Below are 57,671 nucleotides of genomic sequence, written 5' to 3' on the forward strand. Positions count from 1 at the left end.
CTCTTCCCGTATCGTCGTCGTGCATGACTTCGCTGAGCTGCCCTTTGCATCGCAAAGTCTGGATCTGGTCGTGCTGCCGCATGTACTCGAATTCGCGGAAGAACCGCACCAGGTCTTGCGCGAAGTCGAGCGGGTATTGATCCCGGAAGGGCAGGTCGTGATTTGCGGTTTCAATCCGGCAAGCCTGTGGGGCTTGCGCCAGGTCACCGGCCGCCTGACCGGCAAGCATTTTCTGCCGCAGAACGGTGAATTCATCAGCCTGCCGCGCCTGAAAGACTGGCTGAAGCTGCTCAATATGGAAGTCAATCGCGGACATTTCGGCTGCTATGCACCGCCTTGCATGACCGAAAAATGGCTGACCCGGTTTGATTTCATGGAAGAGGCGGGCGAAAGATGGTGGCCTTATCTTGGCGCCGTCTATATCGTGCAGGCCATCAAACGCGTGCGAGGCATGCGTCTTATCGGACCGGCATGGACCAAAAAGCCGGCGCATGCGCGCCAAGGCGTGCCGGTCGCCAATCGAATTCAAAAACACAAGTAGAACATGGAAAAAGTAGAGATTTACACCGACGGCGCCTGCAAGGGAAACCCGGGGCTCGGCGGATGGGGAGCCTTGCTGATCGCGGGAAGCCACAAGAAGGAAATGTTCGGCGGCGAGCAGAATACGACCAACAACCGCATGGAGCTCAAGGCGGTCATCGAAGCGCTGTCTGCGCTCAATCGTCCCTGCGACGTGATTGTGCATACCGACAGCCAGTATGTGCAGAAAGGCATCAGCGAATGGATACATGGCTGGAAGGCACGCGGCTGGAAAACCGCTGCCAAGGCGCCCGTCAAGAACGTTGATTTGTGGCAGGCGCTTGACGCCGCGCGCGCAACGCATACGATTGAATGGAGGTGGGTGAAAGGGCATGCGGGGCATGAAGGCAACGAGCGCGCGGACGTGCTGGCAAATATGGGCGTTGCTTCCGTGTCGTAACTGTTTCAATATGCTACAGTCGTTCGTTGGCAATATTTGTCATACGTCAAAGCAGGAAGTGTGACAAATGTGCCTGAAGTTGCCTGTTGCCTTACCAGAGGCTGCCACAAGTGCAAATGAGCAAGCGGCTCGGCATCATGGATCCGACTGCGGACAGGGCGAATGGCGATAGCGCAGATTGGCGCTATCGTGTTACTGCAAAGACAAGAGTAAATGAATACCCGCAGACTACTTTATCCCGTTATCGCCGCCGTCGGGATCACGGCACTTGGCGCATATGCCTATCTTGAACAGCGCAAGCCGCATTCGGCGACAGAACAAAGCGGGACATCGTCTGCGGACAGGAACAATAATGGGGGGGCCGCAAGCGTGGCGCCAGGCGCTCCGGCGGCAGTCGATGTCGCCAAGGTTGTCACGGTTCCCCTGGTCGATGACCTGAATGCCGTTGGCAGCATCCGCTCCAACGAGTCGGTTGTCATTCGACCGGAAGTGGCGGGGCGGATTACCCGCCTCAATTTCGACGACGGACAGCAGGTCAGGAAAGGCCAGGTACTGGTCGCCTTCGATTCGACCGTCAACCAGGCCGAGGTGTTGCAAGCCAAGGCTGAACTCGGCATTGCCAAAGCCAACTTCGAGCGCAATGCCGACCTTGCCAAGCAAAACTTCATTTCCGACCGCGCCCGCGACGAATCGCAGGCCAATGTCCAGGTACTGCAGGCAAAGCTTGCACTCGCGGAAGCCAAGCTTTCCAAACTGGAAATCAAGGCGCCGTTTTCCGGCATCGTCGGCATACGCACCGTCAGCGTCGGCGATTACGTCAAGGATGGCGCCGACCTCGTCAATCTGGAAGACATTTCCAGCGTCAAGGTGGATTTCCGCGTGCCCGAGCGTTATGCAGATCTCGTGCAAAAAGGGCAGGCTATCGAGGTCACCGTCGATGCCTTGCCCGGCAAACCCTTCAAGGCGCGCGTCGACGCCATCGATCCGCAGGTGGACAGCACCGGCCGTTCTGCACTGTTGCGCGGCCGTATCGAAAATCCTGAAGGCAGGCTCAAGCCCGGCATGTTTGCGCGTGTGCGCCTCATTCTGGCCGAACGCGACAATGCGCTGATGATTCCGGAAGAAGCGATCGTACCGCAGGCCGGCAAGGTAACTGTCTGGAAGCTGGTTGACGGCAAGGCAGTGCGTACCGAGGTCAAGACCGGACTGCGGCGTGCGGCCAAGGTCGAAATCCTTGAAGGCCTGTCGGCCGGCGATACTGTGATAACGGCTGGACAGATTCGCCTGTCAAAAGACGGCACTGCGGTGAAAATTGCGCAAGCCAACGGTCAAACCAATGGCGTTGCCGTCGAGCCGGCCAGTCAGGCGGCACGCCCGGCTGACGATCTGGTGCCGGCCAAGCGCTGAGCGGAGCAAACATGGTCTTATCCGACATTTGTATTCGCCGCCCGGTCTTTGCGACCGTGATGTCGCTCATCATCGTGCTGATCGGCCTTGTATGCTACAAGCGGCTGGCGGTACGCGAATATCCGAAAATCGATGAACCTGTAGTCACGGTCCAAACCCAATATCCCGGTGCCAGTTCCGAGATCGTTGAGTCGCAGGTGACCAAGCCGATGGAAGATTCGATCGCCGGTATCGACGGCATCGATGTGCTGACCTCGATTTCACGCGCCGAGCAAAGCCAGATCACGGTGCGGTTCCGACTGGAGAAGGACCCCGACTCCGGCGCCAATGATGTGCGCGACCGGGTATCGCGAGTCCGCTCCAAACTGCCTCAATCCATAGAAGAACCGGTGATCGCCAAGGTGGAAGCGGATGCCAGTCCCATCATGTGGCTGTCGTTCTCAAGCGAGAACATGTCGGCGCTCGATCTTACCGACATCGCAAACCGCATCGTCAAGCCCAGGTTGCAATTGCTGCCCGGCGCGGCCGACGTGCGCATCAGCGGCGAACGCAAATATGCGATGCGGATCTGGCTCAATCGCGACAAGCTGGCTTCTTATCGCCTGACGCCTGCCGATGTCGAAGATGCATTGCGCAAGCAAAACATTGAAGTACCCGCCGGCCGCATCGAGTCGCGGCAACGCGAATTTTCCGTGGTATCGCAAACCGATCTCGCGACCCCGGCCGAGTTCGAAAATATTATCGTGCGCTCCGTCAACGGCTATGCAGTGCGCATGCGCGACGTTGCCCGCGTCGAAGTCGGGCCGGCGCTCGAGCGTTCCTCGGTACGCTTCAACAAGAAGAATGCCGTATCGCTCGGCGTCATTCGCCAGGCCACCGCCAACCCGCTTGAACTGGCGGGCTACGTCAAGGCCGAATTGCCGAAGTTGAATGAAGAACTGGCGCCGCAGGGTGTAAGGGTCGATATCTCGGTCGACAATACCTTGTTCATCGATCGTTCCATCAATTCCGTCTACAAGACTATTGGCGAAGCCGTGGTTCTGGTGGCGATTGTCATCTTCGTTTTCCTGCGTTCCTTCCGTGCCGCGATCATTCCGCTGGTAACAATCCCGGTCTCGCTGATCGGCGCGTTTGCGGTCATGTCGATGGCCGGCTTCAGTATCAATACGCTGACCCTGCTTGCGCTGGTGCTGGCGATCGGTCTAGTGGTGGACGATGCGATCGTGGTGCTGGAAAACATTTACCGGCACATTGAAAATGGGATGAAACCCTTCGATGCGGCAATCAGGGGCGCAAAGGAAATCGGCTTTGCCGTCGTTGCCATGACGCTGACGCTTGCCGCCGTGTATGCGCCGGTAGCGTTTACTCCCGGTCGGACCGGTCGGCTGTTTGTCGAGTTTGCATTGACGCTGGCCGGCGCCGTCATCGTGTCAGGCCTGATCGCGCTGACACTGTCGCCTATGATGTGTTCGGTGCTGCTGCGGCACCAGGAGCGCCACGGCGTGCTGTACCGGGTGATCGAAAACGGCTTGAACGCCATCACCAATGGATATCGGCGGGGGTTGACGGCCAGTCTGTCCAGCCGCTGGCTGGTGGTGCTGGCTTATCTGGTCGTGATCGGCGGTCTCGCATGGCTCGGCACCACGCTGAAGAAGGAACTGGCGCCGGTCGAAGATCGTGGCACGATCTTTACTTCGCTGACCGGTCCCGATGGCGCGTCGCTCCAATACACTGAAAAATACGCCAATCGCCTGGAAAAAATCGCCGACGAAACCAAGGAAATCGATCGCATTTTCATCATCGCGGGCAATCCGACGGTGGAGCGAGGCATCGCGATTTTCCGTACCGTCGACTGGTCGCAACGCGATCGTTCGACGCTGGACATGATCAAGGAAATGCAGCCGAAAATGGCGGGCGTGCCCGGCGTGCTGGCGTCGCCGAATGCGCCGCCATCGCTCGGCCAGTCGATTCGCGAGCGCCCGGTTAATCTGGTGGTGATGACCAATGCCTCCTACGAGGATTTGCAGGGCGTCGTGCAGCGCATTGTCACGGAAGCCAGCAAGAATCCGGGCCTGGTCAATATCGATACCGACCTGCGCCTGAACAAGCCGCAAGTCAATGTGGAAGTCGACCGCGACAAGGCTGCGGATGCCGGAGTGCAGATCGAGACTGTCGGCCGGACGCTGGAAACCATGCTGGGTGGACGCAATGTCACGCGCTTCAAGAAGGGCGGCGACCAGTACGATGTCATCGTGCAAATTCAGAATGGCGAACGCGATGCGCCGGATGACATCAACAATATCTTTGTGCGCGGTACCGGCAAGAACGGTGCACCCGACCAGATGATTCCGCTGTCGAGCCTGTTGAAGGTCCGCGAAACCGTCGCGCCGCGCGAACTCAACCACTTCGGCCAGCGCCGCGCGGTCGTCATTTCAGCCAACCTTGCCAACGGCTACACCCAGGGCGAGGCGATCGACTTCATGGAAGAAACCGCCAAGGCCATCATCAAGCCCGGCTATGCGACCGACTTGTCCGGTTCGTCGCGCGAGTTCCGTGCCGCCAGCGGCAGCCTCGCGCTGACCTTCGTACTGGCGCTGGCGTTCATCTATCTGGTGCTCGCCGCGCAATTCGAAAGCTTCATCGACCCCTTCGTCATCATGCTGACCGTGCCGCTCTCGATGGCGGGCGCATTGGCTGCGCTGAAGTGGACCGGTGGCACCTTGAACGTGTACAGCCAGATCGGCCTGATCACGCTGGTCGGGTTGATTACCAAGCACGGCATCCTGATTGTGGAATTCACCAATCAGTTGCGTGAAGAAGGCAAGCCCATGCACGAAGCCATCGTTGAAGCCGCCGTACTACGCCTGCGCCCGATTCTGATGACAACCGGCGCCATGGTGCTCGGCGCCATGCCGCTCGCTCTGGCGACCGGCGCCGGTGCGGAATCGCGCATCCAGATCGGCTGGGTGATCGTTGGCGGCATGAGCTTCGGCACCATCCTTACCCTGTTTGTCGTACCGACCTTTTATACTTTCCTTGCACGCAAGAAGGAACATCAGCCAATTCCGGTTGACCCCGTTGCTGCTCCCGTTGTTACAACTCACTAAACATGCGACAAATCGTACTTGATACTGAAACCACTGGCCTGAACCCGCGTTCGGGCGACCGCATCATCGAAGTCGGATGTGTGGAAATCGTCAATCGCCGCCTGACCGGCAATAATTTTCATGCCTACATCAATCCCGAGCGCGATTCGGAAGAGGGCGCGCTCGCGGTGCACGGATTGACCACCGAGTTTTTGAGCGACAAACCGAAGTTCGCCGAAATCGCCAATGAATTGCGCGATTATGTGCGCGACGCGGAAATCATTATTCACAATGCGCCTTTCGATCTTGCCTTTCTCGATGCCGAGTTCGACCGCATGGGGTTCCCGCGCTTTGCCACGCATGTGGCGAAGGTGACCGATACGCTGGTGCAGGCGAAGGAAATGCATCCGGGCAAGCGCAATTCGCTCGATGCCCTGTGCGACCGCTACGGCATTTCGAATGCGCATCGTGCTCTGCACGGCGCGTTGCTGGACGCGGAGTTACTGGCGGAAGTCTATCTTGCGATGACGCGTGGTCAGAACAGTCTGACGATCGATCTTGCGGTTGAAGCGGCTGCCTCCGACGGCAGTCAGCTGATCGAAGCTGTGTCGGTGGCGGAAATGCTCATCGTGCGCGCCAGCGATGACGAACTGATCGAGCATGAAGCCTTGCTCGATCGACTGGATAAGGAAGCCAAGGGCAAATGCGTCTGGCGGACAGAGCCGGTGACGGCAGTCAACTGAATCGATGCGAGGTTCGCGGTTTTTTACTTTTCAACGAACTGCTCACTCAGGACATAAGGATCTCGCATTGCGCTATTGAATCGAGTCGCGGATTATTGACTTGCCATGAAACGGCAAATTGATTCGGCAAGGCATTTATGCCATAATGCCGACCTCCCGGACAGTTAGCTCAGGGGTAGAGCACCGCCTTCACACGGCGGGGGTCACTGGTTCAATCCCAGTACTGTCCACCAGAATAAAGTAAGAAAATCAAGCGCTTACAAAAAGAAGGCCGACTCCCCGAAGTCGGCTTTTTCGTTTGTGGACTTGCTGTGGACTTATCTCGCGCGAAACAAATCTTCCTCGGGAAGGTGCCTTAAACCGCCATCACCCGGTACGGGTTCAGTAGCTGCGCGAATCGACGATTCGTGCAAATAGAATTCGCCATTCTCTGACGATACGCCTCGGACATCGTATAGATCGCTCACCAGCAGAAGTGCGGCCGACTTGACCAGGGCAGGCGCCTCGCCATCGGCGTACGTCACTCCCGTATAGTTTTCGACGTGGGCTTTGGCGGTCGCAATCATTGCGGTGATTTCGTCGTTGGCATAATCGCCACCATATCCGAATATGGGCTTTTGCTTCTTCCCGAGTAATCATTCTTTATCCTTCGTTGTCAGTGCCGGTTACGCACTGCGATGCCCATCGAAAGGGTGTTAAGCCAGTTTAGCGTCGCAAGGTTTGCCGTTTGGATGCCGCTGGTCGCCAAGACGCCAGTAGGCTCATTGGCGCCGCCGCCTTTAATCAGGTGGTGTCGATCGCCTTTGCCAGCATGAAGCGCAAATCGTCGGTCACCAGGCGTTCAGCATCCGGGGACGATTTTCGCCCGCAGCAATTTTCCCGAGCAGCTTCTTGGCCTCTTCGCGAGCGTCACTGACTGTTGTAGTGGGAAAGTTCTTATCTTATTAAGTGAATAACGGGCTTGCTTGTTGTCCTTGCCCGTGTAGCCGATAGCGGCCGTCCCTTATCTTTAAGCACTACCGGACGGTGACTTTCTATGCCAACGCCTGTTCGGAAGCTTCTGCTCGCCGGATATCCCGACGAAGTGCGACGGGTGGTGAGAGATGGGCGGTATCATACAAAGCGCGGCAAGCACTCCGTGGATTAAGCGCTTCCAGAAGCCTACTGTTCGCAAAGGTCCCGTTGCAGCGAGTCCAGTAACGCTTTAATTTCAAAGATTAGAAAATCGGAAAAATGTTGCATATCAACTCCAATTGATCGTTGGAAACTTGTTCGACACCTGACGCGATGCCAGATCGGCCTGCATTGTTAACATTGTTAATATTGCGTCTTCATCCATGTTCCTATTGGCGGGACTTTGTCGTCCCGTAGCCGGAAACGGTTGGCGGGTTTTTCTTATTCGACGTGACACACTCGAGCCGTTCAACTTAAATGGTGAGAAGCGCTTCCTGCATGGCGAGCCGTTCAACTTAAATCACCCGTCGATCACACGCATTGCGCCCCACCCGACAGGCAAAAAAATACGGCGCTCAATAGAGCTTGCGAATCAACTCCTCCGCCTGCGCCCATTCGCCAAATCCGGCGGCCGGATTAATATGTCCCACCGCCCCAACATTCACAAGCTCGCTTCCCCAATCTGCAGCCAACTGGCTTACACGCTCAAAGCTGCCAAGCGGATCGTTGGTGCTGGCGGCGACGATGCTGCGGAAAGGCAGAGGCGTGCGCGGCAGCGGTAGCCAGCCGTTTTCGCGGATCGCATCCGGCGTCGGATAGCCGGCCGGCATGGGCGATTCGAGGTCAGCCGGTGCGGCCAGCACGGCACCGTGGATCGGGCGCTTGTATTTTTGTGCCCAGTGAACGGTGATCATCACGCCGGCGCTGTGCGCGACCAGGATGACCGGACCTTCGATTTTGGACAATTCGTGTTCGAGCGCTTCGACGCGCGCGTCGCGGCTCAGCTTGTCGTGTTCCAGCGGCGGGACCGAGAGCGCATTGGACAGTTTCTTTTCCAGGATCGTTTGCCAATGTTCTTCGACGTGGTCGCGCAGGCCGGGAACGAAGAGGATGGTAGGTGAAGATGTCATGGTCATAAAAGACTAATTATCAAAAATGGTTCAATCAGGCCTTTTGCGCTTGAATGCGCTGCAGGTCTTTCGCGTAATGACGCCGGCCGATTCCGAAAGCGACCGCGGCGCCGAGAGCAAACAGAGGAACGATTTCCAATGCGCCCAGCAGGCCGACGCGGTCGGCAATCACGCCGGTCACGAAGGGGCCGGGCGCAAGTCCCAGCATGTTGTTGGCCAGGGTCAGCGTGGCAAACGCGGATGCATGCACCGACGGGTGAATCAGGTTTGCGACCATTGCGCCTGCCGGACCGGTCGTTCCGGCGACCAGCAGCATGCCGGCGCCGATCATGACCAGCTGTGCCGTGCCCGCAGGCAACTGAAACGCGATCAGCAGACACAGAGATGAAATGCAACAGTAGGTAATTGCGATCGTCCATTTTCGGATCGCGGCGGTGCGGCTGAGGCGATCGGTGAGCATGCCGCAGAGCACCATGCCGAGCGCGCCGATCAGAATGAAAGCGGCAGCGCCGACGCCGGCCTTGTCGGTGGGCATACCGTAGTAGCGGTTCAGGAAGCTGGGCATCCAGGCAATCATCGCTGCCATGATGAACAGCTGCAGACCGCTGCCGACGTAGGCCATGATCACCGATGTCGACGAGAACAGCTCGGCGGCGAGCGCGCGCAGCTTGAGCGGCGAGGCCGCATCGCCATTTTGCGTTTGCTCATCGCTACCGTAAGGCCGCAGCTTGTGCTCGGCGACAATCAGTCGATACAGCACCACCAGCACGAAGCCAAAGAGCGCCATCGTGCCGAACGACCAGCGCCAGCCGAAATGCGTGGCGACGACACCGCCCAGTGCCATGCCGAGAACTGCGCCGACGGCGCCGCCCGCCATGAAGGCCGCACTCAGGGTCGAGCGCAGATGTGCCGGGAAAATGCTTATGATCAGCGCAATGCCGACGCTGCCATAGGCCGCCTCGCCAACGCCGACGAAAAAGCGCGCCGCGAACATCTGGTTGTAATTTTCCGCGATCGCGCATGCGAGCGTCGCGAGGCTCCAGAGTGCCGCCATCAACACGATGCTCTTGACGCGTCCCCAGCGATCCGCGAGGACGGAAAGAGGGAAGGTCAGCAGGCCGACCAGCAGCGCGACGATGCCGCTGAGCGATCCGAGTTGCGTGTCCGAAAGCTGCCACTCTGCCTTCAGTATCGGGAAAACTGCATTCAGAACCTGCCGCGACATATAGTCCGACAGCAGCAAGCCGAAAGTCAGGGCGAAGACGATCCAGGCATAGGTGCGCGGTACTGAATGGGCGGAGGCCGCGACTTCTTGTCCTTCGCTTGCGATATAGATTGCCAAATTTGTCTCCTCCTGAGAGGTTGCCGCAGCGTCACTGGCGAATGTGCCGCTGCAAAGAAATCGCCGCCCGGGATGAGCGCATCCATGCGCTCATCCCGGGCGGGAAGATGAAACTGCGTGCGACTAGGATACGCCGCGCCACCGATTACCTTATCGGTGCGCAGCAGTACGCACCCTACGTCGGGCGCCCCTACGCCGGGTACCTGCACTTCATCATCCGCGCAGCGGAACGTGCTTCTGGCCCGGCTTGCGGTTTGGCGCCATGCCGTTGGCAGTCAGCGTGTCGTCGGCATTCTTGTACCAGGTGCCGATCTTGTAGATCTCGCGCGCTTCCTTGCCGTTGGCGATCTCGCGCCCCAGTTCCTTGGCCACACGCACGGTTTGCTTGACCTGCGCCACGGAGCCGAAGCGCTTGCCGTGCTGGTCGATGATGGTGTCTTCGTTGCCGCAGCGCGGATGCAGACCCATCGCCAAGGCCATGGTGTTGAACGGCAGCACGTTCTTCAACAGCGACTCGGCGGTCAGGGTGCCGCCGTTCGGCGCGCGGTGGATGAAGTTGAAGAAGTTGAACGGATTGGGGCCATCAAAGCCGCCGCCGATGCCGATCCAGGTCAGGTTCAGCGGGCCGGTGTAGACGCCCTTGCGTACCAGGCGCTCCAGGGTTTCGAGGGCGTGGATACCGGTCAGCTGGAAGTGCGGCTGGACACCGGCTGCTTGCAGACGGCGCAGGTGCTCTTCCACCCATGCCGGGCCGGCCGGCACGGTCATCTCGCGGTAGGCGGCGCCGGTGGCCGGATTGCCCAGCGAAGTACCTTCCAGGTATTCCGGGTAGAGCAGCTCCATGATGTTCATCTGGGTGGTGTTGATCGCCACGGTGACCTGGTCCGGCTTCGGCTCGAGCTCGGCCAGCATGTGACGGGTGTCGTCGGACAGCCACTTGGCCGCCTGGCCATCGTCTTCCGGGGCGAAGGAAATCGAACCGCCGACCTGGATGATCATGTCCGGCACGACCTTGCGCACGCCGGCGATCAGTTCATTGAACTTGGACAGGCGCTTGGAGCCCTTGCCGTCGAGTTCGCGCACGTGCAGGTGCAGCACGGTGGCGCCGGCTTCGTAGCATTCCGCGGCCTTGTCGATCTGTTCTTGCATGGTCACCGGGATGTCTTCCGGGAAGTCTGCGGGCATCCACTCGGGGCCGTACGGGGCTACGGTGATGACCACCTTCTCCATGTTTTCCGGGTGCAGGGAATCGTCTAGAAATTGCATTGTGTTCTCCTCTAAAGGTTGTTGTTGAAATCGGCTTGCCATGCAGACGCAGGCCGGGAAACCAGTTTGTTACGCAGAAATCGTTTACTTCGGCGACGAAGAGCCGTCAGGTTCCCTCCCTTTCAAGGGGTGGGTTAGGGTGGGGATGGGTTGAAACCGACACAAGAAACCCATCCCCATCCCAACCGTCCCACGCATTGCCTTGCAAGGCAATGCGATTCGGCAGGCGCAAAGCATGCTTTGCGAAACCCATGCCTCATCCCCTTGAAGGGGAAGGAGCGTGGCCTATGTCACGTCGTCGTGATTTCCGACTTCTGATTAAAAGGTCTTGTCGCCAATGATTCCTGCACGGTCCATCTTGCGATGGCAGGGTGGATAGTCCATGACGGCGTAGTGCTGCGTGGATCGGTTGTCCCAGATTGCCATGCTGTTTTTCTTCCAGCGCCAGCGCACCTGGTACTCGGGGATGTAGACCTGGCTGATCAGGTAGTTCAACAGCTGCGATGCGCCGGGAACCGCATCCTGGCCGAAGCGCACGTTTTCCTTGGTGTGGAAGTTGGTGAAGTGGGTGGCGAAGGCGTTCACGAACAAGACCTTTTCGCCGGTTTCCGGATGGATGCGCACCACCGGGTGCTCGGCGTCCGGATACTGGGCCTTGAGCGCCAGGCGCTTTTCGATCGGCATGGCGGCACCGAAGCTGGCTTCGATGCTGTGACGTGCGCGCAGTCCAGCGATCTTGGCTTTGATGTCCTCTGGCAGATTTTCATAGGCCATGACCATGTTCGCCCACATGGTGTCGCCGCCGACGTCCGGGCATTCCACGCAACGCAGCACGCAACCCATCGGCGGGGCTTCGCGCCAGGTGGCATCGGTGTGCCAAGCATTCTCATAGCGGTCGATCGGCGAGTCGGGGCGCTTGTAAATCTGCACCAGGCCCGGATTCTCGGGATCGCTGCCGGCCACCGGATGATCTTCCAGATCGCCGAATCGTTTCGCGAAAGCGACGTGCTGCGCCTTGGTGATGTCCTGGTCGCGCAGGAACAGCACGCGGTGCTTGAGCAGCGCAGCCTTGATTTCGTTGAACAGACCGTCGTCATGAACGGCGTCGGCCAGGTTGACGCCGACCAGTTCGGCGCCGATGCTGCAGGTAAGTTGTTCTACTCGCATTTGAATGCTCCTCAAATTACGAAGATGGACGAGCCGGTCGTCTTGCGGGCTTCCAGGTCGCGGTGCGCCTGCACGGCATCTTCCAGTGCGTAGCGCTGGTTGATCTCGATCTTGATGCGACCTGCTGCGACGTGGCCGAAGATTTCGCCGGCGAGATCGGCCTTCTCTGCCGGGTCGGCAATGTAGTCCGCCAGCGCGGGACGGGTCAGGTAAAGCGAACCCTTCATCGCCAGCAGTTGCGGATCGAACGGAGGGATGGTGCCGGAAGCGGTGCCGACGCAGACCATTGTGCCGCGTCGCTTGAGCGAGTCCAGCGACGCCATGAAGGTGTTCTTGCCGACGCTGTCGAACACGACATTGACGCCGACGCCGTTGGTCAGCTCACGGGCGCGCTTGGCGACGTCTTCATGGCTGTAGTTGATGATTTCGTCGCAACCGTGGGCGCGCGCGACGGCTGCCTTTTCCTCGGTAGAGACGGTGCCGATCACGCGCAGGCCGAGAATCTTGGCCCATTGCGAAACAATCAGGCCGACGCCGCCGGCGGCAGCATGCAGCAGGATGGTGTCGCCAGCCTTGAAATTGACAATACGGCGCATCAGGTAGGCCGACGTCAGGCCGCGCATGGTCATGGCGGCGGCGGTTTCGCAGCTAATCTCGGCGGACAGTTTGATCAGCGGCGCTGCCGGAATCAGGCGCACGGTGCTGTAGGCGCCCAAGGTGTTCAGGAAGCCGGTGTAGGTCACGCGATCGCCGACGGCGACATTGGTCACGCCCGGGCAGATGGCTTCGACGACGCCCGATGCTTCGACGCCCATACCGTTGGGCAGCGGAATCGGATAGGTGCCGTTGCGGAAATAGGTGTCGGCGAAGTTAAGGCCGACAGCCGCGTGACGCAGGCGGACCTGGCCTTCACCGGGTTCGCCGACATTGACGTCCTCGACACGCAGAACCTCGGGGGCGCCGGCTTCATAGAAGCGAACTGCTTTTTCCAAAATACTCTCCTTGAATTTCGATAATGTGTTTATAGGGTCAAGCGCGTCAGTGCTTTGCTCAGTGCTTTGCTCATTGCTTTGATGACGCAGCAAGATCCACGATTCGCGCATATAGCCGTAGGAATTCGACATCCGTATCGGCGTCGAAGTGCGGGTCTTTGTTCTCCGCAAACGCGCTGTCGATCTCGCGCCAATCCTCCTCCGTCAGATAGCGCTGCGCCGCCGGGAGGATGACGCCTTCCTCGCGCCCCATGTGTTCCCAGGTGAATTTCGCGTAAGCCGATACCGCCGCTTCCACGTCACCGACGGCGGCGCTACCGGCGGCATACTGGTCAACCAGGCTTGCCAGATCGGCAATCAGCCGTTCGTCCCGCTCATGCTGGCGTTCGAGCTCGTCCAGTTCGGCATTCAGGGCGGACGTGCGCTCACGCAGTTTGTCGAACAGATATTTCTGTTCCTTCGGATGGTGCAGCGTCAACGGAAAGGCCTTGATGTAGTGCAGCATGGCTTTCATCCATGCCGCGTCCGCAGCCGACCCTTGCGTCTGCGCGGATGCCAGCATGAAGAGCCAGGCGTGCAGGACGGCGGCCAGCGAGCGATGCTCATCCTGCAAGATGCCAATCGCCTGCGCTGCCGCAGGCGAACCGGCCGAGGTTGTCACCAGAACCGGGATTTCCGTTCCGGCCAGGACTTGCAAGGTTTGCGCCCCTGGCATCACGTCGATGGCGCTACGGCGTCCGTGGGACGCCATGAAGATCAGGTCGCACGCTTTGTCCCGGGCAGTCGAGACAATGGCGCTATAGGGCGCATCGCTGACAGCGGTTACGGCGGAGCAAGGTATCCCTTGAGCACGCGCCGCGGATTCGGCCTTGGTCAGCAGTTCCCTTGCGCGGCTCTCGGCCTTGCCTTGCAGCGATGACGCATCACCGGCTTGCGCATGAAAAAACGTAATGCGCGCACCGAGTGATCGAGCGAACTCGACCGCCTGGCCTGTGGTGACCGTCGACAGGTCAGTATTGTCAATGGGAACGAGCAAGTGACGATACACGCAGACTCCTACAATGACGATTGCGAGCGACTGTTGTCATCTCTCTACTTCCACCATAATCTCGCCAATCGGGCAGGGCGGTGGCAGCCTGCAAGCGGGCGTATTCGATTGCAGGCAGTGCGTCATCCGGCTCTCTTGGTGTTGAAATTGGTGTTGAGGGGATGCTAGTGCATGGCACTGGGTAACCCCCCCCTCTAGACAGGGGGGGCTGGCTGCCTTGGGGGGTTACGTTTGGACAAGTTTTGCGGGATTTCGCGTCGGCCCGCCCCCTCTTGACGGGTGGGAGGCGGCCCTGCTGCGTCAACTACCATAACAGCCCGCAAACGAGAGTAGATTCCGTGAACACTTCCAATCACAGCCCGACATCCGAAGGCGCCGCGCCTTCGCTGGTGATCGAATATTTCTTCGATTTCGTCTGCCCCTGGTGCCTTATCGGCAAACGCCACTTGCGCATCGCCATGATCCTGCTGGCGGATCTGCGGCCGGATGTGCAGGTGCGCGTGTTGTGGCGCTCACATCAATTGCTGCCCGACATACCGCCGGGAGGAGTGTCCTATCAACCCTTTTATATTGCGCGCCTTGGCAGTGCCGAAGCGGTGGTGCGGCGGCGCGCAGAGGTCCAGCAGGCTGGCAATCCCGCCGGCATCCAGTTCGCCTTCGAGCGCATCGAGGTGATGCCGAACACGGTGGCAGCACACAATCTGAGCACCTGGGCGGCCGAGAATGGCACCGAAGCGCAGCAGTCGGCGCTGATCGAAAGCTTGTTTGCCGCGTATTTCATGATTGGCGAGGACATCGGCGATCCCTCCGTACTGCAACGGCGTGCCCTGGCATGCGGGCTGGAGGCCGAGGGCTTGCAGAAGCACCTGGCGGATTCAGACGAACAAAATGGAATCATGCGCTCGCCGCAGGCCGATTACGTCAGCGGCGTGCCGTTCTTTGTATTTAACGGAAAACATGCGATCTCCGGCGCATATCCGCCCGAGACGCTCGTGCAAGTCATGCTGCAATCAATCCAGGGCTGAGAATGTCACGTCAGATACCAGTCGGAGCTGTTGATGAACTCGCACCAGGTCAGCGCAAGCTGGCCTTCGTCGATGGCCGCAGCATCGTCCTGTTCAACATCGGCGGCACGATCCGCGCCATAGACAACTCCTGCCCGCATAACGGTGCTTCGCTTGCGAGCGGCAAGCTCGACGGCAACATGCTGAGTTGCCCGGCCCATGGGTTGCGCTTCGACCTGACGAGCGGCTGCACGCCGGGGGCACATCCGCTGTGCCTCACCAGCTTCCCGGTCCGGGAAGTGGAGGGCAGGCTGCTTGTGGAACTTGAGGATGCGTCAGCGAATCCCCGGTGAGGAAAAGAGCGAACGCCGCGTTCACCGGCCCGCGTGCGGGTCAGTGTGCAACAAATAGTTAGGAAAAATCCGTTTGCACGGCACTCAGTAGTCGGTAAATAAGACGACATACACCAGTCTTTCTCCCAGGAGCTGGACTAACTTTGTCGCCTTAGTTGGCGACGTCTGAGTAAACGTCTCCTTCGGAACTAGCATCCACACGCTTTGCGCCGAATATCAACGAAAGCTGTGGAACGAAGTCTTCTACTATTTCGCGGTATAAATCCAATTTTCTAAATTCCGCGAGTTTCTCATCCGATCTGTATTCAGGGCAAATGATACGCATCCAAGCTTCCGTAAGCGCAGCGAAGGTGAGCTTCGCCTTGCGGTTGATATAGCAAAAGTTCGTCAAAAAATTCTGAAGCCTCAATCGTCCCTCTTCGCTGTCTAGCGAAAAGACCGAGCTACGCGAAAGGTTATGAACGATAAAGTTTCGCCGTTCGATGTAATCCTTCATGAAGTCGTCAAACGATGCGGCGAGACCAATCTTTTCCCTAATTAAGGTGAGAAACTGACCAAGCATCTTTTTGGCGTAAATTTTCTGAAGGTGCTCAAGGGATTCCGCGATTGACAGTCCGCAAATGACAGACATTGCCAAGTGCAATGTCGCCTCCGTTTCTTGGGCTTCATACACCGCGTACCCAAGAATCAGAATTACATCTTTTTCGCTTGGAGCCATTTCGACGACTAGCGAATAGATTAACCGGCGACGACGCGAAGCGTTGGTGCCCGCATTGAACCGCTAGTTAGAAATTCGCCGCAATGGTGTGAATTTTCAAACATCATCTTTGCCTCGATTTATCATTAGCGATTTCGGTTTGGAAAGTTCGCAGAATTCTTCAGCTGAATACTCCGCGCCAGTTAAGGCTCGTCCGACACGCTATCAAACCGCCCACCGAAGCTCCTCGAACAGCTACGCCGATGTGTCCGGGACAAGCACTACAGCGTCAGTACCGAGCGAACCTATGTCTATGGGGCAAGATGGTACATCCGCTTTCATGGCCTGCGCCATCCCACCGGTATGGCAGCGGATGAGATTCGCACCTTTTTGGCCTACCTGAACAACTAGCGCCAGATCGCAGTTTGAGGCTCAGTGCAAGGATTCTGCCGCGCTGCTCGGCGGCGAATGCGGCGTTGCCGATGCTCGCCAAGCCTCTGGTGCTATGGGGCAAGAAGGGCGAACGCATGACTTCCGTTCAACAGGTGGGCAGGTGGTTCGTATCGACCGTAAGTTGTATCTGCGTGTGGCGAACAGCGAAGAGGTGCGCCGGATCTACAAGATCGGTGAGTATTACAACAGCGTTGATGAAACCTTGAGTGCGCTTGGTTATTAACCGAACCGCAAGCCTGGACAGCGGGGATTCAAGATCGCGGCGTCGCGGGGGCGCACTGCTGCTCACAGGGAAGGAGGCCGGATGCCCCCCGAGATAGGGGGGGAAAGACACCAGATTGCATTTATGCTCTTACCGTCCGAAAATGGGACACGAGGAACAGGTGTGACACCGGGGCAAGGAACGGCCGAAGGCAGCGAGCCTGCCCCTTTTCGGCGATATTCGGTAGAACGTTCCTCTCGGGGGATCAACCTGATGACTTCCACAGCAAGCAACAACGCATTCCAATACGCCGAGCTTGTTCTCAGCACGACGCCTCCGCGCGCGTCGCGGCATCAGCTCGCCCGACCGCGGCTGAGCCTGGAGGACAACAGGTTTCGCGAGCACTCGATTATCGTCGTGCAAGCCCCGCCGGGTTTTGGCAAGACCTCGCTGCTCGGCCAGTGGCGGCGCGAATATCTGGAGCACGGCGCTGCGGTGGCGTGGGTAATCGCCGACGGCAGCGATGATCCGCAACGATTCTTGCATTGCCTCGTGCTTGCCGTTCGAGCCGGTTGCGGCCGGCCGGCGTTTGGCCGGCATCTGCTGGAAGGCTCAGGTACCAAGCTCGGTGAGCTGGAAGGGATGACGGCATGGCTGATCGAGGTGAGCCAAAGTTCGCTCAACCTGGTCCTGGTCGTAGACGAGGCCGAGCGCTTGTCGCCTGCCAATCTTTCCACATTAACCTATCTCCTGCATAACGCCCCACCCAACCTGCGCATTATTGTCGGTGCCCGCAGCGGAATCGACACGACCGTCGTGGATCTTCTGAACTATGGGCAGTGCCTGTTGCTCGGGCCCGAAGATCTGCGTTTCCATATCGATGAGACCATTGCCCTCGTGCGCAATCGTTTCGGCTCCAGGATCGATGCCGACACGGCTGCGCGCTTGCATGAAGTCGCGGATGGCTGGCCTCTCGGACTGCAGATCGTGCTGGCGGCAATGGAACGCACTAACGACGCACGTTTGGCCATTGCATCGGTGACATCGGGTATCGGAGGGAAGGGCGACAACTTCGTCGGAGGATTACTTTCGAACCTGGCGAGTGAGGATGCGGATTTTCTTGTGCGGATTTCCGTGGTCGATGTCATTCACCCGGATTTGTGCCGGGCGCTGACGGGGCTTGAGGGCGCGCCGCAAATGCTGGCGCGCCTGGTTCGCGATACGCCGGTATTCGTTGCCGGCGATGATAGCGAGTGGGTGCGCCTGCACAATCTGGCCCGTGACGCGCTGCGCTCGCGTCTTGCGACATTGCCGGAAGCACAGCGGATCGAACTCCATGTGCGCGCCTTCCGCTGGCTGGCCGATCATGGCATGACCCAGGAAGCCGCTCGTCACGCACATTCCGCAGGACAACGCGAGATTGCATACGATCTGGCCGAGCAATGCCTGTTCGAAGCCATGACCACCCAGGGACACCAGGACACGGTACTTGGCTGGCTTGAACTGTTGCCGGAGACCGAGCTGAACAAGCGCCCCCGTTTGCGCCTGGCGGCAGCGTGGGCGCTTGCCCTGAGCGAACGTCCCGCGGAAGCGGAAAACCTCGTGCAGGGCTTGCTGGCGAACCCCGACGCTGATGCCGCCTTGCGCTATGAATGCGCACTGATCGTCAGCGGTGCGGCTTACTACGCGGATGACCCGGACCGATGCCTGGCGCTGTTCGAGCCCTGGATGGCATCGCCGCCGCTGCGTGACTCGCGCCTGCTTCAGATGCATGCCAATCGCCTGGGTATCTTGGCGGTCCTGACTGGCGATCCCACGAAAGCGCGCCGGCATATCCAAATGGCGGCGAGCGCGAAGAGTGGGGAAACCTATCGCTACGGCGCGCGCTGGAGCTCCTTCATTACCGGCTTCAGCTATCTGTGGGAAGGGCAGGTCCTGCTGGCCGAAGAGGTTCTGCGGCCGGCACTGGAGAGTGCCGATGCCACCCTCGGTCGCCGCCACCCTCTGTCCTGCATGATCGCCTCCCTGCTGGCCGCTGCCCTGTACGAGAGGGACCGCCTGGACGAAGCGTCCGGACTGCTGGCCAACCGTCTCGACGTCCTGGAACGTGCGGGCACACCGGAGACCATCATGCTGGGTTACCGGACGGCGTCGCGTATCGCCTCAGCCAAGGGTATCGAGAATCGTGCCCTTGACCTGCTCGAAGTGTTGAATGCCGTCGGCGTCGCCCGCGGTTTACCGCGGCTGTGCGTGACCAGCCTTGCAGAACAGATCAGGCTGCATGCCGGGCGCTTTCGTTCCGAAACATGCCGGGCACTGGTCCAGCGTGTCGACGAAATCGTCGCCGACAATCTGGCGTCGCATGGCCCTTTGTGGCAGCGCGGGACGCAGTGCTTGCAATGGTTGGCTCACGCCAACACTGCCATCGCGGCGCAGGACTGGCAACGCGCATTTGATGCTCTAACGCAAACCGGTCAGCTTGCTGAAACGCTGAAACTGGGCCGCTGGCGCATTGAAATCATGGCGTTGCGGGCATTCGTCATGGATCGCAAAGGCGAGAAAGCGCGTCCGCTGCTCTTGGAGGCGATGAACCTCGCGCAGACCTTCGGCTTGTCGAGGGTATTTTTCGATGCCCACCCTGCGCTCGGCGACTTGGTGCAGCGTGTTGCCGAAGACGAAGGGGCGGGAACCAGGATGCCGCGCATCGTCCGCCCACCGCTGGAACGCCCACTGTCGACACCGCGTGCAGTGCCAAGCATGGTGCTGACGCCGAAGGAGCGCGAGGTTCTTGAGTATCTGGCACGCAACCTCTCGAATAAGGAAATCGCTCAAGCCATGCAGGTGGGCGAGGAAACCGTCAAATGGCATCTGAAAAACCTGTTCCACAAACTCGATGCCGGCACCCGCAAGCATGCGGTGCGGCGTGCACAGCTTCTCGGATTGCTGGAGGGGCTGGAGTAGCGCTGTAAGTTATCGTCCCCGCCCCTAAAGCGTTGTAGCATCGAAGAAAGACAGGATTTTCTTTCTGACGCAGTAGTACTAGGTTTTCGCTTCAGAAACGACCGGTCTAGGACGCGGCCCCGCCAGTACCAATCCCATTGCCGCCAGCACCACCATACCCCCGACCAACGTCGAAGCACCTACCCCTTCATGCAGGAAGAGGACGCCCCACAGCATGCTGAAAAGAGGGAGCAGGAAGGTTGCCGACATCGCGCGTGTCGCTCCGATTTTCAATATCAGCGAGATGAACATCGCTTGCGCCAGGCCGGTAGACCCCAGCGCCACTGCAACCGTGCAAGCCCATGCAGGAGCCGAGGGCATTGCCGCAGGCAGCGAGAACGGCAGCGCCGGCAGCATGGCCGCGCTACCCAATGTCAACGAACCCGCAGCCATCACGATCGGATGAATGCCGCCGCCATTACCGGTTTTCTTCACGATGATGCTGGCCAACGCAACTGCAATGGCGCCAAGCAGGCAGGCCGCGACCGCCATCAGTATCGAGGCGTTCAGCGGCAGGCCGCCTGCGCCGACCAGGATTGCGACGCCGACGATGCCGAGCAACAAGCCGATCAGCAAGCGCATGGTGAGCCGTTCCGACAGGACGACCACGGAAAGCAGGGCGCCGAACAGCGGCACTGTGGAATTGAGCACCGCTGAATGCGCCGCGGGGATGTGCAGCGCGGCAAAGGAGAAGGCAACGAACGGGACCACGTTCGCGAAAAATCCGACTATCGCGAAATACTTGAAATTGCGCCGCCATTGCATGGGCAGGCCAGTGAGGATGGTGAACGCGACAAGCGCGACGCTGGCAAGCGAAGCGCGCAGGATAGAGGTCAACCACAGTCCCATCTCAGGAACCGCAACGCGCAAGAAAACAAATGCACTACCCCAGATCGCGGAAACAAAGACAAGCTTGGCAAGATCGGCTGAGGACATGAATATGGAGGGGAGAGTGACGGAAATAGGATGAAGGCTGATGCTACTGTGTCAGCATCCGTCCCCTCCCCCCTGCGAGGGGGAGGGGACGGTGAAGGGACGTTTCAGACGTAGGAGGACTGTACGACCGCGCCTCCCGAAGCATTGACGATCGATCCGACCAGGTAGCACTCTTCCGAGGCAAGATAGACGGCTAGCGCTCCATATTCTCCCGGTTTGCCGAGGCGTCCGAGCGGGACGAGCTGCCATAAGGTATTTTGTTCCTCCGGTGTCAATTGGTCGATGTAACGTTCAAACGCCGGCGTCTGCACCCCACCCGGGCAGATGCAATTGACCAGCACATTGGCGCCGCAGACCTCGTAGCCGACGGCACGGGTGAAGGCAATGACCGCGCCCTTGGACGCCGAGTAGTGCGGGCTGTGCGCGCTGGCGGCAGAAATGCCGGCGACGCTGCTGATGTTGATGATCCGTCCATAGCTCTGCGCTTCCATGCGTACCAGCGCCGCACGCGTGCAATAGAAAACGCCGTCGACATTGACACTCCAGAACCGGCGCCACTCCGCATCGCTCATTTCCTTGGTGATGCCCAGTGACTGCCGCGGTACCGGCCGCGTCGCCAGGCCGTAATGGCGCTTGCGGCGCTCCTCGTCATGCGGTTTCTCCGGGACCAGACCGGCATTGTTGACGAGGATGTGCGTCGTACCGAGATGCGTATCGATGCGCGCGAACATCGCATTGACGCTTTCGCTATCGCTCACGTCGCAATGCAACGCCAGGCATTCGGCGCCGAGTTCCTGGATCTCGGCTTTGACTGGCGCCAGCGCCGCCTCGTTGATGTCGCACACCACGACGCGCGCGCCTTCGCGCGCAAAGCTCAGCGCGATGCCGCGACCGAGGCCACCGGCTGCGCCTGTCACTACGGCGACTTTGTCTTTCAGTTTCATGATGTCTCCTTGGGTAATCGATATGGAAGGGAATATTGGATAAGGGCGCGTGGGATCACGCGGCTTTTACCGAGTTGTCGATCTCGTTGGACTGGAGCGGCGCGGCAATGCGGCGCACGTCGAGATCGTAATAGCGACGCGCTTGCACAAAGCACAGTGCGGCGATCAGGCTGGCAAAAGGAATAATTTCCAGCGCCACCTGCAGGTTCATACGGTCGGCGATGAGACCGGTGACGAATGGTCCGGGCGCAAGGCCAAGGATATTGTTGGCAAGCGTGCCCGTGGCCAGGACGGTTGCATGGATGCGCGGGTCGCTGACACCGGTAACAACGGCGCCAGCCGGTCCGATGGGGCTGCCCGCCAATATCATCGCAATGGCGAGTAGAGTAAATTGCGCCGTTCCCGGCGGCAGGACAAAGGCCAGAACCAGCAACGCGCAGCCACCGAAGGAATACGAGGCCATGACCAGCAGGGTATTCTTTCGTTCTCGCCTTACCAGACGATCAACGATGACGCCGCCAAGCGTCATGCCCACACCCGCCAGCAAGACCAGTACGCCAGCCTTGATGCCGGCTTCTTTCGGCGTCATGTCGTAGTAGCGATTCAGATAGCTGGGCATCCATGCCATGACCGAGCCGATCGTAAACATCTGGAAGCCCGAGCCGAGGTAGGTGAAGAGTGCGGTGCGCGCAGCGAACAATTCCTTGAATACCGTTTTCAAGGGCATTCGTGAATCGCTGATGTTCGAAGACGCTGCCACCTTGGCAGGTTCCCGCACGAACATCGGGAAGACGATGGCAAGCGCCAGGCCGCCCGCGCCGATGATGATGAATGCCATGCGCCATCCGAGCTGTGCGGCGATGGCGCCTCCCAGGATAACGCCCAACACCGAGCCGAACAGCGCGGCTGCGAGAAACGCGCCCATCACGCTCGCATGCAGTCGCTTCGGGAAGACGCTCAGAAGGATGGCGCCTCCGGCGCTGCTATATCCTGCTTCTCCCAAGCCGACCAGCGCCCGCGCGAGGAAGAGCGGCATGAAGCTTCCCGCCAAGCCGCAGGCAATAGTCGCAAGCCCCCAGAGAAGCGCCATGGCGGTCACGCTGAGCACGCGACCCCAACGGTCAGCCAGCAGCGAAATGGGAAAGGTCAGTACGCCGACAGTCAGCGCCACGACGCTGACCAGCGAGCCGAGCTGCGTGTCCGACAGTGCCCACTCGGCCTTAAGGAAGGGAAACAGTGCGTTGATCACCTGCCGCGACAGGTAGTCTGAAAGCATCAAGCCAAAGACCAGCGCGAATACCATCCAGGCGTAGGTTCGCGATACTTGCGGATGATGGCCGACGGCCGCGTCGCCTCTAGAATGCATGCCCATGGTTTATGTCCTTTCGCTCTAAGTAGGCTGACAGATGTTCTTTGACACGCTTCGAGTGCGACTCCCCTCTCCCGCAGGCGGGAGAAGGGAGCAAGGCACGAATCGTGGGGGATCGTCAGAATGGTTCCTGCATCGGGCCATGCTCGGCCAGCTTTTCAGCTTCTTCGACCAGAAGTGGCACGCCCATTGCGACCGAGTGAATGCCGACTACCGAGACCATTTGCAACAAGGCCAGGATCTGCTCCTTGCTGGCACCCAGCTCCAGCGCCTTGCGGATATGGCGGCGCACGCCTGGCGCATACATATGGGTGCATGACGCGTCGACCGCGATGGCAATGAATTCCAGAGTGAGGGGATCGAACAGCCCCTTGCGCACCGCATGCGCATTCATCTGCATGAATTTTTCAAGCCAGGCCTCGTCGAGTTCCGCGACCGTGTTCCACACGGGGTTCCAGTTGCCCGCGCTGCGCATGTGGTCGCAGATCGGGGTGGAAGTATCTTTAGTACTGTCCATAATCTCCTCCAGTATCGGGACTGGTTATTTATTCAAACGGCATCAGCCGCGCAATAAAAGTATCGAAGATTTCCCTGCTTCTCTGATTTACAATTTGGGACACTAAATTTACCAATTGGGACAGTGATGCAGATGCTGATTCGTAGCGCCTCCTTGAACAATTATGTCGATGTGGGTCGCGCGCTTGGCATCGATCCCTTCGCGCAATTGAAAGCGGCGCGAATTGCGGCGACCTGCCTGAACAATCCCGATATCAAGATTTCCCTTGCTGCGGTTGGACGGCTGCTGGAGAACTCCGCGTATGCCGCAGGTGTTGAGGATTTCGGATTGCGGATGGCGGAAAACCGCTATTTGTCGAATCTTGGGCCGATCGCTCTGGCGGCGCGCGAGGAACCGACGATCCGCAAGGCACTGGAAGCCATGCAACGTTATCTACCCTTGCATAACGATGGCATGAGCATGCTGATTGAAGAAATGGACGGCGTGATTGTACTGCGCGCGGAGTATATGGCCGCGGGCTGGGCGCCGATGCGGCAGTCAATCGAATTGACAACAGGAGTGCTGTTTCGCTACCTGCGCGGCTTTCTAGGAAATGCCTGGACGCCCCGCATGGTGTGCTTCCGTCACGCCGCGCCCAAAGACATGACGACGCATCGGCGGCTGTTCGGCAGACGCCTGGCATTTTCCCGCGAGTTCGACGGGATCGTGTGCGAGGCTGCCGACCTTGAGGCACCGATGCCGAATTCAGACCCGGTCACGGCGCGCTACGTTCACCAGTATCTGCAAACACTCAATGCGCAGCAGAGCGCGACGATGCAGGACAAGGTGCGGCAGCTTATCTGGGTGCTGCTGCCCAGCGGACGCTGTTCGGCCGAACAGGTGGCTAGACATCTCGACGTCGATAGGCGCACCATCCACCGGCAGCTGACCCAGCAAGGCGAAACATTCTCGGCACTATTGGAACAGGTGCGCCGCGAACTCGTCGCTCGCTATATTGCCGATCGCAACAGGCCGTTGAACGAAGTCGCAGGGCTGCTTGGGTTTTCTGCGCCCTCGGTGTTCTCGCGCTGGTTTGTCCAGCAATTCGGGTGCAGCGCAACAGCTTGGCGTACGAGTCGGCATACCATTTCGCAGGATGGCTTGCAGACATAAAACGTCGCTACACCCGACGTTCATACAACGAATACCGAACACGTTCTTAAATTTCTGATACGCAAGTTTTCCAACATTGAGATCGCCCAAGCTATGCAGGTGGGCGAGCAAGCTGTCAAATTGGAACGCTCTTCCTACGCTTTCCGCCGCATTCCCCCTCTCTTTCCTCCGCCCCCCCGTCGCTGGGGGGTATGCGTGCGATTCCTGTCTTGATAATCGGCCTGAGTGCATTCCGGGTGGGGTTGGGCGTACGCGGAAAAGCCACTTTGCGGACCAACTTAATTACAAGAGGAAAGGGCGGGACAAAATGAATAAAAGGAGACACTCGATTGGCGGGATGCGCTTGCATCCGATTACCATGGCGGTCAGCATGGCATTCGTTGCGGCCGGCAATGCCGCTGCCTTCGAGATTGATACAGGCAATCCGGACGTTTCCGTTCGTTGGGACAACACGGTTCGCTACAACGCCGCTACGCGCGTTGGAGAAAGAGACAGCAGAATCGCCAATAACCAACTGTTCGATGAGGGCGACTTCATTTTTGACAAGGGCGATCTGGTGGCCAACCGCTTCGATCTGCTGACGGAACTCGACGTTGTCTACAAAAAGAATTTTGGTTTCCGCGTCAGCGCTGCAGGCTGGGCCGACGGCGCCTATGGCTCTGCCAGCAAGGCCAATCCCGCGCTGCCTGCTATCACAAACAGCTACATCAATCAGCAATTCAGCAACTACACCAAGCGCTTTTACAAAGGCCCGTCCGGCGAGATCCTTGACGCCTTCGTATTTGCCGGTTTCGATGCTGGCGACGTCCCTGTGAAACTGAAATTGGGTAGCCACACGGTGTTCTGGGGTGAGTCGCTATTCCTGGGCGGTGCGTTGCACAGTGTCTCCTATGCACAGAACCCGCTGGATCTGCAAAAGGGTTTCGCGACACCAGGCGTGGAAGCAAAAGAGCTGTTCCGTCCCCTCAATCAGATCTCCGGTCAGGCACAAGTGACCGATGACTTGTCAGTGTCCGCCCAGTACTTCCTGGAATGGGATTCTTACCGCTACCCTGAGGGTGGCACCTACCTCGGCCCGGCCGACTTCGGATTCAATGGCCCGGACCGCGTCTTTGCCGGACCGCCACTGAACGTCGTCACCCGCGCCAATCCGCTCGAGCCGAAGAATAGAGGCGAATTCGGCCTCGCCGCCCGCTGGTCGCCTGAGGCGCTCGACGGCACGGTTGGTTTTTATTATCGCAAGTTTGCCGACAAGCTCCCGCAGCCGCTCATCACCCAGCTTGCCCCCACGCCGCAATACAGGCTCGTCTATGCCGACGATGTCGATCTGTTCGGCGTTAGCCTGGCCAAGAACATCGGTGGTGTAAGCGTTGGTTCCGAGCTTTCCTATCGCCGCAATACACCGCTGAGCGCACGTCTTCTGGGTCCGGCGCCCGGTATTCCAGCGCAGGGCGAAACCAATGGTCCGCGTGGCGATACCTTTCACGGCCTTATCAATGTCCTGGGAACAGTTGCCAAGACACCGCTGTTCGACTCCGCCAGCTGGTCAGGCGAGTTGACCTGGGCCCATTGGGACAAGGTGCGTAGCGGTGCGTCACTGTTCAACGCAGAAGGACAAGGCTTTTTCTGCACCGTCAACATTCCGGGCGTTGGTGCAAGGGCAGGCAACAAGGACGACGGTTGCGCGACGAAGAACTTCTTCGGTATGGCCCTGGCCTTTACGCCGACCTGGTACCAGGTCATGCCTGGCGTAGACCTGTCGATGCCGATCACTTATTCGCGCGGCTTGAAGGGCAACGCGCCAACCATCTTCGGCGGTAACGAAGGCAACGGCAACTACAGCGTCGGCCTTGGCGCCGATATCTTTGCGAAGTATCGCGTTGACCTGAAATACATCGGCTATTACGGTCGCCTCAACACCTACGGCACCCCCACGGTGGTCAGCCAAAACGGCTTTTCGAGCGTGCTGCAGGATCGCGACTTCGTCAGCCTGACATTTAAAACTACCTTCTAGGAGACATAGATGCAATTCAAGAAGACAATACTGCTTGCCGCGCTCGCTGCGCTTGGCTCAGGCGCCACCAGCATCGCGTTTGCCGGCGTTTCGGCCGACGAAGCGAAGAAGCTGGGTACAAGCCTGACGGCCGTTGGCGCCGACAAGGCGGCTAGTGCGGACGGCGCGATCCCGGCTTACACAGGCGGCATGACCACGCCGCCGGCAGGGTTCAAGAACGGCGACGCCATCCGTCCTGACCCGTTTGCCAGCGAAAAACCCGTGTTCTCCATCGACGCGAAGAATGCGGACAAGTACGCGGGCAAACTCACCGAAGGCGCGAAGGCCCTGTTGAAGAAGAATGGGGACTACCGCATCGACGTGTACCCCACGCATCGCACCGTTGCTTTCCCCAAGTTCGTTGAGGAAAATACGGCCAAGTGCGCAGTAAGCGCCAAGGCGACCAACGACGGCCGCTCCATGGAAGGCTGCCACGCAGGCTTCCCGTTCCCGATTCCGAAGAGCGGATTCGAGGCAATGTGGAATCACCTGTTGCGCTTCAACTTCCCGTCGACCATCAAGTACCGCAACTGGAACGTGGATTCTTCGGGCCGGCCGATCATCTCCACCGAAGGCACCATTGTCCAGGAATTCCCATACTGGGATAAGGACAAGGCGGAATCGGGCATCTACTATCGCCAGCGCATCAACTACTCTGGACCTGCACGCCGTGCCGGCGAGGCGATGATGATCGTCGATCCGCTCGACTATGCGCAAAAGGATCGTCGCGCATGGCTGTACCTGCCGGGTCAGCGCCGCGTGAAGGTGGCGCCGGACCTCGGTCATGACACGCCGAATCCCGGTACCGCCGGCGCGAGCACGTTCGACAACACCTTCCTGTTCAATGGCTCGATGGATCGTTTCGAGTTCAAGCTGGTCGGCAAGAAGGACATGATCGTTCCGTACAACACCTACAAAATGGCTTATGCCTCCAAGGCGGAAGACCTGTTCAAGGCGAAGTTCCTGAACCCGGATATCGTTCGCTGGGAACAGCATCGCGTCTGGGTCGTCGAGGCGACCCTGCGCGAAGGCAAGCGCCACATCTACAACAAGCGCACGTTCTACCTGGATGAAGACTCCTGGGCAGTCGTTGCGTCGGACGAGTATGACGCACGTGGCCAGCTTTATCGCGCCGGCTTTGCGTATATCACGCCGTCCTATGAGGTACCGGCTCCGAGCCCCGATCTGCATGGCATCTACGACCTGGTCGCAGGCGTCTATTCGCTGATCGGTTATACCGCGGAAACCGGTGGCATTCGCCCGGGCAAGGCATTGGCCGATCGCGAGTGGTCACCCGACTCCCTGGCTGGCAGCGGCATCCGCTAATTGCGAGTCATGCGTAATCTACTGATGGCGGCAAATCTGGCCGCACTCGCCCTGGCGCTTCCCCTGGCTGCTTCGGCAGCCTCTTTCCAGGACGTGCTCGACACGCCCGCGAAAGAGAGCGCCTTGGCCACGAAGTCCCTGCTCAACGGTGTCGTCAGCGCTGGCAAGCGTGTGGTCGCCGTTGGCCAGCGGGGCCATATCGTGTACTCGGATGACGAGGGCAAGTCGTGGCGCCAGGCCGGCGTGCCGGTCAGTTCGGACCTGCTTGCGGTGACGTTTTCGTCGCCGCAAAAAGGCTGGGTTGTCGGCCATGACGGCGTGGTGCTGCACACCGCCGATGGCGGCGCAACCTGGGTCAAGCAACTGGATGGACGCAGCGCCGGCAAGCTCATGGCCTCGTTCTACGCAAAGCAGGCTGCGACGGGCGAACTCGGTTCGCCCGAGCAGTCGGCGGCGCTGTTCGATGAAGCCGAGCGTCTTGCCAGGCAGGGCGCAGAGAACCCCTTCCTCGACGTCTGGTTCGCCGATGACAACACGGGCTTTATCGTTGGTGCCTTTAACCTGATCTTCCGTACCGGCGACGGCGGCAAGAACTGGGAGCCCTGGTTCCATCGCACCGAGAATCCGACTCGCATGCACCTATATGCGGTCCGCCAGGTCGGCGGCGCGCTGTACATCAGCGGCGAGCAGGGACTCGTGCTCAAGCTCGACGAGGCGGGTAACCGCTTCGCGGCCATGGATACCGGCTACAAAGGGACCTACTTCGGCGTGAACGGCAGCAAGGACGCCGTCGTCGTTTTCGGCCTGCGCGGCAATGCCTATCGCAGCATCGATGGCGGCAAGCAGTGGGCGAAGATCGAAACCGGCTTGCAGGACGGGATTACCGGCGCCACAAGCTGTGGCGACAACCGCCTGATCCTGGTCAGCCAATCGGGTCGCATGCTGGCGAGCGACGACGCTGGCGAGCACTTTCGTCCGGTCAAGCTGGATCAGCCGGGGCCCGCTTCGGCTGTCGCCTGTACGTCAGGCGATGTTGTGGTCATCGCCGGACCACGCGGCGTGCGCGCACACGCATTCAACAATAAATAAAACACGACGTAACATGCCGGCGCACGCAAGCCGTGTGCCGGTGTTCAGATAGAGCAGTTTGAGTATCAGTGTATGGGTTCTGCCGCGTTGCTCGGGGGCGATTGCGGCGTTGCCAATGCTCGCCAGGGAACCACCCTGTCTGCGCGTGGCGCCTTGCACTCACCCCCGATCAACACGGCAGACCGCTGCGCTACCCGCACACTGACACTCAAACTGCTCTAAAAAAACATATCAGGAGATGTGAACGAAATGGCTGTTTCTACAGATTTGACAGATCGGATGCCGGTCGTGCGGTCGCTTGAGGATTTCGACCAGAAATCCGGCAGCGCATTGGAACGGCTGATTTTCAACCATCGCCTGATCGTGATGATTGTCTGTGCGGTCATCACGCTGCTGCTCGCAGCCGGTGCGGCGATGAAGCTGACGCTCAACGCCAGCTTCGAGAAGATGATTCCGCAGACTCAGCCATACATCAAGAATTATCTCGACAACAAGAACGAATTGCGCGGCCTGGGCAATGCGCTGCGCATCGTTGTCGAAAATACCAATGGCGACATCTTCGATCCCAAGTATCAAGAAGCCCTGCGCAAGATCAATGATGAGCTTTTCCTCACCCCCGGTGTAGACCGCGCGTGGCTGAAGTCCTTGTGGACACCCGGCGTGCGCTGGAACGAAGTCACCGAGGAAGGCCTGCGCGGCGGCCCGGTGATGCCGGACTCCTATGACGGATCGCCGAAAGCCACGGAACAGCTTCGCCTGAATATCGCGCGCGCCGGCATTGTCGGACGCATGGTCGGCAATGACTTCAAGTCGAGCATGATTATCGTTCCCTTGCTGGACAAGGACCCGGCCACGGGAAACCCTATCGATTATCGTGCGCTGTCGCGCGTGCTTGAAGACAATATCCGCGCCAAGTTCGAGCATGACTCTGGCGGGAACGTGCGCATTCACATCGTCGGTTTCGCCAAGTTGGTTGGCGACCTGATCGACGGCCTGAACCAGGTGATGAGTTTCTTCGCCGCTGCTGCGCTGATCGCTATCGCCATCATCTACCTGTATACGCGCTGCGTGCGCAGCACCTCGCTGGTCGTTGCCTGTTCGGTGGTCGCAGTAGCATGGCAGCTTGGCTTGGTCGCGTTGCTCGGCTTCGAGCTCGATCCCTTCTCGATCCTCGTGCCTTTCCTCATTTTCGCGATCGGCGTCTCGCACGGTGCGCAGAAGATGAATGGCATCATGCAGGACGTCGGGCGCGGCACGCACCGCCTGGTGGCGGCGCGCTACACCTTCCGTCGCCTGTTCCTCGCGGGTATGACGGCGCTGCTGGCCGATGCGGTCGGATTCGCCGTGCTGATGGCGATCGATATTCCGGTGATCCAGGATCTTGCACTGACCGCCAGTCTCGGCGTTGCGGTCTTGATCTTCACCAACCTGATTCTCTTGCCCGTGCTGTTGTCTTACACCGGCGTCAGCGCGAAGGCCGCCGAGCGCAGCCTGCGTGCCGAACAGGAAACAGCAAGCGGCAAGGGCTTGGCCGCGGCATGGGGCTGGCTCGATCGCTTTACCGGCCGTGGTTGGGCGCTGGCCGCAATTCTCGTATCGCTTGGCTTGGGCGTGGGCGGCTTCCTCGTCAGTCTGCAATTGAAGATCGGCGACCTCGAAGCTGGTGCCCCCGAATTGCGTGCCGATTCCCGCTATAACCGCGACAACGCCTACATCGGCGCGAACTACTCGCTTTCCAGCGACCAGTTTGCAGTCATCGTGAAAACGCCGGCGGAAGGTTGCCTCAACTACCAGACACTGGTTGAGGCCGACCGCCTCGCGTGGGAGTTGCAGCAACTACCGGGTGTGCAAACCACGGTTTTCCTCGGCAATGCGGTCCGGCAGATCACCGCCGGCTCCAACGAGGGTAATCCGAAATGGCTGACGCTGGCGCGCAACCAGGATGTGCTGAATTATGGCGCCCAGCAGGCAGCGGTCAATAGCCCGGACCTGTTCAACAACAATTGCTCGGTGATGCCGGTGATCGCCTACCTGACCGACCATCGCGCCGAGACGCTCAGCCGCATCGTCGCCGAAGCCAACCGCTTCGCCGCCGAGCACTCGCAGCCGGATCGCCAGTTCCTGCTGGCCGCAGGCAATGCCGGCATCGAAGCGGCGACGAATATCGTCGTCCAGCAAGCCAATCGCACCATGCTGCTGTATGTCTATGGCGCGGTGATCCTGCTGTGCTTCGTGACCTTCCGCAGTTGGCGCGCGGTCGTGGTGGCGGTGCTGCCGCTGGTGCTGACCTCGATCCTGTGCGAGGCGCTGATGGTCATGCTCGGCATGGGCGTGAAAGTGGCGACCTTGCCGGTGATCGCGCTGGGCGTGGGTATCGGCGTCGACTACGCGCTCTATCTGCTCTCCATCCAGCTCGCGCAGCAGCGCGCCGGCGCGTCGCTCGCCGTCGCGTATCAACGTTCGATCCAGTTCACCGGCAAGGTGGTGGCGCTGGTGGGCGTGACGCTGGCAGCCGGCGTGGTGACCTGGGTCTGGTCGCCGATCAAATTCCAGGCTGACATGGGCATCCTGCTCACCTTCATGTTCGTCTTGAACATGATCGGTGCGCTGGTGTTGATTCCCGCACTCTCGCACTTCCTGCTCAAGGGAGCGACCAAGAGCGAGGCTCCAGCGGCCGTGTCGCTGGCGACAGGAACTTAAGGATAGAAATACATGCACATGCAACAGGCTTCCGAGGTGCCGAACAATACGGTGAGAAAAATGCGTCTCTACTTTGCACAGCGAATCCCGCAGTGGCAGATTCTTTGGCCCGGCGTATTGACGGCAATCACCATCGGCCTGGCGGCGGCGTTTGTCGCCGAACACCAGGGCGGCCCGCGCCTGTTGTACGCGCTGTTCTTCGGCATGGCGTTCAACTTTGCCGCCACCGGGGAGAAGGTCAAAGCGGGAATCGAGTTTACGTCCCGCCAGATCCTGCGCTTCGGCGTCGCGCTTACCGGCGTACGCATCACGCTGGATCAAATCGCTTCGATCGGACCAGTGTCCATCTCCATGGTGATTGCTGGCGTCGTGCTGACGATTCTTTTTGGCGTACTGCTCGGTCGTTTGTTGCGCCGTCCACTAATCGAGGGCGTGCTGACCGGCGGTGCGGTGGCAATCTGCGGTGCGTCCGCAGCGCTTGCGATTTCTGCAGTATTGCCGCGCAATGAGGAAAACCAGCGCTTCACCCTCTTTACCGTGGTCGGCGTGACGACATTGTCGACCGTGGCAATGATTACCTATCCGGCGCTGGCGAACTTCTTCGGACTCGATCCGAACAGCACTGCGATATTCCTCGGCGGCACCATCCACGATGTCGCGCAGGTGGTTGCCGCCGGCAACATGATCTCGCCGCAGGTAGGTGATGGCGCCACTTTCGTCAAGCTGACGCGGGTTGCAATGCTGCTGCCGGTAGTCGCAGTGCTCTCGCTGATTTTCAGGAATGGTGGAGGCGGGCAGGGCGCCAAGCCGCCCTTGCTGCCGGGCTTCCTGGTCGGATTTGCGGCGCTCATCGCAATCAATAGCATGGGCTGGATTCCACAGTGGGCGGTCCAGGGCGCGACGAGCCTGTCGAGCTGGTGCCTGGTGGTATCGATTGCCGCGCTGGGAGTCAAGACCTCGTTCCAGCAACTGGCCACGCTGGGCTGGCGTCCGGTCTTGCTGCTGGTGACTGAAACCCTGTTCCTGGCGGCCCTGATCATGGGCGGCTTGATACTGACTCATTGACCCCAGTCCATACGGCAGATCGCGAAATTCGCTTAATTCATATCGGAGATTTTATGTCGCAAACCACACAGAGCCCACTGATGGGCCAGATGATGAGCCAGCCTTTGCTCATCTCCAGCATCATCCGGCATGCGGACCGTTATTTCGGCAACGCCGAAATCGTCTCGCGTCGCGTCGAAGGCGACATCCATCGCTACACCTACCGCGACTGCCACAAGCGCGCGCGCCAGATAGCCAATGCGCTGGGCGGCTTCGGCGTGAAGATGGGCGAACGCGTCGCCACGCTGGCCTGGAACGGCTATCGCCACATGGAGTTGTATTACGCAATTTCCGGTTCTGGCGCCGTCATGCACACGATCAATCCACGCTTGCACGCGGAACAGATTGCCTACATCGTCAATCATGCCGAAGACCAGTACCTGTTCTTCGACCTCACGTTCTTGCCGCTGGTCGAGGTGTTCGCCGCGCACTGTAAGACGGTCAAGGGCTTTGTACTGATGTGCGACAAGGAGCGCATGCCGGCCATCAGCAGGATTCCTAACCTGCTGTGCTATGAAGACCTGATCGCGAACAATTCTGATCAATACGAGTGGCCGCTGTTCGACGAGAATTCCGCCTCCAGCCTGTGCTACACCTCCGGTACCACCGGCAATCCGAAGGGCGCGCTGTACTCGCATCGTTCTACCGTGCTGCATTCGCTGGCCTCGGTGATGCCGGACGTATTCAATCTTTCCGCCCGCGATGCGGTGTTGCCGGTCGTGCCGATGTTCCACGTCAATGCATGGGGTTTGCCGTATTCGGTGCCGATGGTCGGCGCGAAGATGGTATTCCCCGGTCCGGCGCTGGACGGAAAATCAGTCTATGAATTGTTCGAGCAGGAAAAGGTGAGCTTCTCCGCCGGCGTGCCGACCGTGTGGTTGGGCTTGCTGAACCATGTCGCCCAGAACAACCTGGAGTTCTCCAGCTTCAAGCGCACCGTGATCGGCGGCTCGGCTTGTCCGCCGGGGATGATGAAGACGTTCCGCCATCAGTACGGCGTGGAAGTCGTGCATGCCTGGGGTATGACCGAGATGTCGCCATTAGGTACCGCTTGCACCTTGCAAGCGCACCACTTGGATCTGTCGGACGACCAGCAGCAATCGATCCTGGAAAAGCAGGGGCATGCGGTGTTCGGCGTCGACATGAAGATCGTCGACGACGACGGCAGTGAATTGCCGTGGGACGGCAAGACCTACGGCAACCTGCTGGTCAAGGGGCCGTGGATCATCGGCAGCTATTTCAAGAGCGAGAGCGGCGATGTACTGGAACACGGCTGGTTTCCGACCGGAGACGTGGCGACCATCACCGAAGACGGTTACATGCAGATCACCGATCGCAGCAAGGACGTGATCAAGTCCGGTGGCGAGTGGATCGGTTCGATCGATCTGGAAAACATCGCGATGACGCATCCGGCTGTGCAACAGGCGGCATGCATCGGCGTGTTCCATCCGAAGTGGGACGAGCGTCCGATGCTGGTAGTGGTGAAAAAGCCGGACGCGGAAGTCAGCAAGGAGGAACTGATCAAGTTCTATGAAGGCAAGATCGCAAAATGGTGGACGCCGGATGACGTGGCGTTTGTCGATGCGCTACCGCTTGGAGCCACCGGCAAGGTCCTTAAGAACAAGATGCGCGAGCAGTTCCATGGGTACAAGCTGCCGACGGCTTGAATCGCGCCGCGTTGTCACTCCCTCCCCTTGAAGGGGCGGGAATATCAATGAAATCGGCCACTATTCCTGCCGCGGTATCCGACTGATACGGCGGCATTTCAAATTCCAGCATTGGTAGCCCCAGAAATGAAGATCCGCAAGATTCTAGTTGCAAACCGTTCCGAAATCGCTATCCGCGTCATGCGTGCCGCTGCCGAGTTGGGCATGCGCACGGTGGCGATATATGCCGCCGAGGATCGCTTTGCACTGCACCGTTTCAAAGCCGACGAAAGTTATCTGGTCGGCGAAGGCAAGAAGCCAATCGCCGCTTACCTCGATATCGACGACATCATCCGCATCGCCAAGGAAGCCGGCGTCGATGCGATCCACCCCGGTTACGGTTTCCTGTCCGAGAACCCGGACTTCGCCGAAGCCTGCGCGACGAACGGCATCACCTTCATTGGACCAAAGCCGGAAGTCATGCGCACGCTGGGCAACAAAGTCGCCGCCCGCAATGCGGCGATTGCTGCCGGCGTGCCGGTCATGCCGGCTACCTCGGCCTTACCGCACGATATCGAACAGACAAAGAAGCTCGCGGCCGCGGTCGGCTATCCCTTGATGCTGAAAGCCAGCTGGGGCGGCGGCGGGCGCGGCATGCGTGTGATCGAATCCGAAGCCGATCTGCCCGGCCAATTGGAAGTGGCGCGGCGCGAAGCGGCAGCCGCCTTCGGAAATGACGAGATGTATCTCGAAAAGCTGGTGCGCCGCGCGCGCCACGTCGAAGTACAGTTGCTCGGTGATACCCACGGCAACCTGGTGCACCTGTACGAGCGCGACTGCTCCGTGCAGCGCCGCAACCAGAAAGTGGTCGAGCGCGCCCCTGCGCCTTACCTTGACGACAAGAGCCGGGCCGAGTTGTGCGACGCCGCGCTGTGCCTCGGTCGCGCAGTGAATTACACCCATGCCGGCACCGTCGAATTCCTGATGGATGCCGACACCAACCAATTCTATTTCATCGAAGTCAACCCGCGCATCCAGGTCGAACACACCGTCACCGAGCAGGTCACCGGCATCGATATCGTCAAAGCGCAGATCCATGTGTCCGAAGGCATGAAGATCGGCGACAAGGATGTGCTTGGCGCCGCCATTCCGCTGCAATCCGAGATCGCGCTGAACGGCCACGCGCTGCAATGCCGCGTCACTACCGAAGACCCGGAAAACAATTTCACGCCTGACTACGGCCGCCTCATTGCCTACCGCAGCGCCGCCGGTTTCGGCGTACGCCTCGATGGCGGAACCGCCTATGCAGGCGCGGTCATCACGTCGTACTACGATTCGCTGTTGGTCAAGGTTACTGCCTGGGCATCGAGCTCGGATGAAGCGATTGCACGCATGGACCGCGCATTGCGCGAATTCCGCATCCGTGGCGTGTCCACCAATTTGCAGTTCCTTGAAAACGTGATCAACCACGCGCAGTTCAGGTCCGGCGAATGCATCACGCGCTTCATCGATACCACGCCGGAGTTGTTCCAGTTCGCCAAGCGGCGCGACCGCGCGACCCGCCTGCTGCGCTTCATCGGCGACGTGGTGGTCAACGGCAATCCGGAAATGAAAGGCCGGAAGGGCATCGACGGCGTGTTGCCGTCACCGATCCTGCCGGCCGCGCACCGCGCCACCCCGATCACGCCGGGAACGAAGGATCTCTTCAAGCAACTGGGCGCCGAGAAATTCTCGCAGTGGATGAAGGACCAGAAGCAGGTCCTGCTGACCGATACCACCATGCGCGATGCGCACCAGTCGCTGTTCGCGACCCGCATGCGCACCGCCGACATGCTGGCGATCGCGCCATATTACGCGCGCATGCTGCCCAATCTGTTTTCGCTCGAATGCTGGGGCGGCGCGACCTTCGACGTCTCGATGCGCTTCCTGAAGGAAGACCCGTGGGAACGCCTGGCGAACTTGCGCGAAGCAGTACCCAACATCCTGTTCCAGATGCTGCTGCGCGCATCCAATGCGGTCGGTTATACCAACTATGCCGATAACGTGGTCAAGCACTTCGTGCAGCAGGCCGCAGCCGGCGGCATCGATGTGTTCCGCGTCTTCGACTCGCTGAACTGGGTCGAGAACATGCGCGTTGCCATCGATGCCGTGCGCGAAACCGGCGCACTGTGCGAAGGCACGATCTGCTACACCGGCGACCCGTTTGATTCGGCCCGTCCGAAATACAGCCTGCAGTACTACGTCAACATGGCGAAGGAACTGGAACGTGCGGGCGTCAACATCCTGGCGATCAAGGACATGGCCGGCGTCTGCAAGCCGCATGCGGCGCGCGCGCTCGTTAAGGCTTTGAAGGACGAAGTCGGGCTGCCCATCCATTTTCACACGCACGACACCAGCGGTATTGCCGCCGCCTCGGTGCTGGCCGCAGTGGAAGCCGGTTGCGATGCGGTCGATGGCGCGATGGATGCGATGAGCGGCCTGACATCGCAACCGAATCTCGGCGCGATCGCCTCGGCCCTTACCCATACAAGGCACGATCCGAAATTGGACAAGCAGGCGTTGTTCGACATCTCCCAATACTGGGAAGGCGTGCGCCGCCAGTACGCGCCGTTCGAGGCGGACATGCGCTCTGGCACCTCCGACGTGTACCGCCACGAAATGCCGGGCGGCCAATACACGAACCTGCGCGAACAGGCGCGCGCGATGGGCATCGAGCACCGTTGGACCGAAGTCGCGCAAGCCTACGCAGATGTCAATCAACTGTTCGGCGACATCGTGAAAGTTACGCCGACGTCGAAAGTGGTCGGCGACATGGCGCTGTTCATGGTCGCCAACGACCTGACGCCGGCAGACGTGCGCAATCCGGACAAGGAAGTCGCCTTCCCGGAATCGGTGATCTCGCTGTTCAAGGGCGAGCTTGGCTTCCCGCCGGACGGCTTCCCGAAAGAATTGGAAAAAAAGATTCTCAAGGGCGGCGCGCCGATGCAGGGGCGCCCCGGCGCAAACCTGCAACCGGTCGATCTGGCGCAGGCGAAAGCCGATGCAGAAAAAGCGGTCGACCGTAGCATGACCGAACAGGAACTGGCCTCCTACCTGATGTATCCGAAGGTGTTTCGCGACTACGCGGAGCATCGCCGCCAGTATGGCGACGTCAGCGTGTTGCCGACGCAAGTGTTCTTCTATGGCCTGAAGGAAGGTCAGGAAATCTCGGTCGACATCGACAAGGGCAAGACGCTGGTGATGCGCCTGCAGGGCCGCACCGAGCTTGAGGAAGAGGGACAAAGCAAGCTGTTCTTCGAACTGAACGGCCAGGCACGCATGGTACGCATCGACCGCGCCGGCGCAGCCAAGCAAGTCACGCATCCAAGGGCACAGGACGGCAACCCCGACCATATCGGCGCGCCGATGCCGGGCATGGTGGTGACGCTGGCGGTCAAACCCGGACAGAAAGTGGCCAAGGGCGATCCACTGGTGTCGATCGAAGCCATGAAGATGGAAACCATGATCCGCGCCGAGCGCGATGCGGTGGTCCAGCATACGCATGTGAAGCCGGGAATGGTGGTGGCGGCGAAGGACTTGTTGTGCGAGCTGGGGAGTTGAACCGGGGCGCTAGCGTCATGTTCCGTAAGTTCGTTGCAAAAATAAAAGTGGCGAAATCGCGTCGAGACAAGGAAAAAAGCGCAGCAAGGGTGGCCCCCTTGCGAGCATTTTTGACGCTGGATCGGCGTGATTCTCGCCATCTTTTATGCAACGAATTTGCGGGACAGGACACTTGGTTCGATGGATATTAATTAACTTTGATACGAAAGCGGGCGTCAGATGAACTTCAACAACCTGGGCATTTCTGCCAAGCTGTGGCTCGCTGTATCGGCCATGCTCCTGGCGTTGGCATCGATGATAGTCGTGGCAGTCACTCGCTCGGCCGCGGCGCAACACAAGGCGGATGTCCTGTACATCCAGAATGACGCCAAGATACGCGCCGCATCCCAGTGGGACAACCATGTTGCCGTCGAACTGGCGCGTGCGCATGCCACCGTCATCAGCAAGGGCAATGAAGTCGAAGCCGCCTTCAAATCCATGAGCGACGGCGATGCCAAAAAGTACCTCGAGTTGCAAAAGAGCCTGGAAGAAATGCCGTTGTCGCCGGACGACCGCGAACAGATGAAAAAGATCGCGGGCGAGCGCGACGCCATGCGACAGTCGCTGGATAAAGCGCTTGCCCTCAAGCGTGCGGGTGACGCCGATGGTGCCACGGCCTTGTTCGATCGCGAGTGCAAGCCCTTGATGGACAATTACCTGCAGTCGGTGCGCGATTTCGCACGCATGCAGCAGATAGCCGCCGACAAGGTGCGCGCGATGTTTTCTGAAGCACGGCAGAGCAACCAAAAGATCGCGGTGATGACGACCGTGCTGATCATTATTTTCTCGATTGCCGGTACCGCTATCCTGATCCGTTCGATCCGCCGGCCATTGACGCGCGCCGTCGAGGTTGCCAATCGCATTGCGCAGGGCGACCTGTCGACGGTCGAAGAAACGAAACGCGGCGACGAGTTCGGCGAGATGATGAGGGCACTCAAGGCAATGAATGAGAGCCTGGTGAGGATCGTGTCCGAAGTGCGCAGCGGCGCCGATGCCATCGCCACCGCATCCAGCCAGATCGCCGCCGGCAACCTGGACCTGTCATCCCGCACCGAGCAGCAAGCCGGTTCTCTGGAAGAAACCGCCTCTTCGATGGAAGAGCTGACCTCTACCGTGAAGCAGAATGCCGACAATGCGAGCCAGGCAAATCAGCTGGCGGCCTCCGCTTCCGAAGTGGCGATCAAGGGTGGTGTTGTGGTATCGCAAGTGGTCGATACGATGAATGCAATCAACCAATCATCGAAGAAAATCGTCGACATCATCAGCGTGATCGACGGCATCGCCTTCCAGACCAACATCCTGGCTTTGAATGCGGCGGTCGAGGCGGCGCGCGCCGGCGAACTAGGGTGCGGCTTTGCAGTGGTCGCTGCGGAAGTGCGCAGCCTTGCACAACGCTCGGCCGGCGCCGCCAAGGAAATCAAACAGCTGATCGGAGACTCGGTCGAGAAAGTCGATGCCGGCGGCAAGCTGGTCGGCCAGGCGGGCTTGACGATGGACGAAATCGTGGCAAGCGTGAAGCGCGTTACCGACATCATGAGTGAGATCGCCATCGCCAGCGCCGAACAGACCTCGGGTATCGAGCAGGTCAATCACGCCATCACGCAAATGGATCAAGCCACGCAGGAAAACGCCGCGCTGGTCGAACAAGCCGCCGCTGCGTCGACGACGATGCAAGAGCAGGCAAGCAAGCTGGCGCAAGTGGTCGGCGTCTTTAATCTGGCGGGCGTGCAGGCGAGCAGTGCTCCCGTGGCCATGGCCGTAGCCGTCGGGCCGTCGCATGCGTCCCGGATGGCGACGCCTGTGCGCGGATTGTCTGCGACGCCACGTGTTGCGCTTGGGCGCGCCTCGCACGCGAAATGGATACCCATGCGGAAATGAAGGCCGTCAGTTTCGAATACATTGAAGTCTTTTATAATCGAATCCGCCAGCATTCGGCACTCGGGTACCGGTCGCCAATTCAATATCTCGATCGCTGGAGGAATGCGCAAAATCAGGAAAAACTCGCTGCATAAAATTCACCTGATGGCGGACGAAATATCGAGGGAACCTCAATCATGCAAGACGTCACCCTGATCGTACCTGCCGCTACCGCACCACATCTCGACGCTACCATCTGCGCCTTGGCGAGAGGGCGTGAAAATACGGTAGCCTGTCATAACTCATGTCGACTGATCCCGAGCACCCCCTCATGGCTTCAGTCCCGAGCACCCCCTCATGGCTTCAGTGCCAGATCATCCCTGTGTGCTTGATTTCAGGTATGTCCTCCCAGCGCCGCTGCTACAGGTGGCGATGCCCATATCGAAGCCAACGTTATGGTATCCCGTCCGACGCACACCAATGTTGCCATGCCGCTCCTGATTTTCGGTAGATGTGTGCCGGGCAGGAGCGGAACCTGCGGTTCATTTAAAACCGAGCAAATTAGGCAAGCCTGTCGACAGCGACGGAATAAAAGTGAGCAGCATCAGCACTACGCCGTGGGCCATCAAGAATGGCTTGAGTTCGCGCGTCAGGTCCGCAAGCGGGATCTTGGCCACATTGGAGGTGACGAACAGCAATCCACCCACCGGAGGCGTGATCATGCCAAGGGTCAAGTTGAAGATAACGATCATCGCAAAGTGGATGGGATCGATGCCTGCCGCCGCCGTGACCGGCGCAAGAATCGGCACCAGCACCATGACGCCCGGCAGCGGTTCGATAAAAATGCCGAAGACGAGCAGCAGGATGTTGATCGCGACCAGCAGCATCCATGGCGACAACTGCAGCTGGGCAATCCATTCTCCCATCGTGTAAGGAATGCGCTCGACGGTAAGAACCCAGGCAAAGGCCGCGGAGAAGCCGATGATGATCAGCACTGATGCAGTCAGCAAGGCGGAACGGATCAGGATGTGCGGCAATGCCTTCCATTCCAGCGTACGATACATAAACTTGCCGCAAATGAGGGCGTAGAACACCGCGACGACGGAAGCTTCCGTCGGCGTGAACCAACCGGCACGCATGCCGCCCAGGATCAATACCGGCAGCATCAGCGCCGGCACTGCCTGAAGGGTATTGCGCCAGACTTCATTCCAGGGAGGAAATGCGCCGTCGCCGCGATAATTGCGCTTGTTTGATATGTGCCAGTTAACCACTGACATCGCGATGGCGATCAGGATGCCGGGAACGAAGCCGGCGACGAACAGGGCGCCGATCGATACCCGCTCATCCTGCAGTCCATAGATGATCATGATGATCGATGGCGGGATGATGGGGCCGACAATCGCCGTTGAGGCGGTCAGTGCGCCTGAGTAGGCACGGTCGTAACCGGCCTTGTCCATCATCTTGATCATCATCGATCCCGGGCCCGCCGCATCGGCGAGCGCGGAACCGGAGATGCCCGAGAAAAAAGTCAGCGATGCGATGTTGGTGTAACCGAGGCCGCCGCGTTTGTGTCCGACGAACTGCGAAGCGAAACGCAGAAGGACCATCGTCAGTGACCCTCCGCTCATCAGTTCGGCGGCGAGGATGAAGAACGGGACCGCCATCAGCGGAAAGCTGTCGATGCCGGTGAAGGTTTCCTTCAGTACCACGATCATGGGGAACTTGCCGACGGCCAGCACCGCGATACTAGTGGCAAGACCAAGGGCAAAGGCGACCGGCATGCCGATGGCCAGCAGCGCGCAAGCGCCGATGACGAGAATTAGACTCATGCTCATGTTATTTCCTGTCTACAGCGATGCGCTCGAGGTGGCGTCGAAGTCTTCGTCCGCGATGAATTCGCGGTGCAGCAGCCATTCACGCGCGATCAGTATCAAATGCATCAGCATGAGCGCGGCGCCGATCGGCATGGCGAGATAGATGTAGCCGAACGGAATTTCGGTGGCTGCGGTCGTCTGTACCATGGTGCGTTGCGCATAGTCCCAGCCGTGATAAACCAGAAGCAGCAGGAAAGCGACCAGCAAGGCGAACACTACGCCGCGCATCGCGCGCGCGCCGGTGGTCGGCAGGGCATCCTGCAGATTGTCGACGGCGATATGGCCGCCGCTGCGCAGCACCAGTCCGCCGCCGATGAATGTCAGCCAGATCATCATGTGGCGCGATACCTCTTCCGACCATGGAATCGAGGCATCCGTCACATAGCGCATGACGACGTTGGTAAAGACAATGATCGACATGGCCGCGAGCAGAAAGATCAAGATCCAGCGGTTGATCGCAATGAACACTTGTTCAAATTTGTTCATGGGAATTCCAGAATGTTAAAAAGCCCCGCAAGCTGCGGGGCGGTGTTCTGAGAGGCCGATTATTTGTTTTCCCGAATCTTGTCCAGGTTAGCCTTGCCGAACTGCTTTTCGAATTCAGCGAAAACCGGCGTCAGCGCCGCCTGATACTTTGCCTTGTCAACCTTGTCGACCACCTGCATGCCCTTGCTGCGCAGATCGTTGACGGCGGTCTTTTCATCCTGATCGACGCGGTCGCGGTTGGCCTGGGCGGCAACCTTGGCGGCGTCCAGGAAGGCTTGCTTGTCAGTTGCGGACAGCTTGTCGAACACGCCCTTGTTCATCAGGAAGACGCCAGGCGAATAGACATGGCCGGTCAGCGTCAGGTGCTTCTGGACCTGTTCGAACTTGTTGGCGGTGATGACCGACAGCGGGTTTTCCTGGCCGTCGACGGTGCCCTGCTGCATCGCTGAAAATACTTCGGTAAAGGCCATCGGAGTCGGAATGATGCCGAAGCCTTTGTAAGCCTGGATATGGACCGGGTTTTCCATGGTGCGCAACTTCAGGCCGCGCAAGTCTTCCGGATTGATCACCGAACGCTTGTTGTTGGTCATGTGACGGAATCCGTTCTCTCCCCACGCCAGCGCCTTGAAACCCTTGCTCTCAAACTTTTTCAGCATATCCTGTCCGATCGAGCCGTCCAGCACTGCGCGTGCATGCGCGTAGTCGCGAAACAGGAATGGTACGTCGAAGATCTTCACTTCCGGCACGAAGTTGGGAATCGGACCGGTCGACGTCCAGGTGAGTTCCTGGGTGCCGAGCTGCACGGCTTCGGTCGCCTCGCGTTCCGCACCCAGCGCGCCGCCGTAGAAGGCCTGGATCTTGTAGCGGCCGTTGGTACGCTTCTCGACTTCCTTGGCCAAGGTGTCGATGGCCACACCCTGGTGAGAATTCTGGGCAGTGGAAACGCTGATGCGCATCACGGTTTGCGCTGAGGCGGCGGAGGATGCGAAGCCAAGTGCCAGTGCGGATACGGCAAGGGCGACAGCGTTCAGACGGATAGTTTTCATGCTAAGTCTCCTGAAAAAATCTAGTTAAAGTAGAACAAACGACATTGCTTATATCGTGTATCAACATCGGCAACCCGGGTAAGGGATGCCGGTGATTCCTCAGCCGGCTATGCTTCCCGGTTGATCGTCTTGCCGGCCTGGCTGGCATACTGCTTGAACCAACCCAATCCATCTACCGTGCCCTTGGCAGGACGGTATTCGCAGCCTAGCCAGCCGGAATAATGGAGTTCGTCAAGCAGCCGGAACAGGTAGGGGTAATTGATCTCGCCGGTATCGGGCTCGTTGCGTTCCGGTACGCCGGCAATCTGGATATGGCCGATATGGGGCAGATAATGCCTTACCTTCATCGCGATATCGCCTTCGACGATCTGCACATGATAGAAGTCCATCTGCACTTTCAGATTGACGACGCCGATCTCTTCGCGGATCGCATGTGCCTCGGCCTGGGTGTTCAGGAAGTATCCGGGAATGTCGCGCGTATTGATCGGCTCCATCAGGATCGTGATGCCATGCTTCGCCGCTTCGGCGCAGGCATAGCGCAGATTGGAAATAAAGGTGGCGCGCGCAACGGCATGGTCACCGCCTTCAGGAAGCAGGCCGGCCATCACATGCAGACGCGGCGTGGCCAATGCCTTGGCGTAAGTCAGCGCCTTGGCCACGCCTTCGCGGAATTCCGCCTCGCGGCCGGGCAGGGAGGCGATACCGCGTTCCCCTGCAGCCCAGTCACCGGGGGGCATGTTGAAGAGCACGTTTTGCAAGCCGTTGTCCTTGAGCGCGGCCGCGACTTCTTCCGGCGTATGCTCGTATGGGAACAGGAACTCCACGGCAGTAAAGCCGGCCTCGGCCGCGGCGGCAAAGCGCTGCAGGAAAGGCACTTCATTGAACATCATCGTTAGATTGGCGGCGAATTTCGGCACGATCTTTCCTTTTAGTCTGTTCTTTGTTCGTTTAAATGAATCACGTCTGGTCCAGCTTGAAAACCTGCCGCAATTCCTCGATCTGCTCATCATTGAGCGCGCGAGGATTGTGGCCGCGCAGGAGCAGGAACAACTTGGCCGTTTCTTCCAGTTCTTCCGTCGCATACAGCGCCGCTTCGAGGTTCTTGCCGGATACCACCGGTCCATGGTTGGCGAGCAGTACAGCGTTATGCTTTGCCGCGAGACCACGGATCGCGTTGCCCAGTCCGGGATCGCCGGGACGGTGATAAGGAATCAGCGGCAGCTTGCCGATCTTCATGACGAAGTAGGCGGTCAGCGCCGGGATGCAATCGCAGGCATCCAGCCCCGACATGCAAGACACCGCTGCCGAATGCGTGGAGTGCAGATGGACGATGGCGCCAGCGCCGCTGCGCTCTTCATACATTGCGCGGTGCAGGAAGGCTTCCTTGGAAGCGGGGTCGCCCGAGATCAGGTTGCCCTGCCAGTCAAGCTTCGACAGTTTCGCCGGATCGAGATGGCCGAGCGAGGCATTGGTTGGCGTGAGCAGCCAGCCATCATCGAGGCGAACACTGATGTTGCCGCTGCTGCCGGTGGCCAAGCCACGGTCGTACAGCGACTTGCCGCATTCGCAGATATGCTCGCGCAGCATGGATTCGTTCATTGCAGCACACTCCAAGCCTTGGTGAAGAAATCCACGCTGCCGAAGTTGCCCGACTTGAGCGCGAGCGCAAGCGGCTTGCCGCCCAGCGTGGTGGTCCACGGCACGCCGGGATCGATCTGCGGACCGATATGCAGGCCGGTCACGCCAAGCGCCTTGACCACCGCACCCGATGTCTCGCCGCCGGCCACCAGCATCTGACGCACGCCGCGTTCGACCAGGCCGCACGCGATAGCGGCAAGGGCTTCCTCGACCAAATGGCCTGCGCGTTCGACGCCGAGGCGTGCCTGCACGGTCTTGACCGCTTCCGGTGCAGCGGTCGCATAGATGAGCGGCGGTCCATCGGCATTGGCCAGCCGGGGCTCAGCCCATGCAAGCGCCTTCCCGATGAGATCTTCGCCGTCCGCCAGGCGCAGCGGATCGATCGCGAAGCCGGGCCGGCCCGATGCGATGAAATGCGCGACTTGCGCATTGGTCGCCACCGAGCAGCTGCCGGAGATGACGGCGCGCGCGCCTTGCGGCACATCGAGCTTGTCAGCGACAGCGCCGTCGTCGAGCAAGCCCGCCCTGCGGAAATTCTGCGGCAGGCCGAGCGCGATGCCAGAGCCGGCCGTCACCAGCGGTAGGTCTGCCAATGCTTCGCCGATGCACATCAGGTCGTCGTTCGAGACGGCGTCGACAATGGCGATCTGGACGCCTTCACTCTTCATGGAAGCGATGCGCGCCGTGATGGCAGCGCCGCCGCGTGCGACGACGTCATGGTCGATCAGGCCAACCTTGCGCGAAGTCTGCCGCTGCAGTACTCGCATCAGATTGGGGTCGGTCATCGGTGTGAGCGGATGGTTGCGCATGCCGCTTTCGCTTAGCAGTTCGTCGCCGACGAACAGATAGCCCTTGAATACGGTGCGCTTGTTTTCGGGAAAAGCCGGGCAGGCGATCGTGAAGTCGGTGCCGAGCGCATTCATCAATGCATCCGTGACCGGTCCGATATTGCCCTGATCGGTGGAATCAAAAGTGGAACAGTATTTGAAATAGAACTGGCGGCAGCCCGCGTCATGCAGCCAGCTCAGCGCGGACAGCGATTCCTGCACGGCTTCCTGCGGCAGCGTGGTGCGGGATTTCAATGCGATCACGATGGCATCGACGTCCTGCGGCGGTGGACCGACCGGCACACCGATCATTTGCACGGTGCGCATGCCGGCGCGCACCAGCATGCCGGCCAGATCGGTTGCGCCGGTAAAGTCGTCAGCGATACATCCAAGTAATAAGGTCATGATGCGTGTTCCATTATGCTTGCGGGAGTTCTCATACCAATCCCAACCCATAACGTGACAAATGAAATCGATGGATTTTTTCGATTGGCAAGGCGCGGGAGGAGTCAATAGCCATGCTATTGACGACGAGTGCAACGCGGCCAGGCGGGGAAAGACGTGATTTCATGTCATGTTATGAGTTGGGATTGGTATTACTGCCTGTCCTTTGCAGTGCGCCGCCGGGCGGGCTTCTTCGTCCCGCCCGCGATGAAACCCGGATCGATGTTGCGAATGCGGTGAGACGACATTTCCATATGCTTGCGGGCAGCTTCGCGCGCAGCGTTGGCGTCGCGCCTGACAATGGCGTCATAGACCGCCTGATGCTCGTCGAGCACCTGCTGCTTGGTTTCGTCGCGTTGGGCTTCCCACGTGCGGGTCAGCTTGATCGTCCCTTTCAGAAACTGGCCGAGATAGTCCCATAGCGCAAGAAAATGCGGGTTGCCGGTGGCACGCGCGATGCTGCGGTGGAATTCGATATCGGCGGCTACGCCGTCGCCGCCTGCGGCCACGTCGGCGTCGATCGCCGCCAGCCGCGTGCCGATCTCCTCGATCTCCTCCTTGCTTGCGCGCTCCGCCGCCAGTGCGGCAATCTCCGATTCCATGCCGCGCCGCAGCTCGGCTACCTGCAGTACTTCCTGTACCGAATCCAGCACGCTCGACTCGATCCTGAATGGCCGGTCTGGTCCTGCTTCGCGCACGAAGACGCCGCTGCCTTGGCGCGACTCCACCAATCCTTCAGATTTCAGCCGGGACACAGCCTCGCGCATCACGGTGCGGCTGACTCCGAAACGCAGTGCCATCTCGCCTTCGGAAGGAAGGCGGGATTTCGGCGGGTAGGTCCCTTTAAGGATGAGGTCCTGGAGGATCTTCGTGATGCGTTCAGGCATCTTTGCCGGAGCCTCAAGGGGAGCGACCTGGAACATGGGGTCATTAATCATGCGCGGTTATCAGAAAGCCAAGTAAAAATCAGATGAAAGCGAAGTCGAGCACTACAGATGAATCACAGATATTGGCATTGATGATTGCATCATATGCGCTTATCATATAACTTCACAACTTAAACCACAACTGGATTTATCGGCACGACGGTGCAATTGCGTAAAGGGATAGTGCAAGCGATCCCCGGGGCAACTGCTGAGCAAGCGCCGTAATCGCAGTGACCACAAAGCGCGCAGCGCCTGCATGGCGTGTGCTGCCGCCCAATTTTTTTGAGGAAAAGCATGGAAGTTCTGATTACGGGAGGCGCGGGCCTCTTGGGAGCCCGATTGGCCAAGCAGTTGCTCGAGCGCGGCACGCTGGCGGATGCCCAAGGCAAGCAGGCATCGATTTCGAAGATTACGCTGCTGGACGTCGTACCGGCGAAGGGATTTTCCGATCCGCGTATCAATGTTGTCACCGGGGACATTGCGGACGCAGCCATGATCGAAGAGGTGCTGACGCCGCGGACCAGTTCCGTTTTTCATCTGGCAGCCATCGTCAGCGGCCAGGCGGAAGCGGAGTTCGAACTTGGCATGCGCATCAACTTCGATGCCACACGGCTGATCCTCGAGCGCGCCCGACACAACGGCAACAAGCCGCGCGTCGTGTTTACGTCCTCGGTCGCGGTGTTTGGCGGCGATTTGCCAGCGCAGGTGCCCGATACCCAAGTGCTTACGCCGCAGAGTTCCTATGGCGCGCAGAAGATAATGGGCGAACTGTTGGTCAACGATTACAGCCGCAAGGGCTTTATCGATGGCCGCGCACTGCGCATGCCGACTGTCTGCGTGCGTCCCGGCGCGCCGAACAAGGCTGCCTCCAGCTTCGCCAGCGGCATTATCCGCGAACCGCTCAACGGCATCGAGGCAGTATGTCCTGTCTCGGCCGATACTCCGATGTGGCTGCAGTCGCCGCGTTATGCGATCAACAGCCTGATCCATGGGCATGACATCGACGGCAGCGCATTCGGCAGCAGCCGCGCTCTCAGCCTCCCCGGCCTCGCCACCACGGTACGTGAAATGGTCGCGGCGTTAGAACGTGTTGCTGGCGCCAATGTCGTCAAGCGCATCCGATGGGAAGAAGATCCGGCAATCATTCGGATCGTGAACTCATGGCCCGGCAATTTCATCACGAAACGCGGCGATGCCATGGGCTTCCAACGGGATGCCGATTTCGACAGCATCATCCGCAGCCATATCGAGGATGAACTTGGTGGCAAGGTCGCGGGTTGATGCTGAGAGCCCGATAAGCAAGCCGCGTTAGCCAAGATTCGCAAAAGAAACGCTTGTAGGCATTACCTTGGGCGTTTACAGAGGCTAGACAACTTTTGCGCTGACGGTTGGCGCGGCATGGTGGTACTTTCCGCCAGGGCTTTGACGCCATCCGAGCGAAGCTGAGAACGCGGCTCTTTAGGTCTACGACCTATTTCATGCTCGGTCGAGCCGCCCTACATCAAATCAGTATCCACTAGGCAAAGTCATATAACCCCGGACTCGCCAATTTTGCTGTAACAACAATCCTCAACCTGCAGCATACCCCCCCTTCCAAAAATGCAGATTGTCATGCCGATGCCGGTCAGACAAACTGGGCAGCATTGATAAGACATCGCAATGCTTGCCGGGGAAAAATGAAGATGAATGGCATCGACGTACCATTATTGAAGCAATGGGTCGGCCGTACACAGGTATGTGACGACAGCACGCATCCCGACAGGGTAAATGCGTTAGCCGCTGTGCTGGACCGCAAGGATATTCCCAAGCCCGAAGAGGGAGTGCCGCCATTGTGGCACTGGATTTATTTCTGGACTGTAGCGGCCCAATCCGAACTGGACGACGACGGTCATCCGCGGCGTGGCGGCTTTCTGCCTCCGGTCCCGCTTCCCCGCAGGATGTGGGCCGGTGGCCGGCTGACATTCTTGAAGCCGCTGCAGATCGGCGCAACGGTGAAGCGCAAGTCCACCATCAAGGCGGTCGAAGTCAAGCGTGGCAAGAGCGGCGACATGGTGTTCGTCACTGTGGAACATGCGATTTTCGACGAGGGCGGTATCGCGCTGATCGAGGAACATGACATCGTCTATCGCGATGCACCGCAAAAAGACAGCCAGCCGGTGCAGGCAAAGCTCGCGCCCTCAAGTAGCGAGTGGTCCGACATCGTCAGGCCGGACCCGCTGCTTTTATTCCGGTATTCGGCGCTCACCTTCAACGGACACCGTATTCATTACGACCGCAGCTATGTGACCGAGGTCGAGGCCTATCCCGGCTTGATCGTGCATGGACCGCTTATTGCAACGCTACTGGTTGAACTCTTGCATCGGAAGATGCCTGGCGTGCATTTGAATACCTTCAGTTTCCGTGCGGTCAGCCCGCTATTCGACATAGAGCAGTTCGAAATCTGCGGACAGCCGGACGCCGACGGAACGACAGTGCAGTTGTGGGCCAGGAATGCGCGCGGCGAACTCGCGATGCAGGCGGAAGCCACCATTGCGGCCTGATTGAAACCAGAAAAAACAGGAGCGCCAGATGTATCACCAGCAGGATTCACACCAGGAAATCCGCGATGCGATTCGCGCATTGTGTGCAGAGTTTCCATCAGAATACTTTCGACGCATTGATGAGCAACGCGGCTATCCCGAGAAGTTTGTCGAAGCCTTGACCCATGCGGGCTGGCTGGCCGCGCTGATTCCGCAGGAATATGGCGGATCCGGCCTTGGCTTGACGGAGGCCTCGGTCATCATGGAAGAGATCAATCGGTCCGGCGGCAACTCGGGCGCCTGCCATGGCCAGATGTATAACATGGGTACCTTGTTGCGGCACGGGTCGGAGCAACAGAAGCGGGACTATCTTCCAAAGATCGCCAGCGGAGAGTTGCGCTTGCAGTCGATGGCCGTTACCGAGCCCACCACCGGCACCGATACGACCAAGATCAAGACCACGGCAGTAAAAAAGGGTGACCGTTATGTCGTGAATGGTCAAAAGGTCTGGATCTCGCGCGTGCAGCATTCCGACCTGATGATTCTTCTTGCACGTACCACGCCGCTGTCCGAGGTGACCAAGAAGTCGGAAGGCATGTCGATCTTCATCGTGGACCTGAAGGACGCGATAGGCAAAGGCTTGTCGGTGCAGCCGATTCTCAACATGGTCAATCACGAGACCAATGAACTGTTTTTCGAGAACCTCGAAATTCCGGCCGAAAATCTCATCGGTGAAGAAGGTAAGGGCTTCAAGTACATCCTCGACGGACTGAATGCCGAGCGCACGCTGATCGCGGCGGAATGCATCGGCGATGGCTACTGGTTCATCGACAAAGTGACACGGTACGTGAACGAGCGCGTGGTATTCGGTCGCCCGATCGGACAGAACCAGGGCGTGCAATTTCCGATTGCGAAGGCGTATGTGAATATCGAGGCAGCCAATCTGATGCGCTACAAGGCATGCGAGTTGTTCGACGCAAGAAAGCCCTGCGGAACCGAGGCCAACATGGCCAAGATGCTTGCAGCGGATGCATCGTGGGAAGCGGCCAACGCCTGCCTGCAATTTCATGGCGGTTTCGGCTTCGCCTCCGAATACGATGTCGAGCGCAAATTCCGCGAGACGCGCCTGTATCAGGTTGCGCCGATTTCAACCAATCTGATCCTGTCCTATGTGGCTGAGCATGTGCTTGGATTGCCGCGCTCATTTTGAATGGAAAGATTTATGCGTCCGCTTGAAGGCATTACTGTAGTCACGCTCGAACATGCGATTGCCGCGCCTTTCTGCACGCGGCAACTGGCCGACCTGGGTGCCCGCGTCATCAAGGTGGAACGGCCCGGCGTCGGCGATTTCGCCCGCGCTTACGACGAGCGGGTGCGCGGGATGTCTTCCCACTTCGTGTGGACGAATCGTTCCAAAGAAAGCCTGACGCTTGATGTGAAGCATGAAGAAGCGAAGCCGATTCTCGACAAGCTGCTGGCCGGCGCCGATGTGGTGGTGCAGAATCTCGCCCCCGGCGCCGCCGAGCGGCTCGGCATTTCTTACGACAAGCTGAAGGAGCGGTTCCCACGCCTGATCGTCTGCGATGTGTCGGGTTATGGACTGGACGGTCCTTACCGCGACAAGAAAGCCTACGACTTGCTGATCCAGAGCGAATCCGGCTTCCTGTCTATCACCGGCACGGCGGAAGAGCCTGCCAAGGCGGGCTGTTCGATCGCTGACATCTCCGCAGGCATGTATGCCTACTCCAATATTCTCGCGGCGCTGATGCAACGCGAAAAAACAGGACGCGGTTCCCATGTGGAGGTGTCGATGCTGGAAAGCATGGTCGAGTGGATGAGCTTTCCCTTGTACTACGCGTTCGACGGCGCCGCGCCGCCGCAACGTGCAGCCGCTGCCCATGCGACGATTTATCCTTATGGCCCATTCCCGGCGGGCGACGGCAAGATCGTCATGCTCGGGCTGCAGAACGAACGCGAGTGGGCGGTATTCTGCGACAAGGTCCTGAAGCAGCCGGAGCTTGCCACCGATCCGCGGTTTTCTTCCAATTCCCGCCGCACGGTAGCGCGCGACGAATTGCGCGCAATCATCGTGGACGCGTTTTCTGCACTGAATGGTGAGCAGGTCGTGGAAAGGCTGGAGGAAGCGCAGATCGCCAACGCGCACATGAACGACATGCACGATCTGTGGAAGCATCCGCAGCTTGCGGCGCGCAAGCGCTGGACCGAGGTCGATACCCCTGCCGGCAAAGTGCCGGCATTGCTGCCGCCCGGCATTCCTGATGCGTTCGCTCCGCGCATGGATCCGATACCGGCGCTCGGCCAGCACACCGACACCATTCTCGCCGAACTTGGATACAGCACGGATGATATCGCCGCGCTGCATGAACAACACGCAATCTGATTATTCGCATTGAACAAGGCCATGACCGATCACCCAAGCAAGACACTGGCGGCATTCGCGGCCAACCTGCAGTTCGACGATATTCCCGAGCCGGTCGTGCGACGCGCCGAAGACCTGTTGCTCGACTGGTTTGGTTCTGCCGTCGCCGGCGCATGCGGCCGACCGGTGCAGCTTATCGAAGCGTTTGCACGGCAGATGGGTCCGGCAGACGGCGACTGCGAAGTACTGGTTTCGCGCCGCAAGGCCACGCCGCTATTCGCCGCGATGGTGAATGCCGCCGCATCGCACTATGCCGAACAGGACGATGTGCATAACGGTTCGGTATTTCATCCTGCGGCCGTCGTGTTTCCGTCGGTGCTGGCGGTGGCGCAATCGCTAGGCAGTTCCGGTCGCGAATTGATCACGGCAGCAGTGGCCGGTTACGAGACCGGAATACGTATCGGCGAGTTCCTCGGACGCTCGCATTACCGCGTGTTCCATACGACCGGGACCGCCGGGACGGTGGCCGCGGCTGCCGCTGTCGGACGCCTGCTGAAGCTCACGCCGGAACAGATGCTCGATGCCTTCGGTTCCGCAGGCACACAGGCAGCGGGTCTATGGGAATTCCTGCGCGACGCCGCCGACTCCAAGCAGCTGCATACCGCGCATGCGGCGGCCAGCGGATTGAGTGCGGCCTATCTGGCAAAGAGCGGGTTTACCGGTGCGCGGCGTATCCTTGAAGGTGCACAGGGAATGGCGGCCGGCATGTCGAAGGATGCGAATCCCGGCCGGCTGACCGACCGTCTCGGCCAACGATGGGCGCTGGCCGAGACATCTTTCAAGTTTCATGCATCCTGCCGGCATACTCATCCTGCGGCCGACGCCTTGCTGCAAGTCGTGACGAAGCATGCATTGAGCCCGGACAGCATTGCCGGCGTGACCGCGTTCGTACATCAGGGGGCAATCGATGTGCTTGGTCCGGTCGTCGATCCGCAGACCGTGCACCAGGCCAAGTTCTCGATGGGTACTGTGCTTGGCTTGATTGCGCATTTCCAGTGTGCGGGGATGAGCGAGTTCGACCGGTACTTCGACGATGCGCGCGTTGCTGCATTCCGCGGCAAGGTCGACATGGTGCTGGACGACGAGGTCGACAGCGCTTATCCGGAACGCTGGCTAGGCAGGGTTGCGGTCCGCACGACCGATGGGCGGGTGCTGAATGGCCGTGTCGACGAACCTAAAGGGGATCCCGGAAATACCCTGACGCGAGAAGAACTGGAACAAAAGGCATTGCGACTGGCCGAATTCAGCGAAGGTGCGTCACGTACTGAAATGCAGGCGGCCTTTGGGCGGATCTGGGATATTTGCCGGACCGAAAAAGTAAGCGCCTTGCTGGCATGAAGACCGAAAGCACGACATGAGTTCTTCGGACATGAGCTCTTTCATTCCACGCTCGTATCTTTTTGTTCCGGGTAACCGGCCGGAACGCTTCGCGAATGCCTGTGCGGCCGGCGCGGATGTCGTCATTATCGACCTGGAAGACGCAGTGCCCTTCGCGGAAAAAAGTGCTGCCCGGGATGCCGTGGCGTCGTGGCTGTCGCCGGCGCAGTCGGTACTGATTCGGATCAACGGCGCCGGCACGGAGTGGTTCCGTGATGATCTTGCGTTGTGCGGTATGCCCGGCGTGGCCGGCATCGTACTTCCCAAGGCCGAGCGCATGGACGACATCGCCATGATCAAGAGCGTTAGTCCGGATCGGCCGGTCTATCCGCTCATAGAAAGCGCAAAAGGCTTTGAAAGCGCAGCGATTCTTGCCCGTGACCGTCATGTACAGCGGCTCATGTTCGGATCGATCGACTTCAAGCTTGATCTCGGCATTGACGGTGATGGGGAAGAGTTGCATTACTTCAGATCGATGCTGGTGCTGTTCTCTCGACTGGCTGGTATCCAGCCCCCGATCGATGGCGTCACGACGGAGATCGACAATGTCGAGCAACTGCGCAGCGACACCTTGCGGGCGCGCAGCTTTGGCTTCGGCGGAAAACTTTGCATCCATCCCAGGCAGGTCGGTTTCGTCAATCAGTTTTTTGCACCCTCTCCGCAAGAAGTCGAATGGGCCAGGCGGGTTCTTGCGGCGGCCGCGACCGCGGATGGCGCGGCAGTCGCCGTCGATGGAAAAATGGTGGACCGGCCGGTGATACTGAAGGCTCAGCGGGTGATGGACGAGTGGGCGAGCAGGGGACCTGCGCAGGGAAGATTTTAATACTTTTCTTCGGATGTCCTGTCTACACCAACCGCACTGACACCTTCCGGCGCCCGCGTGCAAATGAAATCCACCAGCTCGCGCGCATATTGAGGCAGCTTACCCATCTTCTGCACCACGACGCTACGCTCGCGCACTGTCCAGGGTTCCAGCAATTCGACCATGGAAAGCTCCATCGTCTTTGCATAACGCGATGCCGCCGATTGCGGAAGAATGCCAATCCCTACTTTTGCCACGATCATCCTGCACATGGCTTCGAAGCTGCGCACATGAATGCGGACCTTCAGCTGCTGGCCATGCTCTTCGACGATGCGATTAAGGAAGTGCTGCAGCGTGCTTCCTTCATGCAAACCGATATGCTCGTATTCAAGCGTTGACGCAAACGAGGTCGGACCCGAACCCGCGAGCGGATGATCGGGCGCGGTCACCAGCACCAGGCGGTCGGTTGCAAAATTGAGGAACTCCAACCCTGGCGCCTGGCTGATGCCGGCGACGATGCCGATGTCGGCCGTGCCTTCATGCACTGCGCGCACGATGTCCTGGTTAAGTCTTTCTTCAAGCGAGACATTGACGTGCGGATTTCTTGCGAGGAAATCGCCCAGGACTTCCGGCATGAATTCGGTGACGGCGGTGGTGTTGGCATAGATGCGGATATGTCCCTTGATGCCGTTGTTGTACTCCTGCATGTCGCACTTCATGCGCTCGACCTGCTGCATGAATTGCTGGGCGTGGGCCAGCAGCGTTTCGCCGGCCGGCGACAGCTGCACACCCTTGTTTTCCCGGTAAAGCAGGCGCACGCCGAAGCGCGACTCCATTTCTTTCACCCGATTGCTCGCCGCCGCAAGCGATAAATGCATGCGCTCGGCGGCGCGCGTCAGACTCTTGAGTTCTGCGATTTGAATGATGAGACGCAGATCGGTCAGATCAAAAAGCATGGATGGCACCTCTGTTGAAGAGTTTTGATTGTACCTCCTGCATGGATAAACCGGGATTGCGTCCTGGAGGCATGGTCCGCTCGATGCGGCGCGGCAGCGGCAAGCTTAACCGGTGACGGAGCCCCCCTTCCAAAAATGCAAATTGTCACTCCATCCAGAGTGAAGGACACTCATTCTCGCCAATTCACATAAGTCCCACAGAACCAGAACCACTATTGGAGAAGACATGTTCAGATCAAAATTCACCCGCCTCGCCGCGCTTGCCGCATCTGCCCTGGTCCTGACCACCGGCACCCATGCACAGACCGGCAAACCGACCGAACTCAAGATCGGCATCACTACCTTTCTTTCCGGACCTGCATCAGTGTTCGGTGTGCCGGCCAAGCATGCAGCAGAACTTTACATCGAGCAATTGAACGCGGCCGGCGGCATCAACGGCGCGAAGATCGTACCGACCTTCATTGACGAAGGCGTCGGCAGCGACAAGCTGCTGTCCGAGTATCGCCGCGTGGTGCAGGAACAAGGTGTGCGCGTGATGCTGGCATCCATCTCCAGCGGCAGCTGCAATACCATTGCGCCGGTTGCCGAGGACCTGAAGGTTATGAACATCATGTGGGACTGCGGCACCGAAAAACTGCTGGAAGACAAACGCTACCGGTATGTCGTACGGACCCAGGCTAATGCGACCACGGAAATGGTTGCTTCCGTGCTCTACCTGTTGCGTGTCAAGCCCGATTTCAAGACGATCGCGGTGGTGAATCAGGACTATGCATGGGGGCGCGATTCATGGGAGCTGTTCTCCAATACGCTGAAGGCGCTCAAGCCTGACGTCAAGGTGGTGGCCGAGCTGTTCCCGAAATTCGGCGCAACCGATTTCTCCACCGAAGTCAGTCGCCTGCAAGCCTTGCGTCCGGATGTCATCCTGTCGACCTCGTGGGGCGGCGACCTCGATACCTTCGTCCGTCAGTCGGCGCAGCGCGGCCTGATCCGCAACTCCCTGTTTGTCCTGCCGCTGGCGGAAAGCTCGCTGGAGCGTCTTGGCAACTCCCTGCCGGAAGGCGTCATTGTCGGTGCGCGCGGCGATCACTACTTCCTGCATCCGGAACTCAAGGACGATCCCAAGCTGAAGAACTTCGTGCAAAAGTTCAAGGAAAAGACAGGCGCTTATCCGATCTATTCGGTCTACCACATGGTGCAGGCGCTGGATGGCCTGGTCGCGGGATATGACAAGGCGGCAAAGAGCAACAAGGGGCAGTGGCCGTCCACCGAGCAGCTTGCCGATGCGATGCATGGGGTCGAATTTCGCGGCCTCACACGTAGCGTGAAGATTCGTGAAGACGGACAAGGCCTGGAAGACCAGTTGCTTGGCGTAACCAGGAAGGCACCGGGCTATGCATTCCCGATCCTGGACAAGATGGCGATCTACCCGGCCGAGCTGGTGACTGCGCCGGTCGGGCAGAAATCGCCCGAGTGGGTCAAGACGCTCAAGCCGGAGATCATCAACAGTCCGCGCATCAAGACCTTTGCATCGGCCGACAAGTAAATCGCCATCATGAATCAGGAACTGTTCTTTCTGGCCATTCTTGATGGATTGTCGTACGCAGCGCTGCTGTTTCTGGTGGCGCTGGGTATCACCCTGGTGTTCGGGGTGATGAACATCATCAACATGGCCCATGGCGGCTTCTTTGCCATCGGGGGCTACGCGGCAGCCAGCGTCGGCATCTGGGCGGCGGCCGCTCAGGTCTCTCCGCTCTGGTCATTCATCATGCTGCCGCTGGTGGCGATTGCGGTCGGCGCGCTGTTTGGCGGCTTGATGGAAACCTGCCTGATGCGGCGCATCTACGACAAGGATCCGGTCTTGCAATTGCTGATCACGTTCGCCGCTTTCATGATCTTTGAAGACCTGCAGCGGATGATCTGGGGTACCCAGCCATATTCCGTTTCGGAAATCGTCAATTACCTGGGCGTGGCCGAAGTGATGGGCATTACCTATACCTATTACCAGTTGCTGGTGCTGCCCGGCGTCGCGCTCGTGGTGTTCTTTGCCCTGCGCTATTTCTTGCGCCGCAGCCTGATCGGCCGCCAGGTGGTGGCGGTGGCGCATCATCGTGAAGTCGCCACGGCGATGGGCATCAACGTGAAGCGGATTTGCCTGCTGACCTTCATTGCCGGCTCGGCCCT

45 protein-coding genes, 1 tRNA gene and 2 pseudogenes (2 of these 48 running past the window's edge) are annotated in these 57,671 nt (G+C 59.3%); 28 read left to right on the forward strand and 20 right to left on the reverse strand.

The window, feature by feature from the left end; all coding sequences use genetic code 11:
* The 6 genes from D3871_RS06460 to D3871_RS06485 form a co-directional block, all read left to right on the forward strand.
* Positions 1 to 541, forward strand: the 3' portion of a protein-coding gene (locus D3871_RS06460) for a class I SAM-dependent methyltransferase (RefSeq protein ID WP_119768142.1). Its footprint begins 236 nt before the window's first position; the window shows 541 of its 777 coding nt (coding positions 237-777); the start codon falls outside the window, past its left edge; its stop codon occupies positions 539 to 541.
* A 3-nt stretch (positions 542 to 544) separates the two neighbouring features.
* Positions 545 to 979, forward strand: a complete 435-nt coding sequence (rnhA, locus tag D3871_RS06465) for a ribonuclease HI (RefSeq protein ID WP_119768143.1) — start codon at positions 545 to 547, stop codon at positions 977 to 979.
* A 213-nt stretch (positions 980 to 1,192) separates the two neighbouring features.
* Complete coding sequence (locus D3871_RS06470) at positions 1,193 to 2,386, forward strand: efflux RND transporter periplasmic adaptor subunit (protein WP_119768145.1); 1,194 nt, start codon at positions 1,193 to 1,195, stop codon at positions 2,384 to 2,386.
* Between the two features lie 11 nt (positions 2,387 to 2,397).
* Entirely contained in the window at positions 2,398 to 5,493 is a 3,096-nt protein-coding gene (locus D3871_RS06475) for an efflux RND transporter permease subunit (RefSeq protein ID WP_119768146.1), read from the forward strand.
* A 2-nt stretch (positions 5,494 to 5,495) separates the two neighbouring features.
* Positions 5,496 to 6,215 carry a DNA polymerase III subunit epsilon gene (dnaQ, locus tag D3871_RS06480; RefSeq protein ID WP_119768148.1) on the forward strand — a complete coding sequence of 240 codons (720 nt, stop codon included), beginning with the start codon at positions 5,496 to 5,498 and terminating at the stop codon, positions 6,213 to 6,215.
* Between the two features lie 158 nt (positions 6,216 to 6,373).
* Positions 6,374 to 6,448, forward strand: a tRNA-Val gene (locus D3871_RS06485).
* 84 nt (positions 6,449 to 6,532) lie between these two features.
* Here the strand turns inward: D3871_RS06485 and D3871_RS06490 are convergent.
* From D3871_RS06490 to D3871_RS06520, 7 genes are all read right to left on the reverse strand, one after another.
* On the reverse strand, positions 6,533 to 6,826 hold the full coding sequence (locus tag D3871_RS06490) for a head-tail connector protein (RefSeq protein ID WP_274381747.1): 294 nt from the start codon (positions 6,824 to 6,826) through the stop codon (positions 6,533 to 6,535).
* A gap of 918 nt (positions 6,827 to 7,744) precedes the next feature.
* Positions 7,745 to 8,305: an RBBP9/YdeN family alpha/beta hydrolase gene (locus D3871_RS06495; RefSeq protein ID WP_119768150.1), complete on the reverse strand. Its 561-nt coding sequence runs from the start codon at positions 8,303 to 8,305 to the stop codon at positions 7,745 to 7,747.
* Between the two features lie 28 nt (positions 8,306 to 8,333).
* Positions 8,334 to 9,635: an MFS transporter gene (locus tag D3871_RS06500; RefSeq protein WP_233575644.1), complete on the reverse strand. Its 1,302-nt coding sequence runs from the start codon at positions 9,633 to 9,635 to the stop codon at positions 8,334 to 8,336.
* Positions 9,636 to 9,854: 219 nt separating this feature from the next.
* Complete coding sequence (locus D3871_RS06505; RefSeq protein WP_119768152.1) at positions 9,855 to 10,907, reverse strand: beta-keto acid cleavage family enzyme; 1,053 nt, start codon at positions 10,905 to 10,907, stop codon at positions 9,855 to 9,857.
* Positions 10,908 to 11,225: 318 nt separating this feature from the next.
* Positions 11,226 to 12,074 (reverse strand): TauD/TfdA dioxygenase family protein, encoded by an 849-nt coding sequence (locus tag D3871_RS06510; protein ID WP_119768153.1) that lies wholly within the window; start codon positions 12,072 to 12,074, stop codon positions 11,226 to 11,228.
* 11 nt (positions 12,075 to 12,085) lie between these two features.
* Positions 12,086 to 13,066 carry a quinone oxidoreductase family protein gene (locus D3871_RS06515; RefSeq protein WP_119768154.1) on the reverse strand — a complete coding sequence of 327 codons (981 nt, stop codon included), beginning with the start codon at positions 13,064 to 13,066 and terminating at the stop codon, positions 12,086 to 12,088.
* 70 nt (positions 13,067 to 13,136) lie between these two features.
* On the reverse strand, positions 13,137 to 14,114 hold the full coding sequence (locus D3871_RS06520) for a universal stress protein (protein ID WP_119768155.1): 978 nt from the start codon (positions 14,112 to 14,114) through the stop codon (positions 13,137 to 13,139).
* A 338-nt stretch (positions 14,115 to 14,452) separates the two neighbouring features.
* Here D3871_RS06520 and D3871_RS06525 point away from each other — a divergent pair, with 338 nt between their 5' ends.
* Positions 14,453 to 15,139, forward strand: coding sequence for a DsbA family oxidoreductase (locus D3871_RS06525; RefSeq protein ID WP_158597877.1), 687 nt, complete (start codon positions 14,453 to 14,455; stop codon positions 15,137 to 15,139).
* 2 nt (positions 15,140 to 15,141) lie between these two features.
* Entirely contained in the window at positions 15,142 to 15,471 is a 330-nt protein-coding gene (locus D3871_RS06530) for a Rieske (2Fe-2S) protein (RefSeq protein ID WP_119768157.1), read from the forward strand.
* A gap of 151 nt (positions 15,472 to 15,622) precedes the next feature.
* Here D3871_RS06530 and D3871_RS06535 read toward each other — a convergent pair whose 3' ends face one another.
* Positions 15,623 to 16,189 (reverse strand): hypothetical protein, encoded by a 567-nt coding sequence (locus tag D3871_RS06535; protein WP_119768158.1) that lies wholly within the window; start codon positions 16,187 to 16,189, stop codon positions 15,623 to 15,625.
* Positions 16,190 to 16,423: 234 nt separating this feature from the next.
* Between D3871_RS06535 and D3871_RS31615 the strand changes: the two are divergent.
* A pseudogene (locus tag D3871_RS31615) lies at positions 16,424 to 16,579 on the forward strand (phage integrase N-terminal SAM-like domain-containing protein); the annotation flags it as partial.
* A 517-nt stretch (positions 16,580 to 17,096) separates the two neighbouring features.
* The gene (locus D3871_RS06550; protein WP_119768159.1) at positions 17,097 to 19,784 is read left to right on the forward strand and encodes a winged helix-turn-helix domain-containing protein; all 2,688 of its coding nucleotides are present in this window, start codon (positions 17,097 to 17,099) and stop codon (positions 19,782 to 19,784) included.
* 78 nt (positions 19,785 to 19,862) lie between these two features.
* Here the strand turns inward: D3871_RS06550 and D3871_RS06555 are convergent, their stop codons facing one another.
* The 4 genes from D3871_RS06555 to D3871_RS06570 all read right to left on the reverse strand — a co-directional run bounded on the left by D3871_RS06555 (position 19,863) and on the right by D3871_RS06570 (position 23,589).
* Positions 19,863 to 20,759 (reverse strand): DMT family transporter, encoded by an 897-nt coding sequence (locus D3871_RS06555; RefSeq protein ID WP_119768160.1) that lies wholly within the window; start codon positions 20,757 to 20,759, stop codon positions 19,863 to 19,865.
* Between the two features lie 104 nt (positions 20,760 to 20,863).
* The gene (locus tag D3871_RS06560) at positions 20,864 to 21,703 is read right to left on the reverse strand and encodes an SDR family NAD(P)-dependent oxidoreductase (RefSeq protein WP_119768161.1); all 840 of its coding nucleotides are present in this window, start codon (positions 21,701 to 21,703) and stop codon (positions 20,864 to 20,866) included.
* A 55-nt stretch (positions 21,704 to 21,758) separates the two neighbouring features.
* Positions 21,759 to 23,075, reverse strand: a complete 1,317-nt coding sequence (locus D3871_RS06565) for an MFS transporter (protein WP_233575533.1) — start codon at positions 23,073 to 23,075, stop codon at positions 21,759 to 21,761.
* A gap of 115 nt (positions 23,076 to 23,190) precedes the next feature.
* Positions 23,191 to 23,589: a carboxymuconolactone decarboxylase family protein gene (locus D3871_RS06570; RefSeq protein WP_233575534.1), complete on the reverse strand. Its 399-nt coding sequence runs from the start codon at positions 23,587 to 23,589 to the stop codon at positions 23,191 to 23,193.
* A 126-nt stretch (positions 23,590 to 23,715) separates the two neighbouring features.
* Here D3871_RS06570 and D3871_RS06575 point away from each other — a divergent pair, with 126 nt between their 5' ends.
* The 10 genes and pseudogenes from D3871_RS06575 to D3871_RS06620 all read left to right on the forward strand — a co-directional run.
* Positions 23,716 to 24,741 (forward strand): AraC family transcriptional regulator, encoded by a 1,026-nt coding sequence (locus tag D3871_RS06575; protein ID WP_119768162.1) that lies wholly within the window; start codon positions 23,716 to 23,718, stop codon positions 24,739 to 24,741.
* 307 nt (positions 24,742 to 25,048) lie between these two features.
* Positions 25,049 to 26,755, forward strand: coding sequence for a DUF1302 domain-containing protein (locus tag D3871_RS06580; RefSeq protein ID WP_119768163.1), 1,707 nt, complete (start codon positions 25,049 to 25,051; stop codon positions 26,753 to 26,755).
* 9 nt (positions 26,756 to 26,764) lie between these two features.
* Positions 26,765 to 28,120 (forward strand): DUF1329 domain-containing protein, encoded by a 1,356-nt coding sequence (locus tag D3871_RS06585; protein ID WP_119768164.1) that lies wholly within the window; start codon positions 26,765 to 26,767, stop codon positions 28,118 to 28,120.
* 9 nt (positions 28,121 to 28,129) lie between these two features.
* Positions 28,130 to 29,209, forward strand: coding sequence for a WD40/YVTN/BNR-like repeat-containing protein (locus D3871_RS06590; protein ID WP_199724736.1), 1,080 nt, complete (start codon positions 28,130 to 28,132; stop codon positions 29,207 to 29,209).
* A 249-nt stretch (positions 29,210 to 29,458) separates the two neighbouring features.
* Positions 29,459 to 31,909, forward strand: coding sequence for an efflux RND transporter permease subunit (locus D3871_RS06595; protein WP_119768165.1), 2,451 nt, complete (start codon positions 29,459 to 29,461; stop codon positions 31,907 to 31,909).
* Positions 31,910 to 31,921: 12 nt separating this feature from the next.
* Positions 31,922 to 32,974 carry a YeiH family protein gene (locus D3871_RS06600; protein ID WP_233575535.1) on the forward strand — a complete coding sequence of 351 codons (1,053 nt, stop codon included), beginning with the start codon at positions 31,922 to 31,924 and terminating at the stop codon, positions 32,972 to 32,974.
* Positions 32,975 to 33,027: 53 nt separating this feature from the next.
* Positions 33,028 to 34,680, forward strand: a complete 1,653-nt coding sequence (locus tag D3871_RS06605) for a 3-(methylthio)propionyl-CoA ligase (RefSeq protein WP_119768166.1) — start codon at positions 33,028 to 33,030, stop codon at positions 34,678 to 34,680.
* Between the two features lie 126 nt (positions 34,681 to 34,806).
* Positions 34,807 to 38,259: a pyruvate carboxylase gene (locus D3871_RS06610; RefSeq protein ID WP_119768167.1), complete on the forward strand. Its 3,453-nt coding sequence runs from the start codon at positions 34,807 to 34,809 to the stop codon at positions 38,257 to 38,259.
* A 219-nt stretch (positions 38,260 to 38,478) separates the two neighbouring features.
* Positions 38,479 to 40,176, forward strand: a complete 1,698-nt coding sequence (locus tag D3871_RS06615) for a methyl-accepting chemotaxis protein (protein ID WP_119768168.1) — start codon at positions 38,479 to 38,481, stop codon at positions 40,174 to 40,176.
* A pseudogene (locus tag D3871_RS06620) lies at positions 40,161 to 40,310 on the forward strand (IS3 family transposase); the annotation flags it as partial. The gene D3871_RS06615 and the pseudogene D3871_RS06620, both read left to right, overlap by 16 nt.
* A 387-nt stretch (positions 40,311 to 40,697) precedes the next feature.
* Here the strand turns inward: D3871_RS06620 and D3871_RS06625 are convergent.
* The 7 genes from D3871_RS06625 to D3871_RS06655 form a co-directional block, all read right to left on the reverse strand.
* On the reverse strand, positions 40,698 to 41,984 hold the full coding sequence (locus tag D3871_RS06625) for a TRAP transporter large permease (RefSeq protein WP_420799656.1): 1,287 nt from the start codon (positions 41,982 to 41,984) through the stop codon (positions 40,698 to 40,700).
* An 18-nt stretch (positions 41,985 to 42,002) separates the two neighbouring features.
* Positions 42,003 to 42,515 (reverse strand): TRAP transporter small permease, encoded by a 513-nt coding sequence (locus tag D3871_RS06630; RefSeq protein ID WP_119768171.1) that lies wholly within the window; start codon positions 42,513 to 42,515, stop codon positions 42,003 to 42,005.
* Positions 42,516 to 42,574: 59 nt separating this feature from the next.
* Positions 42,575 to 43,561: a TRAP transporter substrate-binding protein gene (locus D3871_RS06635; protein ID WP_420799628.1), complete on the reverse strand. Its 987-nt coding sequence runs from the start codon at positions 43,559 to 43,561 to the stop codon at positions 42,575 to 42,577.
* 107 nt (positions 43,562 to 43,668) lie between these two features.
* The gene (otnI, locus tag D3871_RS06640) at positions 43,669 to 44,478 is read right to left on the reverse strand and encodes a 2-oxo-tetronate isomerase (protein ID WP_119768172.1); all 810 of its coding nucleotides are present in this window, start codon (positions 44,476 to 44,478) and stop codon (positions 43,669 to 43,671) included.
* 40 nt (positions 44,479 to 44,518) lie between these two features.
* Entirely contained in the window at positions 44,519 to 45,160 is a 642-nt protein-coding gene (otnC, locus tag D3871_RS06645) for a 3-oxo-tetronate 4-phosphate decarboxylase (protein WP_119768173.1), read from the reverse strand.
* Entirely contained in the window at positions 45,157 to 46,431 is a 1,275-nt protein-coding gene (gene otnK / locus D3871_RS06650) for a 3-oxo-tetronate kinase (protein WP_119768175.1), read from the reverse strand. The genes otnC and otnK overlap by 4 nt, the downstream gene beginning before the upstream one ends.
* Before the next feature lie 191 nt (positions 46,432 to 46,622).
* Positions 46,623 to 47,357 (reverse strand): FadR/GntR family transcriptional regulator, encoded by a 735-nt coding sequence (locus tag D3871_RS06655; protein WP_233575536.1) that lies wholly within the window; start codon positions 47,355 to 47,357, stop codon positions 46,623 to 46,625.
* A 333-nt stretch (positions 47,358 to 47,690) separates the two neighbouring features.
* Here D3871_RS06655 and denD point away from each other — a divergent pair, with 333 nt between their 5' ends.
* From denD to D3871_RS06685, 6 genes are all read left to right on the forward strand, one after another.
* The gene (gene denD, locus D3871_RS06660) at positions 47,691 to 48,677 is read left to right on the forward strand and encodes a D-erythronate dehydrogenase (protein ID WP_119768178.1); all 987 of its coding nucleotides are present in this window, start codon (positions 47,691 to 47,693) and stop codon (positions 48,675 to 48,677) included.
* Positions 48,678 to 49,072: 395 nt separating this feature from the next.
* Positions 49,073 to 49,936 (forward strand): HTD2 family dehydratase, encoded by an 864-nt coding sequence (locus D3871_RS06665; protein WP_119768180.1) that lies wholly within the window; start codon positions 49,073 to 49,075, stop codon positions 49,934 to 49,936.
* Positions 49,937 to 49,964: 28 nt separating this feature from the next.
* Complete coding sequence (locus D3871_RS06670) at positions 49,965 to 51,125, forward strand: acyl-CoA dehydrogenase family protein (protein ID WP_119768181.1); 1,161 nt, start codon at positions 49,965 to 49,967, stop codon at positions 51,123 to 51,125.
* A 12-nt stretch (positions 51,126 to 51,137) separates the two neighbouring features.
* On the forward strand, positions 51,138 to 52,316 hold the full coding sequence (locus D3871_RS06675) for a CaiB/BaiF CoA transferase family protein (protein WP_119768182.1): 1,179 nt from the start codon (positions 51,138 to 51,140) through the stop codon (positions 52,314 to 52,316).
* Between the two features lie 21 nt (positions 52,317 to 52,337).
* Positions 52,338 to 53,693: an MmgE/PrpD family protein gene (locus D3871_RS06680; RefSeq protein ID WP_119768183.1), complete on the forward strand. Its 1,356-nt coding sequence runs from the start codon at positions 52,338 to 52,340 to the stop codon at positions 53,691 to 53,693.
* Positions 53,694 to 53,724: 31 nt separating this feature from the next.
* A complete protein-coding gene (locus D3871_RS06685; protein WP_119768184.1) occupies positions 53,725 to 54,555 on the forward strand; it encodes an HpcH/HpaI aldolase/citrate lyase family protein in 831 nt (276 codons plus the stop codon).
* On the opposite strand, the gene D3871_RS06690 is transcribed toward D3871_RS06685, so the two are convergent.
* Positions 54,552 to 55,490 carry a LysR family transcriptional regulator gene (locus D3871_RS06690; RefSeq protein ID WP_119768185.1) on the reverse strand — a complete coding sequence of 313 codons (939 nt, stop codon included), beginning with the start codon at positions 55,488 to 55,490 and terminating at the stop codon, positions 54,552 to 54,554. The two genes, D3871_RS06685 and D3871_RS06690, sit on opposite strands and share 4 nt — an antisense overlap.
* A 226-nt stretch (positions 55,491 to 55,716) precedes the next feature.
* On the opposite strand from D3871_RS06690, the gene D3871_RS06695 reads away from it, so the two are divergent.
* Both D3871_RS06695 and D3871_RS06700 read left to right on the forward strand, forming a co-directional pair.
* Complete coding sequence (locus D3871_RS06695; protein ID WP_119768186.1) at positions 55,717 to 57,033, forward strand: ABC transporter substrate-binding protein; 1,317 nt, start codon at positions 55,717 to 55,719, stop codon at positions 57,031 to 57,033.
* A 9-nt stretch (positions 57,034 to 57,042) separates the two neighbouring features.
* Positions 57,043 to 57,671, forward strand: the 5' portion of a protein-coding gene (locus tag D3871_RS06700) for a branched-chain amino acid ABC transporter permease (protein ID WP_119768187.1). The gene runs 277 nt beyond the window's last position; the window shows 629 of its 906 coding nt (coding positions 1-629); its start codon is at positions 57,043 to 57,045; its stop codon lies beyond the right edge, outside the window.

The sequence above is a fragment of the Noviherbaspirillum saxi genome, assembly GCF_003591035.1.
GTDB lineage: Bacteria > Pseudomonadota > Gammaproteobacteria > Burkholderiales > Burkholderiaceae_D > Noviherbaspirillum > Noviherbaspirillum saxi.

Excerpts from the sequence above, each read along its gene's own strand:
- rnhA (WP_119768143.1), top strand. The coding sequence starts at position 545 with ATGGAAAAAGTAGAGATTTACACCGACGGCGCCTGCAAGGGAAACCCG.
- D3871_RS06470 (WP_119768145.1), top strand. The coding sequence starts at position 1,193 with ATGAATACCCGCAGACTACTTTATCCCGTTATCGCCGCCGTCGGGATC.
- D3871_RS06475 (WP_119768146.1), top strand. The coding sequence starts at position 2,398 with ATGGTCTTATCCGACATTTGTATTCGCCGCCCGGTCTTTGCGACCGTG.
- dnaQ (WP_119768148.1), top strand. The coding sequence starts at position 5,496 with ATGCGACAAATCGTACTTGATACTGAAACCACTGGCCTGAACCCGCGT.
- D3871_RS06495 (WP_119768150.1), bottom strand. The coding sequence starts at position 8,305 with ATGACCATGACATCTTCACCTACCATCCTCTTCGTTCCCGGCCTGCGC.
- D3871_RS06505 (WP_119768152.1), bottom strand. The coding sequence starts at position 10,907 with ATGCAATTTCTAGACGATTCCCTGCACCCGGAAAACATGGAGAAGGTG.
- D3871_RS06510 (WP_119768153.1), bottom strand. The coding sequence starts at position 12,074 with ATGCGAGTAGAACAACTTACCTGCAGCATCGGCGCCGAACTGGTCGGC.
- D3871_RS06530 (WP_119768157.1), top strand. The coding sequence starts at position 15,142 with ATGTCACGTCAGATACCAGTCGGAGCTGTTGATGAACTCGCACCAGGT.
- D3871_RS06535 (WP_119768158.1), bottom strand. The coding sequence starts at position 16,189 with ATGGCTCCAAGCGAAAAAGATGTAATTCTGATTCTTGGGTACGCGGTG.
- D3871_RS06550 (WP_119768159.1), top strand. The coding sequence starts at position 17,097 with ATGACTTCCACAGCAAGCAACAACGCATTCCAATACGCCGAGCTTGTT.
- D3871_RS06555 (WP_119768160.1), bottom strand. The coding sequence starts at position 20,759 with ATGTCCTCAGCCGATCTTGCCAAGCTTGTCTTTGTTTCCGCGATCTGG.
- D3871_RS06560 (WP_119768161.1), bottom strand. The coding sequence starts at position 21,703 with ATGAAACTGAAAGACAAAGTCGCCGTAGTGACAGGCGCAGCCGGTGGC.
- D3871_RS06565 (WP_233575533.1), bottom strand. The coding sequence starts at position 23,075 with ATGGGCATGCATTCTAGAGGCGACGCGGCCGTCGGCCATCATCCGCAA.
- D3871_RS06570 (WP_233575534.1), bottom strand. The coding sequence starts at position 23,589 with ATGGACAGTACTAAAGATACTTCCACCCCGATCTGCGACCACATGCGC.
- D3871_RS06575 (WP_119768162.1), top strand. The coding sequence starts at position 23,716 with ATGCAGATGCTGATTCGTAGCGCCTCCTTGAACAATTATGTCGATGTG.
- D3871_RS06580 (WP_119768163.1), top strand. The coding sequence starts at position 25,049 with ATGAATAAAAGGAGACACTCGATTGGCGGGATGCGCTTGCATCCGATT.
- D3871_RS06585 (WP_119768164.1), top strand. The coding sequence starts at position 26,765 with ATGCAATTCAAGAAGACAATACTGCTTGCCGCGCTCGCTGCGCTTGGC.
- D3871_RS06590 (WP_199724736.1), top strand. The coding sequence starts at position 28,130 with ATGCGTAATCTACTGATGGCGGCAAATCTGGCCGCACTCGCCCTGGCG.
- D3871_RS06595 (WP_119768165.1), top strand. The coding sequence starts at position 29,459 with ATGGCTGTTTCTACAGATTTGACAGATCGGATGCCGGTCGTGCGGTCG.
- D3871_RS06600 (WP_233575535.1), top strand. The coding sequence starts at position 31,922 with ATGCACATGCAACAGGCTTCCGAGGTGCCGAACAATACGGTGAGAAAA.
- D3871_RS06605 (WP_119768166.1), top strand. The coding sequence starts at position 33,028 with ATGTCGCAAACCACACAGAGCCCACTGATGGGCCAGATGATGAGCCAG.
- D3871_RS06610 (WP_119768167.1), top strand. The coding sequence starts at position 34,807 with ATGAAGATCCGCAAGATTCTAGTTGCAAACCGTTCCGAAATCGCTATC.
- D3871_RS06615 (WP_119768168.1), top strand. The coding sequence starts at position 38,479 with ATGAACTTCAACAACCTGGGCATTTCTGCCAAGCTGTGGCTCGCTGTA.
- D3871_RS06625 (WP_420799656.1), bottom strand. The coding sequence starts at position 41,984 with ATGAGTCTAATTCTCGTCATCGGCGCTTGCGCGCTGCTGGCCATCGGC.
- D3871_RS06630 (WP_119768171.1), bottom strand. The coding sequence starts at position 42,515 with ATGAACAAATTTGAACAAGTGTTCATTGCGATCAACCGCTGGATCTTG.
- D3871_RS06635 (WP_420799628.1), bottom strand. The coding sequence starts at position 43,561 with ATGAAAACTATCCGTCTGAACGCTGTCGCCCTTGCCGTATCCGCACTG.
- otnC (WP_119768173.1), bottom strand. The coding sequence starts at position 45,160 with ATGAACGAATCCATGCTGCGCGAGCATATCTGCGAATGCGGCAAGTCG.
- otnK (WP_119768175.1), bottom strand. The coding sequence starts at position 46,431 with ATGACCTTATTACTTGGATGTATCGCTGACGACTTTACCGGCGCAACC.
- D3871_RS06655 (WP_233575536.1), bottom strand. The coding sequence starts at position 47,357 with ATGCCTGAACGCATCACGAAGATCCTCCAGGACCTCATCCTTAAAGGG.
- denD (WP_119768178.1), top strand. The coding sequence starts at position 47,691 with ATGGAAGTTCTGATTACGGGAGGCGCGGGCCTCTTGGGAGCCCGATTG.
- D3871_RS06665 (WP_119768180.1), top strand. The coding sequence starts at position 49,073 with ATGAAGATGAATGGCATCGACGTACCATTATTGAAGCAATGGGTCGGC.
- D3871_RS06670 (WP_119768181.1), top strand. The coding sequence starts at position 49,965 with ATGTATCACCAGCAGGATTCACACCAGGAAATCCGCGATGCGATTCGC.
- D3871_RS06675 (WP_119768182.1), top strand. The coding sequence starts at position 51,138 with ATGCGTCCGCTTGAAGGCATTACTGTAGTCACGCTCGAACATGCGATT.
- D3871_RS06680 (WP_119768183.1), top strand. The coding sequence starts at position 52,338 with ATGACCGATCACCCAAGCAAGACACTGGCGGCATTCGCGGCCAACCTG.
- D3871_RS06685 (WP_119768184.1), top strand. The coding sequence starts at position 53,725 with ATGAGCTCTTTCATTCCACGCTCGTATCTTTTTGTTCCGGGTAACCGG.
- D3871_RS06690 (WP_119768185.1), bottom strand. The coding sequence starts at position 55,490 with ATGCTTTTTGATCTGACCGATCTGCGTCTCATCATTCAAATCGCAGAA.
- D3871_RS06695 (WP_119768186.1), top strand. The coding sequence starts at position 55,717 with ATGTTCAGATCAAAATTCACCCGCCTCGCCGCGCTTGCCGCATCTGCC.